Origin of the sequence: Pandoraea sp. ISTKB, assembly GCF_001721285.1 — a bacterium.
GTDB lineage: Bacteria > Pseudomonadota > Gammaproteobacteria > Burkholderiales > Burkholderiaceae > Pandoraea > Pandoraea capi.
Genome location: NZ_MAOS01000043.1, coordinates 1 through 56,293, shown reverse-complemented (window position 1 = coordinate 56,293; position 56,293 = coordinate 1). Strand labels below are relative to the sequence as shown.

The window sequence follows — 56,293 nt, the reverse complement described above, 5'->3', positions numbered from 1 at the left end:
CTCCTGACAGAACGCTTCTGCCGCAGGATGCGAATAGTAGTATCGCGCCGTGACCTCCGAGGTCAGGCGTTGTTGCTTGGGCAGCGGCAGTCGACGATCGATGTCCTTCATCGCCGTGCGCAAGGCCGCCCGGTGATCGACGATGGAGTGATCGCGCAGGGCGCGCAGATCGGGGCGATTGGATCGAACCAGATGCAGGCGACTGAGATCGGCGAACGCGTTCTGAATGGCCTCCTGTGCCGACTCGTCGGGCAAGTGACGCGTTGCCGCGAAGATGTCGTCGTAGCTTTGCGCAATGCTGTCCGGTGTTGCCGGACGGCTCGATCCGCATCCCCCGCCGCACATACGCAACGGCGCGTGTGCGCGCCATTCGCCGGTCGCCGGATCGAAGGTGATCGGCACCTGCGCGCGTGTCTGGCGTGGCGCATCGATGAGCCAGTGATCGGCGCTGATGCCGGGCGTCGCGCGGTAATAACCCGCCTCGCCCCGCAGGTAGTGATGGCCGTTGACGATGACCAGTCGCGCAGCCTTTTGCGTCGGCAATTCATCTTCGGAGAAGCGTTGTTCGTAGCCGTCCAGATGCTCGAACTCGCCCTGTATCGCAAAGCGGCTCGTGGGCTTCTCGCCCGTCGACAGGTTGTCGGGCGCGCTGACGATGCCGGTGCGATCGTCCTTCGGCAGTTGCCACCGGGGCGCCAGATCCGATGCCGGCGCATCGTACTCGACGGGACGCCTCGGCGGCGCCACGTGAGACGTAATCGAAGTGTCACTGCCGCGTGGCGAGGCAAACTGGGTGATGCCGATCAATTGGTCCGTGGACAGCGGTTTGCCGTCCTCGCGATCGACAGCGATGTCCGAGATCTCGGCAGGCAGACGTAGCCATTGGACTTCCGGGATGAGACCCGTTGTGATGTCGATGGCCGACATCCAGTCTCTGACTTTCCTGCGAACCTCGGGCGAGACTTCGCGGCCAGTCATGAGCGTGTAGGCGTCGGAGAAGGACTCGCCAGTGCTGGAAAAGGGCATGCGTGCGGCGGCCACCGCGCGTACCAGATCGAAGGGCGCGTAGTGGGATTTGATCGACGGCTGTGTGACGCGCTCGATATGCACGGCTTCCCATGTCGGCGTGTCGGGTGGGTTCGCTATGTCGTCGTCGCGCCCTGGCGTTCGCGCGGGTTCTGCGTGATGATCCGGGCGGCGCGGCACCGCCGCCGGCACGGGCATGACGAGGTTCGCGACGAGCATGAGGGCGAAGGCCGCAGGCCAGACGGTGTCGCGGCGCCGACGAGGGCAGGACGTTACCGATGGCGCCGATGGCGCCGATGTCGCGGATGGCGCCGACGAAGTCCACGAAGCGGACGAATGTGTCCGCGATGCCGGTGCCGCGCGGGCCGCGCGGAACGTCCCCGGAAACGATGCGGCGCTGCGCTTTCGCATGACGTGGGGCGGCGAGGCTTGCGGTGCGCCGTAACACGCAGGAATGTGGATGGCGCGACGATGCGCGATCGAAGGCATGGCGAAATCTCCGGGGGAAACGCTGCATTAACGATGAACGGCGGACAGGGCGTGCAGGCTTCACACGATCACGTGGGTGCCGGAATCTCCCGGGACAGCCTCCGCCAATGGACCGTTCGCTGCGCCGGGCATTTGGCCCGACGCGCTACTCCAGCTTGTCGAGCCGGATGCCCCGCTCGACAAGCGACCACTGCTGCCGCTACGGCTACTGCCCGTGCTGCCCAGACTGATCGAACTGCCCCTGCGCGTGCCCAGCGGACGGGTGATGGACACCCGGTACATGTTGCCTTGCCGATGCCCGATAGCCCGTGAGGTATTCGCGTTCTGCGTCGATGTGTGAACGTCGTGCGGATGTCGCAGATGCGAAGGCTTGCGCGTCCTGCTGCACATCCGGGATCTCGTTGGCGACGGCTTCGTCAGATGCAGCGACGGGGGCGCCGTCAGGTAGCGCAGCGGCGAATGGGGCGGGGGGTACGTCGGCACTCATGTCGGGGATGTCGAGGCCAACGTCGGCGATTGCGTCGGACCGTATCGCATCCACCGAATACCGCGATGCATCCAGCACATCGGTCTCGCTTTGCTCGACGACATCGGCTCGCACAGCCGTCGGTTCGGCAACCTCGCGACTCTGTACCGCGGCCGACGAGAGCGCCGGGTTTCCGGGTGCCACGTCGCTGAACTCGCCATCGGCATGCATGGGAATCGTGGCCCCGAGCGAGCGCGGATCGCTCATCTGGATCAGCGATGCGATGCGCTCCGCGATGGGCATCTCACCCTGTGCCGCGTCTGCGGCGAGGTCAGCCACATAGGCGGGCAGACGCAGTCGCTGCACGGACGGCACGAGGCCGGTGATCTGGTCGACGAAGTCGCCGATGCGCTGCATCGTCGCTAACGTGTCACCACCGATCGATTCCCCGCTGACGGCGAAGCGAAGGTCGTCGATGGACTGTCCCAGATGACGGAACGGCGCGCTCGCGGCCCCGACCGCTCTCAGCAGATCCGGGAACGGGTAATCGGTCTTGATGGCGGCGCTTCGGATCGGCAGGATCCTGACGTCATCCTCGACGCTGCCCGGTGTGCCGACGTCAGGCGGCTGGCGCTGACGAAGCCCGCCGGCCGGAACCTCCGGCATCGCCGAGGTGCGCGCTGCGAGATTGGCAACGACGGCGAGTGCGAGTACAGCGGGCCACGGGGACATGCCATCGCGCTGCGAGGTATTGCGAGGGCGACGTGGCGCAGTGCGGGCGTTGAGGGTGTTGGCGCGTTGCGTGATTCGCGAGCCGCGAAAGCGCCGGGGAAACTCGTGTGCACTGTGCGTGCTGCGAGCATTGCGGCGCGGGTCGGATGCGTGTGAGCGCGTGTAGGAGGGCGGGGCGACGATCGCGCGATGGTGGGACACATACGGCATGGGCAGACCTCCGGAAGACGGGCCGGGCATGCGCAGCGTCCACTGCGATACCCAACGCCCGGGGGGAGGAGATTGCCATTGCGAAGCGCGCCGATGCTTGCGATTTGGCCGGGCGCGCTATCGATTTTGACGGCCTGTCCGCTAGTGCGCACTCAGGCCGTCAGCTCGTCAACGCGTCAGCCTGCCAGTCGCTTGCGCGTGTCGTCGTATTCCTGCTTCAGTCGCGCGATGATCTCTGCGGCCGGACGCACGTCGTCCATCAGCCCCACACCCTGACCCGCGCCCCAGATGTCTTTCCACGCTTTCGCCTTGGAGAAGTTCATCGCGGACTTGTCGGCCGTGGGCAGGTCGTCGGGATCGAGTCCCGCATTGAGAATGCTTTGGCGGATATAGTTGCCGGACACGCCCGTGAACAGGTTCGTGTAGATGATGTCATTCGCGCTGGCGTCGACGATGGCCTGCTTGTAGTTATCGCTCGCGTTCGCTTCCGTCGACGCGATGAAGCGCGTGCCGATGTAAGCGAGATCCGCACCCATCGCCTGCGCAGCGAGAATCGAGCCGCCATTGGCGATCGAGCCGGAGAGCACGATGGGACCGTCGAAGATCTTGCGCACTTCACCGACCAGCGCGAACGGCGAGAGCATGCCCGCGTGCCCGCCGGCCCCGGCCGCCACCAGAATCAGACCGTCCACACCGGCTTCGAGCGCCTTGTTGGCGTGACGCAGATTGATCACGTCGTGCAGCACGATGCCGCCGTAGCTGTGCACCGCGTCGAGCACTTCCTTGGGCGGCGCCCGCAGGCTCGTGATGAAGATCGGCACGCGATGCTCGACGCATACGCGCACGTCATGTTCCAAGCGCTGGTTCGACTGGTGCACGATCTGGTTGACGGCCAGCGGTCCGACGACCGCGTCCGGATTCGCCGCTTTGTACGACGCCAGCTCCTCGGTAATGCGCGAGAGCCAGTCTTCGAGAATCTGCGGCTCGCGCGCGTTGAGCGCGGGGAACGAGCCGACGATGCCGGCCTTGCACTGCGCGAGCACCAGTTCCGGATAGCTCACGATGAACATCGGCGAGGCCACGACGGGCAGCGCCAGGTTTTGCAGAATCTTGGGAAGGGCCATGAAGTCTCCTGAATCCGGACGTTCGGCAAGCGGCGCCTGCGGCATCCATCGCACGTAGGGGGCCGTCGCATCGGTGCTGTCTGGGCAAGATGCCTGCCGCTGGAAAGATGAGATACATTCGCGAACGATCGTTCGATTATAGGGGGATTCGGACGTTGCCCGACGGGCGGTCACTCGAAGAAAGCTTCGGTTCTTGCCTCGCGATGTCGCCCCTATCAGGGAAAGTCCTCTTGGGATGTGACCAGACGCTGACTACGATGAAGACGCGTGCCAGGGGACATCGGCATCAGGGTGTCGCAGGACGAGCGCCGCGTTAGCGACCGCAGCGTTCGTCCGGCACGTCACGTCCTCAAACGCCGCTTGCCTCACGGCCAAGCGGCGTTATTTTTTTGCCCCGCGCATTCCGGCCATTCTCGCTATTCCGGCTATTCCCGCGATCCGATCTGCTTCAGTCATCCCGACGGCCGTGTGCCGATGGGCATCCGATCCCGTCAAACGGCGTGCAGCGTGTCCGTCTCGCTCGTATAGCGCAGCGCGCCGGCTTTCGCGAGTTCCGCCACCAGGGTGTCGAGCAGCGCCGGCCAGCCGGACGGCGGCGCGAGCATCGCAGCCGCATTGCGCCACGCGCGTGCGGTGTCGAGGGTCGCCTTGAGCGCCGCGCTCGTCATCTCCCCTTCGGCCATCAGACGGAAGACGATCAGCACCTTGAGGGCGTTGCGGGCATTGCGAGCGGGGTCGCCTTGCAGATAGTCGAGTCGGGAGCGGGCGGCGGCCAGTGCGCCGTCGATATCGTCGAACGGCTTGCCGTGACCGGGAATGACGACCGACACGTCGATCTGTTCGATGAGGTCGAGCACGGCGGCCTGCTCGGCGAATCCCGACTCGCCGTCGAGTTCCGGGAAGATGACGCCGAAGCCACGCTCCCACAACGCATCGCCGGAAATCAGAATGCCGTCGGCCGCGTTGTAGAGCATGAGCGCGTGCGGATCGTGTCCCGGTGCGCCGAGCACGAGCCATTCGTGGTCGCCGAGCGGCACGGTGTCGCCGGGCGACAGGGTGTCGTCGAACGTGAAGCGCGCGCATTGCTGACCGGTCGCTTCGAACGACAGGCGGCGCTCGTCCCAGTGACGCACCGGATCGGCCTCGGCCGCCGGCACCCACGTACGGCAACCGTAGCGCGCCTGGAGTGCGGCGTTGCCGCCGCAGTGGTCGGAATGCAGATGCGTATTGATGAGGCGCGCAAGCGGCCGGCCTTCGGGCAGCGCGTGGGCGACCAGCGCGAGCGTCTGTTCCGAATGGCTGACATAGCCGCTGTCGATGAGCGCGGGGTCGTCGCCGGAGAACAGCACGTTGTTCGATGAGAGCCAGCCGCGCTCGAACACGCGCAGCCCGGCGGGCAGGGCAAGCGAGGTCATTGGGCGTATCTCATGGCGTCGTTGGGTGACGGACAGGGGGACTGGATCGCCGCGCTCACGCCGGCTTGGCGCACACGAGGATCTTGGCCGTGGCGGCGATCACCGTCTCGCCGTGCTGGTTGACGGCTTCACCGTCGAGCGAAACGATATCGCCCGCGAGCTTCTCCTTCCACAGACTGTCGGTGACGGTCCAGCGCACGGTGATGTCGTCACCCGCATGCACGGCGCGTCGCAGCTTCATGTCGAATTCGAGCCCGAGCGGTTGCGCCGTCTTCGAGTAGTGCGTGGCGAGCAACGCGGCGAGATAGGACATTTGCTGCGTGCCCGACGAGATCAGCCCGCCGAAACGCGGATCGGCGGCGGCGTATTCGGCGTCGAGATGCAGCGGATTGAAGTCGTGCGCGAGCGTGGAGAACTCACGGATCGAATCCGGCGAGAAATGATGACTGGCGGAGAAGGTCTCGCCGACGGTAACGATTTTTCCCATATGCGATGACTGAAAGTTGGGGCGATGCGCTCAAGGTGCCATCAGGCGGCGCTCATGCGTCGTTCATGTGTGGTTCTTGCCCGCGATCACGCGACGGTACATCTCGGGCGGCGGTTCGTGTTCGGCGCGTCGTGCGGGCAAGCGCGACCAGACGAGCCGCTTCGCGTCGTCCGTCATCGTCGACCACGACGCGATCTCGTCGATGGTGCGCCAGCATCCCGAGCACCAGCCCGTCGCTGGATTCATGCGACAGATGTTGGTGCAGGGCGAGGGGACGGGCGCGTCGGGAGCGGTCATGTGCAGGTCGTGAGGATGAACGATGGCGTCAGACAGGCAGCCCGAGTTTGGCGGCTTTCTCGCGCAGCTTGCCGTGAAAGCGTTCCTGATCGACGATGACGCGCTCATGCGTGCCGGCGCTGACCTTGTCGAGCCCGTCCCACGCTTCGACTTCGAAGCGCAGCGTGCGGCCGGTGACGTCGACCAGCTTGCCCTGAATGCGCAGCGTGTCGCCGGCCGGTGTCGCGGCCAGATGCGAGAAGGAGACGAGCGTGCCGAGCGACTGCTCGCGCGGCCAGTCGAGATACGGACGAATGGCTTGCAGGCACGCGCATTCAAGAATGCCCGCAAGATAGCCGGTTGCGAGGACCGCAGGCATCTCGCGGCAGAGTTCGACGTCGTCGTAGAGTTCGGGCACCACGGCTTTCTTCGGCACGCGATACGTCCACTCGAATGTCAGTCCCGGCACAAGTTCGGGGCTCGGCATGGCAGGTCTCCTTGAGGTTGCTGTCCTGACTGCGCGATGACGTTGACCGGCGCCTGACGATGGCCGGTCAGGCGCGCAGGGCGACGTCGACGACCGGTGCGCCCGTCATGGCCACCAGTTGCTGCGGCGTGAGGTTGAACACGGCGTGCGGATGGCCGGCCGCAGCCCACAGGCTGGCGAGCTTCAGCAGGTCTTCGTCGATCAGCGTGACGGGCGACACCACATGCCCGATGGGGCTGACGCCGCCGATCGAGTAGCCGGTCTTCTCCTTGACGAAGCGAGCGTCGGCGCGTGCGAGCTCACCGACTTGCGCGGCGACCTTCTTCTCGTCCACACGATTGACACCGCTGGCGATGACCAGCACGGGGGTGTCGTCGGAGGCGCGGCGGAAGATGATCGATTTCGCGATCTGCGCGACTTCGCAGCCGAGACCGGCGGCGGCTTCGGCAGACGTCTTGCCCGTGGCCGGCAGCAGGACGATGGGCTGATCGTGGCCCATGCCCGCGAGCAGGCGCGCGACGTGTCGTGCGCCTTCGGGCAGGTCTTGTGCGTCGGCGGATTCGGAGAGGTGCGGGGTTTCGCTCATGATCGGGTCCATTGGCCTCGCGCGGTTCGTGCGAGGCGTAATCAGTGGATGCAGTGGATGCAGCAGATACAGCGCATGCAAAGCGACGGGGCGTGACGCAACGGTGTCACGCGCCGGCGGCGACGTCCTTCATCTTGGCGAGCATCGCCCGGCCCACGCGCGACGCGTTCGGGCGGCCGATGGCCTGAGAGATGTAATCGCCGGTATGCACCACGGCTTCGAGGTCGATCCCCGTCTCGATGCCAAGGCCTTGCAGCAGATACAGCACATCTTCCGTCGCGACATTGCCCGTCGCGCCCTTGGCGTACGGACAGCCGCCGAGACCGGCGACGGACGAGTGGAAGATCGAGATGCCCGAGAGCAGGGCAGCGTAGATGTTGGCCGTTGCCTGACCATACGTGTCGTGGAAGTGACCCGACAGGCGTTCGATGGGGAACACTTTGGCGCAGGCTTCCATGACTTCGCGGGTGCGCGAGGGCGTGCCCACGCCGATGGTGTCGGCAATGTCGATCTCGTCGCAGCCGAGCGCGGCGAGTCGTTGGACGACATCCACCACGCTGGCGACCGGCACTTCGCCCTGATACGGGCAGCCGAGCGCGCACGAGATGCTGCCGCGCAGACGCAGGCCTGCGTCCTTGGCGGCACGCGCGACCGGTTCGAAGCGCGTGATGCTCTCTTCGATGGAACAGTTGATATTGCGCTGCGAGAACGCTTCGCTCGCGGCGGAGAAGATCACCACTTCGTCGGCTTTCGCGGCCACTGCGCCCTCGAAGCCCCGCATGTTCGGCGTGAGCACGGAGTAGATCGTGCCCGGACGACGCGTGATCCCGGCCATCACTTCGGCGCCGTCGGCCATCTGCGGCACCCACTTCGGCGAGACGAACGACGTCGCCTCGATATTGGCGAAGCCCGCAGCGGACAGACGGTCCACCAGTGCGATCTTGATATCCGTGGGGACGGGCTGCTTCTCGTTTTGCAGGCCGTCGCGCGGGCCGACTTCAACGACTTTCACACGTTGCGGCAGATGGGATGCGGACATGGGGATCGGTCTCCTCTGATTCCTCTGTTTCGTCTGATGGGGCTCGGCAGCGGCGTCCTGGATGTTAAGTACGTGATGGACGGCGCGGGCGGTAAATCAGTAGCCGCGCGTCAGATCGACGATGCCGGTAATCGTTTCGCCCCGCGCCAGCGCGGCGATCTTGCCTGCGATCTGCGCGACGGTTTCGTCACGCAGCGTCAGCGCCGAGATGTGCGGCGTGACGGTGACGCCAGGCGTACGCCAGAACGGATGCTCGGCGGGCAGCGGTTCGGTGCGGAACACGTCGAGCGTTGCCCCGGCGATCTGACCGCTTGCCAGCGCCGCGAGCAGGTCGTCGTCGACCAGATGCGCGCCGCGTGCGACGTTGATCAGGTACGCGCCCTGCGCGAGTTTGGCGAACAGTCCGGTGTTGAGGACATCCACCGTCTGCGGCGTGAGCGGCAGCAGATTGACGAGAATCCGCGCGCCATGCACGCACGTGTCGAACCCGGCCTCGCCGTGATGCAGTTCCACACCGCTGTCGTCGTGACGCTCGCTCCGGCTCCAGGCGCGCACCGGGAACCCGAAGGTCTTCAGCGCGCGGGCGACGTGTGCGCCCAGCGTGCCGTAGCCGAGGACCGCGACGGGGAAGTCCGCGAGCCGGTTCGGCTTCTGGAATTTCCATTGCGTTTGCGCTTGTTGCGCGTCGAAGTCGTCGAGACGACGGAAGTAACGCAGCGCGGCGGCGCTCACATACTGCGCCATCTGGTCGGCCATGCCGGCATCTTCCAGGCGCACGAGCGGCACGCCGGCGGGCAGGCGATGGGCGTCTTCGCCACGGCTGCCCAGCACGCCATCGACGCCGGCGCCCATGTTGAAGATGGCCTTGAGCCGCTCGCGCGGTTGCAGGACTTCGGCGTTGGGCTTCCAGAGCACGAGATAGTCGGCGGGCGCGGTGTCGCCCGGCTGCCAGCCGCGGATATTGGCCTGCGGCAGATGCTCGGCAAGACCGGTTTCATAGGCGGCAGTCTTGCCGTCCGGCGAGTAGATGAGGATGTCCATGAATTGCAGGGGCCGCCGGCGCGGTCGCGTCGACTCGATTTACGTTAACGTCAAGTGTAACGCAGCTTCCGGGTCGTCGCGTATCGGGGAGGGGCCCGAGAGATTCAGGAGGCGGGGGCGGTCAGCGCGTCGTGGCGCTACGCAAGGTTTCGAGCTTGACGGCAAAGTTGTGATTGTCGTCGGCCACCCAGACCTCGCCGTCCTGAATCGTGCATTGCAGGCGCATGGTGCGCGACGCGAGCGCCGTCAGCGCTTCGGCCGATTCGTCGGCGAGCATGCGCACGCTGAGGTTCGACAGGCGGTTGATCTGCGATTCCGTCGCCTGCCACCAGACGGCCGCCGGCTTGCCGCCGTAAGCGATGACATCCACGTGCTCCGCGCGCCCCGAGGCTTTGACGAGACGGCGGGCGTCGGGCTGGCCGACGTCGATCCAGCGCACGATGTCGCCGCCGAAGTCGTGTTCCCAGAGATCGGGCTCATCGGCGGTAGAAATGCCTTTGCCGAACGAGAGACGCTCACCTGCATAGAGCATGAACGCGAGCACGCGAACCATCATGCGCTCGTCGGTTTCCGACGGATGACGGGCGATCGTGAGGTTATGGGAGGCGTAGTAATGGCGGTCGAGGTCGGTGATCTGCACCTCGGCCTTGTAAATGGTGGCTTTGAGTGCCATACCGGGAGACCGCAGGAATGAAGAAAGTCGCAAGCATACACCAGCGTACGGTGTGCCCTGCGACAGCGCGTTCGGCGCCGCATTCGCCGCCCAAGCTCGCTATACTGGCGACTTCGTCTTACCAGAAGCATCCCCCATGCCGGTTCCTGCACCGCAAACCATCGACGTCAACGGCTATCCCATGGCCTACGTCGAAACCCCCGCACCTGCCGATGCCGTCGGCGCCCCGTTAGTGCTGGTCCACGGGTCGCTCTGCGACTACCGTTACTTCAAACCGAACATGGCTCCGCTGGGACAGCGTCGGCGTGTCATCTCGGTGAGTCTGCGCCACTATTTCCCCGAAGCCTGGAATGGCCACGACGGTTCCTTCTCCGGCGAGCAGCATGCCGAAGATCTGGCGGCGTTCATCACGGCGCTCGGCGTGGGTCCGGTTCACGTCCTCGGCCACTCGCGCGGCGGTTATGTCGCGCTGCGCACCGCCTTGCTCGCCCCCGACACCGTGCGCTCGCTGATTCTGGCCGATCCCGGTGTCGAGATCAGTGGCGGACCGATACAGGTGCCGCTCGATAGCGAACGCGGCAATTTCCGTCAGAAGGCATTGGAAGCGATCGAGAGCGGCGATGTCGACGGTGGGCTCGCGCTGTTCATCGACACGGTCAGCGGCCCCGACACATGGCGCCGCATGGTGCCGTGGTTCAAGCAGATGGTGCGCGACAACGCCCGCACCCTCATCGGTCAGGTGGCCGAGCCTCGCACGCCGCTGCCGATCGACGCCCTGGGCGCACTGCACGCGCCGGTGCTGCTGATGGGCGGCGCGGAGAGTCCGCCCCCCTATCCGGACGTGCTGAACGCGCTCGCGCACGCCATGCCGGAAGCCCGCCGCATGCTGATTCAGGACGCTTCGCACGGCATGAACCTCGCCAATCCGATTGCGTTCCATCTCGCCGTGGACGCCTTCCTCGGCAACGACTGAGCGTTTGCGCGCCGCGCGCCAGGCACCGATGTGCCATGCGCGGCCCGTCGTCCGTCGCCAATGCCCGTCGAGCCGGTCGTGCCCCGGTGACGTCGGGCGCGGCAAGTCTGCTGCGGCGAATACGCGTGTCGCTGTCATTCGTCGCGCAACATACCGTGCCCCAGTCGCAGGCTCAACGTGCGCACCAGATCGGCCATCCATGCCTGATCGCGATCCGACAATTTCTGCATCGCACGATTGAGCGACGGATACGGATCGCAGGGCGCCGCAACGCCCGCGTCCGCTACCAGACCGCCCGACGCGTCGAACGCCAGCAGCTCGTGCGGCGGCAACCCCAAGGTGTCGGCCAGAATGCAGATGTTGCGCAGCGAAATGTTGCGTTTGCCGCGCTCGACACCACTCAGATAGGAACGCGCCAGACCGCTCTCCAGCGCAAGCTTGTCCTGCGCCCAGTTGTACTTCTTGCGCAAACCGGCGAGATGTCTGCCGAATCGGAATAAATTGGTGTCCATAAAAAAGTTTCCTTGTTAGGGACGAGAAGATTGGAACAAAAATCCGGCATCGGGGGCGGTGCCTCGGGTGTCCCTCGTTTGTGAGGCACGAACTACCGGGTGCGCCTCGCAGATTTTTTGTGGACTTTCGGAGAAGGCACAACGAGCGCTGTCGTCCCGACGATATGGGTGGCGCTATTTCGCGTACCGCGTAATCACGCGGCGCTTCGTCCGATGGAGGCGAAGCGTGTGGCCGCCTTTGCGTCAACCCGCGCCGCGCAGTGTGACACTGGTCTGACCGGATGAAGTAGAGCGGGGATTCTGAAAGGTTCCGCGTTGGGATGTCACTCGATGTTGACGGGCTGAGCCGGATGTTGTGTCGAGCCGTGCGAAATTGCCGTAGCCGTCGAAGCGCTGTCATTCCTGTCGCCATTGACGTGCGCGCTCGCATGCGCTGTCACGACGCGACGCATGAATGCAAGCGTCGCGCACGTCTGGGCTGATTATTTCTAATAGGTTAAACAGTGACTCTTACGAGACGAATGTGCGCGTCGTGCCCCCGATAACGCAGGGGGACTTTGCGCGATGTCCTAAGAATCAATTGCTGCAGAATCGCTCACTCGTCGTCGTTGCGACGCATACGCAACGTGTCGTCATGCGGGCGTCCCTCGGATGTGCTTGGACGTGAGGCGTCCGAAGGCACCTGTCGCACGTTCATGGGATCGCCGATGGGTGTCACCTTGCCGACGGCACCCGATGCGTCGACAGTCGCCGACGGACGGGCAGTTTCGGTATCGCTGAGTGGCGCGCTGGCAGCGTAGCTCGCTTGTGCCGATGTCTGCGACGGTGCGGATGTGACGAGCGGGCGGTGTGTCGGAAAGCGCGATTCGAAATCCGGACGGATCGGCGTGCGTGCCGGACCGCCGTCATATGGCGGGCGGGGCAGGCCGGTGTCGGTCGTCATGCGCCGCTCGTTCGCTTCGTCTGCGTCGTCGCCTGTGGCGCCTGCCTCGTCTCCGTCCCCGTCGCACAGCGTGTCGAAAGCGTTGCGATCTTCGGCGAAGGCAGGCGCATGGGCATCGCCGGAAGGTTGCGCATGAGCCTCCGCACTCACCGCCGCACCGGCGGGCGGCGTGGCATGACTCAGGCGGGAACTGAGGCTTCGAATGATTTCCGCGAGCCAGACCTGATCGCGGTTTTCGAGTTTGCACAGGGAACGGCTGATTTGCGGCAGCGGCGTGCGCTCGGACTGCATGGCGACATCTTCGGCGCCTGCCGATGCCTGAGCGAAGCGCAGCATCTCGGACGTGGGCACGCCGAGTGTGTCTGCCAGCACGCAGATGTTGACGAGCGCGACGTTGCGTCTGCCGCGCTCGATACCGCTGACGTAAGAGCGTGCCAGACCGCTCTCGAGCGCCAGCTTCTCCTGCGACCAGCCGCGCGCTTTCCGCAGGCGGGCCAGGTGGTCTCCGAACAGCGCGAGTGGATTCGTTTGCATGGCGGGACTCCGTTGACGAGTCACACAGCGTAATCAATCCCCCCGCGCCTTGCGACGTTATATCGCTCTACTCCCCATGCGTTACAGCCGGGCCTCTATAAAGAGTCGGCGACGCTGATAGCGCAAAATTTATCGGACACTTCCCAATTCATCCGCGATAGCAGGCATCGGTTCACGCGCTTTGCGAATCGGCCGATGCCAGTTTTCGCCCAGTGTCACACCACCGAGAATCAGCGCGCCGCCCGCGAGGTGATACACCGCGAGATGCTCGCCGAGGCCGAAGGCGGCGATCAATGCCGTAAAGATCGGCACCAGATTGATGACGACGGTGGCGCGGCGCGGTCCGATGCGTGCCACCCCGACCATCCAGATGAACGGTGCGATGACCGAGACCGGGATGGCCGCGAAGGCCAGCTCGGGCAGGTTATCCATGGAGATGCCGGCTTTCTGCGAGATCAGATAGAACGGCAGCAATGCGATGACCGCGAACGTGATTTGCGCGTAGAGCGACGGCAGCGGCGCGAGCGGCAGATGCCATTTGCGCAGCAGCACGCAGTAGAACGCGTAGGCGAGCATGGCAACGACCATCATGGCGTCACCCACGCCGATGCCCTGATCGGCCAGATGCAGCAGCGAGCCATGGCCGACCACCAGCAACACGCCGCCGATGGAGAGCAACCCGCCCGCCAGCGCGCCGGCGGTGAGCGCGTCGCCCAGCATCACGACGGCCAGCGCGAGCGTGGTGAGCGGCAGCAGCGCCAGAATGATGCCCATGTTGGTGGCACTCGTGTAATGCGCGGCCGAGTAGGCGATGCCCTGATAGAGCGCCATGCCGAGCACGCCGAGCGTGGCGTACTGCGCCACGTGCGGCACCAGATCCCGGCGCGCGCGCCACAGCTTGGGCAAGGCGAGTGGCGTGAGGATCAGCCACGCGGCAAACCAGCGCAGAAACGCAATCTCGGCGGGAAAGATGTGACCTACGGCGAGCTTGTTGACGATCACGTTGGCCGACCAGATAAGGACGGCTGTCAGCGGCAGAATGAAATTGGCCATGATTCGATGCAGTGTGCCGGTCGGGTGGCCGACCGGCGGTGAAGTGCGAACTGGAGCAGATTGTCCGCCCGAACCGTGACCGTCACATAGCGAATTTCAGACAAAAGATAAGGGTTTTCAGACGCGACGTCCGACCCGTCGAATCGCGTCTGATATCGGCGAGGGGGATGCGCGGCCGCTCGGTGCCCACCCGTCGCCAAGCGGTTGTTCACTCGCCGCGTCACCGCCGTTTGCCCGCTGCTCACCTGCTGCTCGCCCGCCGGTGGCCCCCCGCCCTTGGCCGCAGGTAAAATGGCGCTTCCGGGCCTTCCACGTAGCGTACGTAGCGTTTGCGCGACGTCGGCAATCCCCGGTCCCACGGTGCGATGGCATCGTGCGCGTTTCGTGATTCGTGATGGGTGATCGGAGCAGCATGGTGTCAGTGAGTCAACAAGACCGTCAGGCACGTGCCGACGGTACGCAACAACGCCACACGGCGTCGCCTTCGTCTTCCTTGTCATCCGCTGCGGGTATCGATCCGGCGTTCGCGGGGAAGGGCAAGCGGTTCGTGCGACGCATCTATCGTCTGCGGACCATCGGTCTCGGCATTGGCTTTTTCTGTGTCGCGGGTGTCTTCTACCGGCAATCGCCTCCCACCTCGCTCTGGCTCTGGGCGCTCGTTATTTTCCATGGCTTCCTCTGGCCGCATCTGGCATGTACGCTGGCGCTCTCGCGCCCGGTGCCGTATCGCGCCGAACGCGCGAATTTGATGATCGATGCGGCGTTCGGCGGCTTCTGGGTTGTCGCGATGCAATTCAATCTGCTGCCCAGCGTGGTCGTGCTCGCGATGATGTCGATGGACAACATCGGTGCGGGTGGCGTGCGGTTGTTCCTTCAGGGGTTGCTTGCGAATGTGGCGGGTGGACTGATCGGTATTGCCGTGCTCGGCTTCATGTGGTCGCCGGCGTCGGACACTTTCAATGTCGTGACCAGCTTGCCGATGGTGATTCTCTATCCCATTGCACTCGGCAAGGTGACTTACGATCTGGCGCAGAAACTCGCGCAACGCTCGCGTGAGATGGAGCATCTGTCGCGACACGACGGGCTGACCGGTCTGCTCAATCGCCGTGCATGGGAGCAGCGGTTGGCCGAGGTCCATGCGCATTGCGTGCTCACCGGGCAACCGGCGTGTCTGGTGCTGATGGATCTCGATCACTTCAAGCGCATCAACGACACGCTTGGGCATGCCGCTGGCGACACCGCGTTACGACGCTTCGCCGGACTGCTGCGTCAGCGTCTGCGAGACATCGACGCCGTGGGGCGCTACGGCGGGGAAGAGTTCGGTGCGGTGTTGGTCAACACCGGCGAAGTGGCGGGACGCGATTTGATGCATCGGCTGCTCGCCGACCTGCGCGCCCGCGTGGCGCAGGCCGAAGCGACGATGTCGTCGGAGGATGCTCAGCGGGTCGCGCTGGCCGAGTGCACGGTAAGCATCGGACTCGTGCCGTTCTGCACGGCATTCGATACGCCGCAGGCGTGGCTTCAGCAAGCTGACCGGGCGTTGTACCGGGCAAAGCGTCAGGGGCGCGACGGGATGGTGGTGCTCGATTCCAGCGCGTATCGAGATCGGGCGGATGGTACGGAAGCCACCGCTACGCCGTAACACGGACGAGTCATCGCTGCTGTGCGGCGTTGGAACGATGCTGAGCGGGACTGGAAGAGGGGCGGGGAGAGCTGACGATTTGAAGGGGCTGACGGCGCATGCGCGGCCGACAGCCCACTGCGCCGATCAGCGCGCGCAGAGGCGCGTGAATGCGCCGCGCAATGCGGCCGGCAGCGCGGCAGCAAAGCTGAACGGACGAGCCAGGGCTGCGAGCCCCTCGCCATTGAGCACCCGGGCACCTTCCAGATGCGTTGCCAGGACGCAGAAATCTTCGCGGCGCATACCTACGCGCTGACAGGCGTGATCGAGTTGCTTCAGGTCGTTCGGGTGCAGCGTGATGGTGAGGGTAACGCGCTCTAGGTCGGTGTTCATGACTTTCAATTTTCTCTTTTTCAAAACATCGGGCATGACGCTCTGATGAAGCGCATGCCAAGCGCCTGTGCGATAACGCAGGCGAGCCGGATCCGACTGCGCTGGATCGGCCGGTACGGCGAACGTCGCGGATACAACGAAGGAACGGCATCGCGTCATCGTGACGACGAGGTCGGTTCCGACGAGGCACGCGAAGTGTGATCGTGGCGTCGGTTGTCTTATGCAACACGTGGGCAATACGAGGCTGTGGGCGCGCAATCCGCCGCCTGAGTGATGCGCGGGCGGCGGTACGGCACTGACGCGTGAGAGCGATGCCTCGTAACTACGGGGAGGGATGACTCTCCATCCGGCCATGAGACTTGCGCCGGAATACAGCATGAGTACTGCGAACTGCAACTACGGATACAGCGATAAAGCGATCAATCGATAAATCGCGGCAACGATCGTCACCAGACGTCGGCGACAGGGACTGCGCAGCGTTGCCTGTTGCTGCTACTGCGGGTACTGCCAATATTGCGATGACTGCGAAGTGTTACAGAGACTGCTGGGTATGACGGGATACTGCGTTGATGCGAGACCTTCCAACTACAGGACTGCGGGTGATGCGTGTACAGCGATGCAGACTTCGAACTTGCGATACTGCGACTTGCTGAACTGCTACTGCGGATTGAACTGCAACTTCGGATAACGCCGATAAAGCGGAACTACGAGAAACACAAACTTCCGAACTGCTACTGCTACTGCTACTGCTACTGCTACTGCTACTGCTACATCCACTACCAACTACCGGATGTCGCTGGCTTACGCGGCATCCTTGAACTGAATGCGAGGGCATGCCGTCACGCGATGACTGCGGCGGTAGCGCAGCACGCGCTCCACATGCGTCGATGCTGCATTGCGCATCGCCCGACGATGCAGTTGCTTCACACGCGCTGCCGAAATCGAAATGGCGAATGCCGCGATGAACAACCAACTTACGAAAGCCACAACACTTCTCCCGGAAACAATGGCAGCGCCAGATAAACCGGTGCGCATCGAATTCGTGGGGAAATCAAAAAGCGTGAGTGCTGCCGGCTGCAACTGCATGTAACTTCAATGGAGTGAATTCTAATGAGATTCCCGAATAGGGTAAACCCTTAAAATCGTAAATAGTGTATTTTTTTAGACGAATGGCATTGATATTCCAAACATTCGTTTGAATTTAAAGCGCGTTGAATTCATGGCGAAATCGGCCCGAACCCGCGTGCTCACTTGCGTTCGGGCCGATAACGGTGTGAGGCGACGATCAGAAGCTATGCTTCAGGCCCATACCGAGTAACAGCTGCGTGCGCGCACCGGCGTCGAGACCGTACGACCCGACCGATGCGGTGGCTTCCACGGCACGCCCCTGATTCAGCGTCTTGCCCACGGCTTGCTGATAGCCGCCGATGACGTAAGTGGACGTGCGCTTGGACAGCGCATAAGTGACCCCCGCATTGAACTGGTTGTAATGCGCGCCGATCGTGCCGTCGGACCGCATGCGTGTGTAGCTGTAGCCAATGCCGGTGTTGATGGCGGGTGTAAGCGCATAGGTGGCGAACGCATTGACGGTGTCGAATTTCGCCGTGCCGGTGAACAGCGACAGGCTATCGCTTGCGTACTGCGCGTTCGAGAGCGACACACCGAGAATTGCAGGCCCCACGGCGTATTTCGCGCCGACGCGTGCAATGCGCACTTTGCTCGCCGTCCGAAAACCGGCATTGATCGGCGAATTGAACAGCGAACCGGCGCTGCTGGTCCATTCGCGATACGGCCAGTCGGGATTCCCGGTGAAGACGCCGCGATTGCTGCCGCCATCGGCGAAGAAGTAGCCCGCCGCCAGTGCGATCGGGCCATTGCTGTAGGCGCCCGCCAGACCGTAAGACCGGCCTGCGCCTTCCTTGCCCGCGACGTTGCCGGTCGCGTACATCCCTTCGAATTGCAGGCCGCCGAAGTTCGGCGTGGCGTAGCGGATCGAGTTGTTGATGCGCGCGCCGTTGTCGTAGTTGTCGACGTCGCCCGGTGTGGCGAAGAAGCCGCCGAAGACGCCGTCGGCGGTCAGGCCCTGCACGAGATTGACGACCGGGTCGTACTGACGACCGATCGTGACTTCACCCCATTCGGCGCCCTTCAGGCCGACGATGGCTTTACGACCGAAGGCCAGGCCGCCATTGCCCATGCTGCCGTTCACGGCGTTGAAGCCGCTCTCGATCTGGAACAGCGCGGAGAGGCCGTTGCCGAGCGATTCCGTGCCGCGCAGGCCCCAGCGGCTACCACCGATGATGTTGCTCGTGATGCCGGAGAACGACTCAGGGCCGCTGGCGCCCGCCGTGTGGTTGGCGTGTACGAAGCCGGAATCGATCGTGCCGTAAAGCGTGACGTTGCTCTGCGCGCCAACGCTCGCCGGCAAGGCGAGCAACGTGAGCGATGCGGCGAGCGCGAGGGCGCGCAGGCCGGTTTTCGAGTGTGGACGTTGGTTCATGGTGTCGGGCGCTTTTGCGCGCTTGGTTGAAATCGACACCGAGAATATTTCTGAACCCCTATTCGGATTCCTTATGAAAATTCCGAAACAACGTAAGTCCGCATGGCAGCGACCGCCACTCCCGGTCGCCAACGGATTTTCTAGGAACCCTCCTTAGGAAACACGCCCAAACCCCGCGAAAAGCGGTCACGCGAAGCGACCCGCTTCGCGCGTATCTCTCGATTCCGTCAGTTGTCGTCCCTGCGCAGACCCGCGCGGCGCAAGGCCACGCGCGACAATGCTGCCCAATCCAGTTGGCCCTCATCGTGCGCAAGGCTGTCGAGATGGTTGTCACGCAACACGCTCGCAAACGGCATCGGCACGTTCGCCGCTTCCCCGGCAAGCAATGCGAGGCGCACGTCCTTGGCTCCGAGTGCCAGTTTGAATCCCGCCGGTTCGAAGACTTGTTTCGAAATGGCCGCACCGTATCCGGTGTAAGCGGGCGTGTTGAACATCGTTGCCGTGATCATCTCGAGAAAATCGCTGCCTGCCACGCCGTGCCCTTCGGCGAGCGCGGCGGCTTCGCTCATCGCCTCGATGGCGCTCGCGATCATGAAGTTGCCGGCGAGCTTCACGACGTTCGCCTGTTCGGGCGCGTCACCGAAGCGCCAGGTGCGCTGACCCAGCGCGTCGAACAACGGCTGAACCGTGTCGATGACGTCGGCGGCGCCAGCGGCCAGAATGTTGAGCTTGCCGGCTTCGGCGACGTTCACGCGTCCGAGCACCGGTGCCGCGACATACCGCAGGCCGAGGCCTTCGCATTGCGTGCGCATTTCGCGGGCGAACGCGAGCGACACAGTCGCCATGTTCACGACGATGGCACCAGGCGTAAGCGCGCTCAGGGCGCCGCCGTCGACCAGCACGGTGCGCGAGGTGTCGTCGTCCGCGAGCATGGCGATGAGCACGTCGCTGCCGAGCGCGGCGTGTGCGGGGCTGGACGTCGGCACGGCGCCCTCGGCCGCGAGCGCATCGACGGGGCCGGGCGAGCGGTTCCACACGCGCAGCGGGAAGCCCGCCTTGAGAAGATTGCGCGCCATGGGGGCACCCATCGTGCCGAGTCCGAGAAATCCGATGTTCATACGTTCTCCTGAGGCAAAGGAAGGTAGTGCTGCGCGGGGGATGACCGCCGGCGTCGGAGGCCGACGCAAATCGCGCTAGCCCGAAGCATGACACCAGGCGGCAGATTCCGCAGTCGAGCCTTGTTATCGGATGCACGGGCATTGCGCGACGCAAACGAGGCTCGCCTTCTTCGGTATAGGCAACGCTGCTTGCAGGACTAACCTGCTGCGACTCTGCGGACTATCGACTCGCAAGCGCAGCGCACGGCCGGCGCGAAATTCGCCGTGGCGGCGGGTGCAAAGGTAAGATGCCCGCATATCGGTTGTCCTGGAGATGTACGCCTGCGCGTATGCATTGCCGATAGTCTCTGACTTTTCCATTCGCCATGACCGTCCGCTACAACTGGCCGAGTTTCAAGACCCTGCCGTATCCGGTCTACTTCCGCTACGACGAGTTCGATGCGCAGACCGCGTGGGTGCCGCATCGCCATGACTGGGGCACGTTCAGCTACGTAGCCAATGGCGTGATGCAGATCGAGATCGAGGGCGCGCGGTTTCTCTCCCCGCCGCAGTACGCCGTGTGGGTGCCGCCAAAGGCTACGCATGCGAGCTTCAACGCGGAAGCCGTGATCTACCGGTCGGTGTACATCGACGCCTCGCTGGCGAGCGCGCTCCCTGCCCATGCCGCGACGTTGCGTATCAGCGGCCTGCTGCGCGCGATTCTCTGCGACTTCGCCGAGCGCGGCGTGGCCTGCCCGGCGACCGAAGCCGACAAGCGTCTCGCGCATGTGCTCGTTGACCAGATCGCACTGGCCCCGGCCGAGCCGCGTTTTCTGCCACAGGCGAGATCGCCGTCGCTGGTGCGTGTGCTGGAAGCGTTACAAAGCGAGCCCGGCGATAACCGCACGGTCGAGGCATGGGCGACGACGGTCTCCATGACGGAGCGAACGTTCGCGCGTCACTGTCTGACGGAATTGGGAATGACGTTGGGGCAATGGCGTCAGCGCATGCGCTTCTTCCGCGCCATCGATGCCCTGGAGGCGGGACGCACCGTGAAGTCCATCGCGTTCGATCTGGGCTACGCGACGCCCTCGGCCTTCATCGAGATGTTCACGCGCCAGTCGGGACTGACGCCGGAGCAATTCCGGCGTCAGGTGATTTTCAGCGCACAGGCGCACGACTCGGTGTGAGTCGGACGGCGCCGTGCGCTGCAATGCAATTTACCGCTTGAACGCCAGCAACTGCGCGCCTTCCGGCACCTGATCGCCCACGGCGTACAGCACTTCTTCGATCTCGCCATCGGCCGGTGCGCTGATGGTGTGTTCCATTTTCATCGCTTCCATCACCAGCAGCGGCGTGCCTTTCTCGACCTTCGTCCCGGCGGGCGCGAGCACGGCGATGACCTTGCCCGGCATCGGCGCGGTCAGACGGCCTTCACCGCCTTCCTGCGCACCGGCCTGTGCGAGCGGATCGTGCCAGCGCAGCGTCCACGACTGACCGTCGGCGAAGACGTGAGCCGTCTCATGCTCGAAGTCCACATGGCCCTGCACGCGACGCTCACCGAGCGTCACGCGATACACGCTGGCGTCGTGCGTGTAGCGATACGGATACGTCTGTCCGTCCACCGTGAGCGTGCTGGCTTGCGCATTGCTCGTGAGGATGACGTCGAGACGCGTCTCGCCATGATCGAACGACAGCGTGCGGCGGTAGTCGCCGTTCAGCCGCCAGCCGGTCGCCGACTGCCACGGCGAATGACGGTCGACGCTATCCTGATACTTGCGCAGGCCGACGACGGTCTCGCGACCGAGCTGTGCGGCCACCGCCAGCGCGAGCGTCGTGGCGGGCACCGGGGCGGCGGCCGGGAACAGCGTGTCGCGATGGCGCTCGATGAGGCCCGTGTCGAGATCGGCACCGGCGAACGGTTCGCTGGCGACGAGGCGTCCGAGGAATGCGATGTTCGTCTGCACGCCGACCACGCGGTACTGGCCCAGTGCGCGACGCATGCGGGCGAGCGCTTCGTCGCGGTCTTGCCCCCACACGATCAGCTTCGCGATCATCGGGTCGTAGAACGGCGAGATGGTGTCGCCCTCGCGTACACCCGAATCGATACGCACGGATGCCGGAGAGGCTGCGGCACCGATCTCGAACTGCACCGCAGCGGGCGGGCGCAGCGTCGACAGCGTTCCGGTGGACGGCAAGAAGTTGTTGTCCGGATTCTCCGCGTAGATACGCGCTTCGAGCGCGTGTCCGTGGATGCGCAGTTCCTCCTGCTTGCGCGGCAGCACTTCACCGGCGGCCACGCGCAACTGCCACTCGACCAGATCGAGGCCGGTGATCATTTCGGTGACGGGGTGCTCCACCTGAAGACGCGTGTTCATCTCCATGAAGTAGAACGAGCCGTCCTGATTGGCGATGAACTCGACCGTCCCCGCGCCCACGTAGCCGACGGCACGTGCGGCATTGCAGGCCGCCTCGCCCATTGCGCGGCGACGCGCTTCGGTCATGCCCGGCGCCGGCGCTTCTTCCAGCACCTTCTGGTGACGACGCTGCACCGAGCAGTCGCGCTCGAACAGATAGACGCAATTGCCGTGCGTGTCGGCGAACACCTGAATCTCGATGTGACGCGGACGCGTCAGATACTTCTCCACCAGCACGCGCTCGTCGCCGAAGCTGCTGGCGGCTTCGCGCTGGCACGAGGCGAGCGCGGCGCGGAATTCCTCGCTGCGTTCCACCACGCGCATGCCCTTGCCGCCACCGCCTGCGCTGGCCTTGAGCAGCACGGGGTAGCCGATGTCGTCGGCGCGTGCGTGGAGGAATTCAGGGTCCTGATTGTCGCCGTGGTAGCCGGGCACCAGCGGCACGGCTGCGCCTTCCATGAGTGTCTTGGCGGCGCTTTTGCTGCCCATCGCGTGAATGGCGCCGACCGGCGGGCCGATGAAGACGATGCCTGCCTCGTGGCACGCGGCGGCAAACGCCTCGTTCTCGGACAGGAAGCCGTAGCCCGGGTGGATGGCCTGAGCGCCGGTCGCGCGGGCGGCGTCGATGATGGCGTCGATGCGCAGATAGCTGTCGCGTGCGGCGGCACCGCCGACGTGTACGGCCTCGTCGCACACGGCAACGTGCTTGGCGTGCGCGTCGGCGTCGGAATAGACGGCCACCGTGCGAATGCCCAGCCGTGCGGCCGTAGCCGCCACACGGCAGGCGATTTCGCCACGGTTGGCGATGAGGATCTTGTCGAACATGTTGCCTCCGGAAAATGATCGATTTGGGCGGCGCTTGCCCCCGACGATGCCGCTTGTGACGGCAGGCCGGGGCACTTGCACCATTCTCTTTGCTAATCAGCTCGACCGCCACAGCGAATCGTCTTGCGCGATGTCGTCGCTGTGGCGGTCTTTCGTCCGTCAATCCTTCTACGCGTCAATCCGTCTACACCAACCCGTCAGCGTCGGTCGTCCGACGTCCCGTTCAGTGGGTGGCGCAGGGCTTGAGCGGGTCGCAGGCGTCGGCGCTCTCGGCGCTCCCGACGCTTTCCGTGCCGAGCTTGTCTTCCGTCGACGTGCGCATGCCCAGGCGTGCGAGCAGCGCGCGGTCGTGTTCGGCCTGCGGGTTCTGCGTCACGAGCAGCTTCTCGCCGTAGAACATCGAGTTCGCGCCGGCGAGGAAGCACAGCGATTGCAGCGCGTCGTCCATCATCTCGCGACCGGCCGACAGACGCACCATGGCGCGCGGCATCGTGATACGTGCGACTGCGATCATGCGCACGAAATCGAACGGGTCCACGCTCTCGTTGTCTTCGAGCGGCGTGCCCTCGACCTTCATCAGGTTGTTGATGGGCACCGACTCCGGGTACGGGGACATGTTCGCCAGTTGCGCGATCAGACCGGCGCGCTCGCGACGGGTCTCACCGAGACCCACGATGCCGCCGCAGCAGACCTTGAGCCCGGCGTCGCGCACACGGGCGAGGGTGTCCAGACGATCCTGATACGTGCGCGTGGTGATGATCTGGCCGTAGAACTCGGGCGACGTATCGAGGTTGTGGTTGTAGTAGTCCAGACCGGCGTCGCGCAGTTGCTGGGCCTGACCATCGCGCAGCATGCCGAGCGTCACGCACGTCTCAAGGCCAAGCGCCTTGACGCTGCGCACCATCTCGCCCACGGCATCGACCTGATGCGGCTTCGGGCTGCGCCATGCAGCGCCCATGCAGAAGCGGGTCGCACCGGCGTCCTTGGCGCGCTGGGCGGCGGCCACGACTTCCTCGACGGGCATGAGCTTCTCGGCTTCCACGCCGGTGTCGTAGCGAGCGGACTGCGGGCAGTAGGCGCAGTCTTCCGGGCAGCCGCCGGTCTTGATCGAGAGCAGCGTCGAGAGTTGCACGGCGTTGGCGTCGAAATGCTCGCGATGCACTTGCTGCGCGCGGAAGATCAGATCGTTGAACGGCAGGGCGAACAGCGCTTCGATGTCGGTAACGGTCCAGGGCGTGTCGTTGCGGCGCAGGGCTTCGTCGTGTCCGTGAGCGGCGGTGTGGGCGTGAACTTGCATGGTGGGATTCCTTGAATTCTGTGGATTCGATATGTTCGATGAAGGGCTCGAGCGAGGTTCGCTCAGGGCGCCGTGTGTGGCCGTGTCGTGAGCGACTGCGCTGCGCGAGGCAGCGCCGCGTCGACGAGCGGCGCAATGTCGAGATAGCCGGAGGCGGTGGCCGCGTCGGGGTGCGGCAGATGCGGCACACGCCCGAGCAGCGGCGCGCCGAGTCGTGCGGCAATCGCGTCGACGTTCGCGTCGACATGACGCATGTCCGGATCGACGTGATTCGCCACCCAGCCTGCGAGCGTCAGACCGCGCGAGGTGATCGCCTCGGCGGTGAGCAACGCATGGCTGATACACCCCAGACGCAGGCCGACGACGAGGATCACCGGCAAGCCGAGCTGACGTGCGAGATCGGCAGTATCCGGCGCGCTCGCGTCGGGGCCGAGCGGCACGCGAAAGCCGCCGACGCCTTCGACGATCACCAGATCGGCGCGCGCGGCAATGCGTGCATAACCGGCGCGAATCACGCTGCAATCGAGCGCAATGCCCTCGGCAGCGGCAGCGATGTGCGGCGCGGTGGCGTCCTTGAGCACATACGGGCAATACCAGTCGTCGGGCAGCTTCAGATTGCTCGCCTGATGCAACTGCTCGACGTCTTCATTGACGAAGCGCCCGTTGTGCTCCGATGCGCCGGCCGCCACCGACTTCAGCCCGGCGCACACCAGCCCGCGACGGGCCGCGGCGTGCAACAGTGCGGACGAAACGAGCGTCTTGCCGATCTCGGTATCGGTGCCGGTGACGAAGAACGCGTGACGCGCGGGTGTCGCGCGCTCAGCGGGCATGCCGACATCGGTGACGTCGAGTGAGAGGTTCCGGTCAGTCATGGGCATGTGCCTCCCAGTCGCGATCGAGCTGGTTGATGGCGCGGGTCAGGCGCTCGACGTCTTCGGCCGTATGCGCGGCGCTCAGGGTGACGCGCAGACGCGACGTCCCCGGCGCTACCGTCGGCGGTCGAATCGCCGGCACCCACAGCCCGGCTTCGGCCAGCCCCGCTTGCGCATGCAGCGCCGCGGCGTTCTCGCCGAGGATGATGGGTTGCACGCCCGTGGGCGAGACCATGTGACGCCAGTGTGTGAGCGTGAGCGAGTCGCGCAGTTGTGCGATACGCGCCTGCAACGTCGCGCGACGCTGTCGGCCTTCGTCGCCCGCAATGATCTTCAGGCTCGCAAGCAACGCGTGCGCTTGCGACGGCGCCGCCGCGGTCGTGAAGATGTACGGACGCGCCCGGTTGATGAGCCACTCGACGACACGTCGGTTCGCCGCCACGAATGCACCACCCACTCCGGCCGCCTTGCCGAGCGTGCCGATGATGACGAGGTTCGGCGAGCGCATGTCGAAGTGTTCGAACACGCCGCGCCCGTTCTCACCGACGACGCCGAAGCCGTGCGCATCGTCCACGATCAGCCAGGCGTCATGACGTTCCGCGAGCGCCAGCAATTGCGGCAGCGGTGCGATGTCGCCGTCCATCGAGAACACGCCGTCGGTGACGATCAGTTTCGTCTCGGCGGTGCTCGCTTCGAGCAGTGCCGCGAGCGCGTCGACGTCGCCGTGCGGATAGACGTGGGTCCGCGCGCGCGACAGACGTGCACCGTCGATCAGCGACGCGTGATTGAGCGCTTCGGAGAAGATCTCGGCGTCTTTGGTCGCGAGCGCCGAGATCGTCGCCAGATTGGCCATGTAGCCGGTGCAGAAGTACAGCGCGCGAGCGTCCACCAGATGCGGCGACATGAATTCGGCGAGCGCGTCTTCGAGTTCTGCGTGGGCCTGCGAATGGCCGCTGATGAGGTGCGATGCACCGCTGCCCGCGCCGTAGCGCTGCGCGCCTTCGACCAGCGCGTCGACAACCTTCGGATGGGCAGCAAGGCCGAGATAGTCGTTGCTGGCGAAAGCGAGGACCGGGCGGCCGTCGGCTTCCACGTGCGGACGGCACGGGGTGGACACCACGCGATGGCGACGACGCAAATGCTGGCGGTCGATTTCCGCGAGGCCGGCGTCGAGACGATCGAGCAAGGGATGCTGCGTCATGCCGTCACCTCCGCACCGGAACCGATGTGTTGCATGGTGACGTCGAACGCCGCGAGCGTTTGCGTGGCGAGCCAGTCGACGGTGCCGTCGTCGAGCACGTAGGGCGGCATCAGATACACCGTCGAGCCGATGGGACGCAGCAGCACGCCGCGCGCGCGGGCTTCGGTATAGAAGCGCTTCGCGAAGGCACCAGCGGCGCCCTGTGCCTCCGGCAGCACCGCGTCGAACGCCCAGATCATGCCGCGATGACGGAAGTGCTTCGCGCGTGGATCGTCGGCTAGCGGCGCGAGGGCTTGCGTGAGACGCGCAGCGCGCACGGCGTTGGCGGCGAGCACGTCGTCGTCGGCAAAGATGTCGAGCGTGGCGAGTGCCGCACGGCACGCGAGCGGATTGCCCGTGTACGAGTGCGAGTGCAGGAAGCCGCGTGCGGTGTCGTCGTCGTAGAAGGCGTCGTAGATCGCGTCGCGCGAGAGCACCAGCGAGAGCGGCAGATAGCCGCCGCTGATGCCCTTGGACAGCGTGAGCAGATCGGGCCAGATGCCGGCCTGCTCGCTCGCGAAGAACGTGCCTGTGCGGCCGCAACCGACGGCGATCTCGTCGGCGATCATGTGCGCGTCGTGCTTGTCGCACAGCGCGCGCACGAGGCGCAGATATTCGGGGTCGTGCATCGCCATGCCCGCCGCACATTGCACGAGTGGCTCGACGATGACGGCGGCGATGCGTCCCTCGCGCTCGGTGAGCAGCGTGTCGAGTTCGGCGGCGGCGCGTCGGGCCACGTCGATGGCATTTTCGCCATCGCGTGCGAGACGCGCGTCCGGTGACGCCACGACATGCGCGTGACGCAGCAGCGGGTCGTAGGCATCGCGGAACAGCGCGACGTCAGTCACTGCGAGCGCGCCGAGCGTCTCACCGTGATAGCCGTTGCGCACGCACACGAACTCGCGCTTGTTCTCGTGGCCGCGATTGCGCCACGCATGAAAACTCATCTTGAGCGCGATCTCGACGGCGGACGCGCCATCGGACGCGAAGAACGCATGGCCGAGCACACCGCCGGTCAATGCCGACAGCCGTTCAGCCAACGACACCACGGGCTCGTGCGTGAAGCCCGCGAGCATGGCGTGTTCGAGGCGGCCGAGCTGATCGACGAGCGCCGCGTTGATGCGCGGGTTCGCATGGCCGAACAGGTTGACCCACCACGAGCTGATCGCATCGAGGTAGCGCTCGCCGTCGGTGTCGACGAGCCAGGGACCTTCGCCGTGAGACAGCGCGACGAGGGGGAGCTTTGCCTGTTGCTTCATCTGCGTACAGGGGTGCCAGACCTGCCGCAGACTGCGCGCGGCCAGGTCGCCGGGGTTGCCACGAATGCCTGCCTGGGTATCGGCGGCATTCGCGACAGGAGGGCGCAGGGAGGCGTCCATCTTTGACTCCTTGGAGGGCCGGAACTCACGACGTGCTTCATCACGTACGTCGTAACGTGCACTAGGCACGTCGTTCGTCCGGCTGGCCTGTGCAGTGCAGGGGACTGCGGATTGCTGCACGTGGCCGGAGGTGGGGGATGGGCGCATGGTAGGCAAAGCGATTTGGCAGGGCAATAGGCGGAATTAATGCGAGAACTAGCTATTTTGTGAGCCGTAAAAAGATGTTATCGACAAGTTCGTAAATCTCGCCGGTAACGTTGCGGCATCTCCGCTGTCACCCCTCCCAAAAAAATTTTGTAACCGATGAAGCGTGCCGATATCGGCGGGTGCGGCCTCTAAACTCAGGAGGCGTCGCGCCACGACGGCGAACGCTTCTCGAGGAACGAGCGCACGCCTTCGCGGCCCTCGTCGGACGCACGGATCTTCGCGATGCGATCCGCCGTGTCGGCGATGGCGGCTTCGTCGATGGGGCGTCCGGCGAAGTCCTGCACGAGGCGTTTGCATTCCTTCACGGCGTTCGGGCTGTTGTCGACGAGCGCCTTGGCCAGCGCGCTGACCGTGCTGTCGAGCGCATCGGCGGCGACGACCTCGTGCACCAGGCCGAGACGTTGCGCCGTGGCCGCCGGGAAGCGCTCTGCCGTCACGAAGTAGCGGCGCGACGCCTGCTCGCCCAGCGCACGAATCACGTACGGGCCGATGGTCGCGGGAATCAGGCCGAGCTTGGCTTCCGACAGGCAGAAATGCGCCGTGTCGACAGCGACGACGATATCGGCCACCGCGGCGAGTCCCACTCCGCCGGCGTAGGTGTCGCCCTGCACGCGCGCGATCACCGGCTTCGGGCAGCGGTAGATCGTGTTGAGCATGACGGCGAGCGTCATGGCGTCGGCTCGGTTCTCGGTGTCCGAGTACCCGGCCATCTTCTTCATCCAGTTCAGGTCGGCGCCGGCGCAGAACGCCACGCCCTCGGCGGCGAGCACGATGGCGCGCACGTCGTCGTTCGAGGCCAGCGCGCGGAACGTGCCCGTCAGTTCTTCAATGACGGTTTCGTTGAACGCGTTGCGCACGTCCGGGCGGTTGAGCGTGACGGTGGCGACGTGAGCGTCGACACTGAACTTGAGCGTTGCGAGATTCATGATGAATTCCTTGATGGACCGGGACCGAGGCAGCGGATGGCATCCGCTTACATGCGGAACAGGCCGAAGCGCGTTTCCGGAATCGGGGCGTTGAGCGCGGCGGACAGCCCGAGGCCGAGCACGGTACGGGTGTCGGCGGGATCGATCACGCCGTCGTCCCAGAGGCGCGCGCTCGCGTAGAACGGATGGCCCTGACGCTCGTACTGATCGCGGATCGGTTGCTTGAAGGCGTCTTCTTCCTCGGCGCTCCACTGGCCGCCCTTGCCTTCGATGCCGTCGCGTTTGACGGTCGCGAGCACCGACGCCGCCTGTTCGCCGCCCATCACCGAGATGCGTGCGTTCGGCCACATCCACAGGAAGCGCGGCGAGTAGGCGCGACCGCACATGCCGTAGTTACCCGCGCCGAACGAGCCGCCGATGATGACGGTGAACTTCGGCACGTTCGCGGTGGCGACTGCCGTCACCATCTTCGCGCCGTGCTTGGCGATGCCTTCGTTCTCGTACTTGCGTCCGACCATGAAGCCCGTGATGTTCTGCAAGAAGATCAACGGGATCTTGCGCTGGCAGCACAACTCGATGAAGTGCGCGCCCTTCTGGGCAGACTCGGAGAACAGAATGCCGTTGTTCGCGACGATGCCGACCGGATAGCCCCACAGGTGCGCAAAGCCGCACACGAGCGTGGTGCCGTAGCGTGCCTTGAATTCGTCGAACTCGGAGCCGTCGACCAGACGCGCGATCACCTCGCGCACATCGAACGGCTTCTTCGTGTCGGCCGGGATCACGCCGTACAGTTCGCGGGCGTCGTACTTCGGCTCGACCGGTGCTTTCACCGCCACGCTCGCCGGTTTGCGACGGTTCAGGTTTGCCGCGATGCTGCGTGCGATGGACAGCGCGTGGGCGTCGTTCTGTGCGAAGTGATCGGCCACGCCCGACAGACGCGTGTGGACATCGGCGCCGCCGAGGTCTTCGGCGCTCACTTCTTCGCCGGTCGCGGCCTTCACCAGCGGCGGGCCGCCGAGGAAAATCGTGCCTTGCTCCTTAACGATGATCGACTCGTCGCTCATCGCGGGCACATACGCGCCACCGGCCGTGCACGATCCCATCACCACGGCGATCTGCGGAATGCCTTGCGCGGACATCTGCGCCTGGTTGTAGAAGATGCGGCCGAAGTGATCGCGATCGGGGAAGACGTCGTCCTGATTGGGCAGGTTCGCACCGCCCGAATCCACCAGATAGATACACGGCAGATGGTTCTGCTCGGCGATCTCCTGCGCGCGCAGGTGCTTCTTGACCGTCATCGGGTAGTACGTGCCGCCCTTGACCGTGGCGTCGTTGCACACGATCACGCATTCCTGACCGGACACGCGCCCGATGCCCGTGATGATGCCTGCACCCGGTGCGTCGTCGTGATACATGCCGGTCGCGGCGAGTTGCGAGAGTTCGAGGAACGGCGAGCCCGGATCGAGCAGTTGCTGCACGCGATCGCGCGGCAGCAGTTTGCCCCGGCCCGTGTGTTTCTTGCGCGCGGCTTCTCCACCGCCACCGGCCAGTTGCGCGATGCGTGCGCGAAGTTCGTCGACCACGGTCTGCATCGCGGACGCGTTGCGTGCAAAGTCTTCGCCGCGCGGGTTGAGTTTGCTTTCGAGAATCGGCATGTGACGAAATCCGGTGGAGTTGTGAGTTGTTGTTGAGTGTTTTGGCCGGTGGGTGCGCCGGGTTCGTGCGATGCACGAACCGTCGCGCGCCCGTCCGAAATCAGTCGAACAGATCGCCGTCGAGGTAACGCCAGCGCCCGTCGCCGTCGCGCTCGAAGCGGCTGCGCTCATGCAGCCGGTGCGCGCGTCCGCCGATCTTGTAGCGGGCGACGAACTCGACTTCGGCGTGGGTATCGTCGCGTTGCAGATGCGCCTTGACCTGAAGGCCGAGCCACTGCGGGGCGTCGTCGAATTCGAGCGTGGCGGGACGCGTGCTTGCCGCCCACGTATCGAGCAGATACGGGGCGTTCTGACGCACGAACGCCGTATAGCGCGAGCGCATCAGCGCTTCGGCCGTCGGCGGAACATCGCCGCGCTCCAGAAAACGGGCACAGCAGTCTTCGAACGAGAGGCCGCCGCAGGGGCAGGCTTCGCGTTCGTTGTGCTGCGGCGGTTGGGGTCTTGCCATTGTGTGTCTTGCCTTGTTGTCAGATTCTGCCGTGCTTCAGACAGGCCTCGACCTGCAAGAAGCGGTCGAAGCCCCAGAACGGTTCGCCGTCCACGATCACGAACGGCGAGCCGAACACGCCGCGCGCCATCGCCAGATCGATCTCCGCCTTGAGGTGATCCTTGGCGGCGGGCGAGTGCATGCCGGTGTCGAGCGCTGCGCCATCGATGCCCAGCGCTTCGCCGAGCCGCACGAGTTCCGCCGGGTCGCCGATGTTCACGTCGTCGACGTAGAGCGCGCGAAAAATCGATTTCGCGAATTCGGCCGACAGGTCGCCGCCGCGATGATCCTGTACCCACAGCACGGCGCGCTCGGCGGCTTGCGTGGGAATCGGGAAATGCGTTGGCCGCTTGTAATCGATGCCGTGAAAGCGCGCCGTGCGCTCCACGTCGTGCCGCAGATACTCCGTCTTGATCGGATGCTGCACCGGTGCGCCCGTGCCGTTCACCTTGTAGACGATGTCGAGCAGGATCGGATGCCACGCGACGCCGCGTCCGTTACGCGAAGCGATGTCGTCGATGCAGGTGCTCGCAAAATATCCATAGGGGGATGCGAAGTCGAAATAAAAGTCGATGGCGGACGTCATGTTGGCTCCGTTCCGAGTGACGTTTCTGGCCCGCGAATCAAAAGATACGGCGGTGTGGCACTAGCTTGTTATCGGTGACTTCGGGACTGCGTGATGCCTGGGTGACAGCGTGGTTTCCTGCGTGAGTCGATTTGTCGTCAGGTGTTCGTCGTGTAATGTCCGCGCGTTACCACGTGAGCGCGTTGCCGTCGTAGTTGTAGAAGCCGCCGTTGTGCGTGGCACGCTCACCCGGCGCTCGTGCGAGCACACGACGCATGCCGGTCACGCTCGTCTGCACGTCGATGTCGGCGTTCTCACCGCCCATGTCGGTGCGCACCCAGCCCGGGTGCATGGCGACGCACGTGGCGCGTTGCGCTTCGAGCGACACCGCCTTGACCACCGAATTGACCGCAGCTTTGCTCGCGCGATACAGCCAGCTACCGTTCGATTCCATCAGCGCGACGCTGCCCATGCGGCTCGACAGGAAGCCGAACGTGCCGCCTGCCGCTTCCACGAAGGGCAGCACGAGCGGCGCGACCTGCATGGCGCCGAGCACATTGGTATGGAACACGTGATCGAATTCCGCCTGCGTGATCGGGGCGAGGCCGGTCGTGCGCTCGGAGTTCACCCCGGCGTTGTAGATCGCGACGTCCAGTTCCACGCCGTCGAGTTGCCACGACAGACCGGAGAGCGATTCCACGCGGGAGACGTCAAGTTTCAGCGCCTGGGCGCCCAGCTCGCGCAGGGCGGCCAGTGCGTCGTCGCTTCGGGCGGTTGCGAAGACCTGCCAGCCATCTTCGCGGTACTGCCGAACGAATTCCATACCGATGCCGCGTGAGGCGCCGATGATGAGGGCTGTTTTCATGATCTTCGATGTCAGACGAGTTCGATGGCCATGGCGGTCGCTTCGCCGCCGCCGATGCACAGGCTCGCGACGCCGCGTTTGCCGCCGGTTTTGCGCAGCGCGCCGATCAGCGTGACGAGAATGCGCGCACCGGACGCACCGATCGGGTGACCGAGCGCACAGGCGCCGCCGTGGATGTTCACCTTCTCGTGGGGCAGGTCGAACTCGTGCATCGCGGCCATCGTGACGACGGCGAACGCTTCGTTGATCTCGTACAGATCGACGTCAGACGTCGACCAGCCGGTCTTCTCGAACAGCTTGCGCATCGCACCGACCGGGGCCGTGGTGAACAGGCCCGGCTGCTGCGCGAAGGTGCTGTGTCCGGCAATGCGCGCAAGCGGCGCGAGGCCGAGGCGTTTGGCCGTCGATTCGCGCATGAGCACGAGGGCGGCGGCGCCGTCCGAGATCGACGACGAGTTGGCGGCCGTTACCGTGCCGTCCTTGCGGAATGCGCCCTTGAGCGTCGGGATCTTTTCGGGATTGGCCTTGAACGGTTGTTCGTCCTGATCGACGACCGTGTCGCCCTTGCGGCCCGGCACCGTCACGGGCGTGATTTCCCATGCGAACGAGCCGTCCTTCGTGGCGTTCTGCGCCCGTTCGAGCGAGGCGATGGCGAAGGCGTCCTGCGCTTCGCGGGTGAACGTGTAGCGGTCGGCGCACTCTTCGGCGAAGGTGCCCATCAGGCGGCCCTTGTCGTAGGCGTCTTCCAGACCGTCCATGAACATGTGATCGATGACCTGACCGTGACCCATGCGCATGCCGGCACGTGCTTTGGGCAGCAGATAGGGGGCGTTGCTCATGCTTTCCATGCCGCCGGCGACGATCACGTCGGCGCTGCCTGCGGCGAGCATGTCGTGGGCGAACATCGCGGCGCGCATGCCCGAGCCGCACATCTTGTTGACGGTGGTGGCGCCTGCGGCGAGCGGCAGACCGGCGCCGAGCGTGGCCTGACGCGCCGGTGCCTGCCCCTGACCGGCGGGCAGCACGCAGCCCATCACGACTTCATCGACCTGTTCCGGTTTCAGACCGGCGCGCTCGACGGCCGCGCGAATGGCGGCGGCGCCCAGTTGCGGGGCGGCGACATCGCCGAACACCCCTTGCAGGCCCCCCATCGGCGTGCGGACGGCGGAAACGATGACGATCGGGTCTTGTTGCATGGCAATCTCCTGTAATGGGTAGAAAGCGCGGCGCTAAGCGCGTGGATGCCGTAATTCGGCCATCGCCTGCACGCAGCGGTCATAGACACGCGGCAGTGCTTCGAGGCTGTTCACCGACATGCGCAGGTCGCGCACCAGACCGTCGCGCAGGCCGTACACCCAGCCATGCACCGTAACGGGCTGATTGCGTGCCCAGGCGTCGCGCAGCACCGTGGTATGACAGATATTCACGACTTGTTCGATGGCGTTCAACTCGCACAAACGATCATGACGCGCGTCGCGCGAGGGCAGCGCGTCGATCTGATCGACGTGGCGCTCGTAGACATCACGCACGTGGCGCAGCCAGTTGTCGACGAGCCCCATCTTCGCGCCGTCGAGCGCCGCGCCCACGCCGCCGCAGCCGTAGTGACCGACCACCATGATGTGGCGCACCTTCAGCACTTCGACGGCGAACTGCAAAACCGACAGACAGTTCAGGTCGCTATGCACGACCACGTTTGCGATATTGCGGTGGACGAACACTTCGCCCGGCGCCAGACCCGTGATCTGGTTGGCCGGCACGCGCGAGTCCGAGCAGCCGATCCAGAGGTATTCCGGGGCCTGTTGCTTGGCCAGCCGCTCGAAAAAGGCGGGATCTTCCGCGTTCACGCTGGCGACCCAGGCGCGGTTGTTATCGAGCAGATGGATGAGAGGTTGGTCTTTGTCTTCGGTCATGATCGTGTCATCCGGCGGGCGTGTCGTTGGCGGGTTCGTTCAAGGCGCCGAAGGCTCAGGCGGCCGCCGCGCGGGGCGGGGCGCTCGTGGCGCGGGCAGGACGACCTGCGCCGTAGCGATTGACGAAACGCAGCGCGACATCGTACGGATAGAAGTCGTGCATCTGTCCGGCGCGTACCCGATCCTGAAAGCCTTGCCACAGGTCGGGATCGAAGAAATCCGGATGATGCTGGCTCAGATAGCGCCGCACGCGCGCGTCTCCCGTCAGAAACGTTTCGAACGTCTGCGGAAACACGTCGTGCGGGCCTACACGGTACCAGACTTCCCCCGACATCGCCTCTTCTTCGTTACGCGGTTCGGGCACCCGGCGGATGTGGCAATCCGTCAGATATTCCAGCTCGTCGTAGTCGTAGAAGACCACCCGGCCGTGACGCGTCACACCGAAATTCTTGTACAGCATGTCGCCCGGAAATACGTTCGCGGCCATCAGTTCCTTGACCGCGTTGCCGTATTCGCGCATGGCGTGATCGACCTGTTCGTCCGACGCGGTTTGCAGCCACAGATTGAGCGGTGTCATGCGGCGCTCGATATAGCAGTGGCGGATCACCAGCGCGTCGCCGTCGACTTCCAGCAGCGAGGGCACTTCGGCCTGCAACTGGGCGAGCAGGGCGTCGTCGAAACGCGAGAGCGGAAAGGCCACGCTGGAGAACTCCAGCGTATCGGCCATGCGGCCCACGCGATCATGCTGCTTGACCATCAGATACTTCGCTTTCACCTGCTCGCGCGTGGTCTCCTTGGGCGGCGCGAAGCGCTCGCGGATCAGCTTGAAGACATACGGATACGACGGCAGCGTGAAGACCAGCATCACCAGTCCGGCAATGCCCGGTGCGCTCACGAACTTGTCGCTCGAATGCTTGAGGTGATGCAGAAAATCGCGGTAGAACAGATTCTTGCCGTGCTTCTGCAAACCCAGCGAGGTATAGATCTCCGCCTTCGGTTTGCTCGGCATGATCGTGCGCAAAAACTGCACGTAGGCCGACGGCACCTCCATGTCGACCATGAAATACGCATGCGTGAAGCTGAAGACTACGCGCAGTTCGTCGCGTCGCAGCAGGACGGTGTCCAGCGCGAGCTTGCCGTCGTCGTCGTGCATGATCGGGACGGCGAAGGGCGTGATGACGTCGCCGTTCACGATACGTCCCACGATGTACGCCGCCTTGTTGCGAAAGAACAGCGACGCCAGCACGTGGATCTGGAAATTCGGCGCGGCATCGAACGTGTCGGGCGTGCCGAACGTTGCCTCGATAGCGCGCATCATATAGCCCACGTCGCGTGCCAGATCGGCGAACGGGCGCTTCAACTGGAAATTCGTGACAATGCGCGAGAGCGTGGCGGCCATGCCGTCCTGCGCCGGATAGTAGACGCGATAAGTCGGTCTGGCGGCGGGGGCGTCGTTCTCGATGTACTCCGTCGCCACGGCGGGGCGCACGAAGATGAAACGGTTGTTGAAGTACGAGCGGTGCAGGATCTTGCAGCACACCGAGTTGAAGAACGTCTCGGCGAGTTCGGGCTGACGATGCTCGGTCAGCAAGCCGATGTAGTGCAGCTTGACCTGCTGCCAGACGTCGTCGTCGAGCGACTGCGCGTCGAACTCGTCTTCCAGCGTGACGATGCATTCGCGCACGCGTTCGTCGTAATAGGCGATGCGATCGCGCTGGAGCTTCTGGATGCCCGTGAAGTCACCGGCTTCGAAACATGCCTGCGCCGCGACACATACCTCGCGGAAAATGCGGTAATGCTTGTCGAAGCCGTCCAGCATCGTGCGGGCGACGTCGAAAGCAAACTGCGACGACAGGAGTTTCGGGAAGTGATTCATACCGGTCGGGACAGGCGCAGGGCGAGCTTGCAACGATTGTAGCGCCGCTGCCCGCGCCTGATGGTCCGTCTAGCGTAATGTCGGTTCTGCGTGAAGGGTCTCGGGAATTACATCGTTTCCGCGAACAGCTCGCGGCCGATCAGCATGCGACGGATTTCCGACGTGCCTGCACCGATCTCATAGAGCTTCGCATCGCGCCAGAGGCGTCCGACCGGGTATTCGTTGATGTAACCGTTGCCGCCCAGAATCTGGATCGCTTCGCCGGCCATCCACGTCGCCTTTTCCGCCGTATAGAGAATCACGCCGGCGCAGTCCTTGCGCACTTGACGCACGTGATCGCTGCCCAGCGAATCCAGTTGACGGCCCACGGCATAGAGATACGAGCGGCTGGCTTGCAGGATCGTGTACATGTCGGCGACCTTGCCCTGAATCAGCTGGAACTCACCGATCGACTGACCGAACTGCTTGCGGTCGTGGATGTACGGCACGACCACGTCCATGGCGGCCTGCATGATGCCCAGCGGACCACCGGCGAGCACCGCGCGCTCGTAGTCGAGGCCGCTCATCAATACCTTCACGCCGCCGCCGACCTGACCGAGGATGTTCTCTTCCGGCACTTCCACGTTCTCGAACACCAGTTCGCCCGTGTGCGAGCCGCGCATGCCGAGCTTGTCGAGCTTCTGTGCGACGGAAAAACCCTTCATGCCCTTCTCGACGATGAAGGCCGTCATGCCGCGCGCACCGGCTTCGATGTCCGTCTTGCCGTAGACGACGAGCGTGTCGCAGTCCGGGCCGTTCGTGATCCACATCTTCGTGCCGTTGAGCACATAGCGGTCACCGCGTTTCTCGGCGCGCAGCTTCATGCTGACGACGTCCGAGCCGGCGTTCGGCTCGCTCATCGCGAGGGCGCCGACGTGTTCGCCCGATACCAGCTTCGGCAGGTACTTCGCCTTTTGCGCGGCGGTGCCGTTGCGGTGGATCTGGTTCACGCAGAGATTCGAGTGGGCACCGTAGGACAGACCGACGGATGCCGATGCACGCGAGATTTCCTCCATCGCGATCATGTGGGCGAGATACCCCATGTTCGCGCCGCCGTACTCCTCCGAGACGGTCATGCCGAGCACGCCGAGGTCGCCCATCTTGCGCCAGAGGTCCATCGGGAACTGGTCGGTGTGATCCACTTCCGCTGCGCGCGGGGCGATTTCCTTCGAGGCGAAATTCGACACCGATTCGCGCAGCATGTCCAGGTCTTCGCCGAGCATGAAATTGAGGCCGGGCAACGTCGTCATGACACAGTCTCCAGTGGGTGGCGCGTGGCGGTTCGCCCGCGCGTATGTTCGATGGTGCTTGGTAAGCGATGAATCTGCGAAAAATCAGCGTTCGTGATGCCGAAAGTCGTGCCGCAGGTGACGCGATAACCGGTGCGATATATCGCTCAGCGCGCGACGCCGGCCGCCGTGGCGGAATTGGGGGCCAGCACGAAGAGCGTTTGTTGCATGAGGGCGCAGAGCGTCCATTTGCCGTTGTCGACGGCGAACAGTTCCGCCGTGGCGACGATGAGCGTGCGTCCGGCTTTGACGACCTGACCGCGTCCGACCAGTGTATCGCCCTTGCCGGGCGCGAGAATGTTCAGTTTGTACTCGGCGGTGACCAGTTCCTGATCGACCGGGATACGGGTATAGCCGGCATAGCCGCCGGTCGAATCGGCGATGGCGCCGATCACACCGCCGTGGAAGTAGCCGAGCTGCTGATTGACCTTGTCGGAGAACGGCAACGAGATTTCGCAGAAGCCGTCGGCCAGATGCGTGAGTTGTGCGCCCCAGTGGGTCATTACGCCTTGTTTGTCGAAACTGGCGCGGATTTTCGCGGCGACGGCGTCGTCGAGCGGAGCGGCATGAGAGACAGGGGCGTTGGCCATGGTCGGGGTCGTGACAGGGACGCAAAGGGCTGGGATAGCCGGGTCCAGAGATACTACTTTACGTTTACGTAAACGTAAAGTCAGGGCTTTCCTGAATCGAAGCGAGGGAAGGGTGACGGTCTTTGCCGAGCGAATGCGTTCGTGGGAGCGAACAAAATGGTGAGGTGCAGGGGAGTTGCAGGGGAGGTGTTGGGGCGTTAGAGGGGCGGGGATCGGTGCTGCCCTGACGGAGAGACTTTCAGGTGGAACGGAGTCAGGGTAGTGCCGGTCCCCGCGGCCCTGGGAGGAGGTCAGGGCTGGGGGAGGGTGAGGCGGGCTGTGGTGTACAGGGCGCACGCCGGACAGAGCGCACGCCGGATAGCCGAACAGCAGGTTAGCAAACCGAACCGCAAAAACTCAGTGAGACGTCGCGGCCGTTTTCACGCGACGCGCGGAAGGCGGCACGACTTCCCCGGCCGCTTCGAGCAAAGCGTGGCACTGGGCTTCGTGTTGGGAGACTTCGTCGAGCGTGGCGTGGAGGTCTTCGAGTTGCTGTTCGAGGACCTGACGATGCGCGGAGAGTGTCTCGAGGAAGACTTTCAGTTGCGGCACCGTGTCCTTCGGCGACTCGTACAGATCGAGAATCGACTTGATCTCGGAGAGCGTGAGCCCGAGGCGTTTGCCGCGCAGCGTCAATTTCAGACGCGTGCGGTCCTGGCCGGTGTAGACGCGATGGCGTCCGCCGGGGCCTTCGCGGGCGGGGGTGAGCAGCCCTTGATCCTCGTAGAAGCGGATCGCGCGGGGGGTGATGTCGAACTCGCGGGCGAGGTCGGTGATCGTGTAAGTGAGCATCGGATCGGGTTACGCGAGTCGGGACTCGGGGTTGGGCACAATGTCGGGCGCTGGAGTCGGCACGAGGCCGAGGTCAAGCGTGCGGTGAATGTGCGGTTAAGCGACTACTTACCATTACAGATAGAATTGCCGTTTACGTTAGCGTCAACTTGCATCGTATGCAATCGGTGATGGCGTCAACCTGACAACAAGAGAACAAGCCCATCTGGAGCGTGGCCCCCGTGAATGCCCTTGAACAACAACTGAACTATCCCCTTGGCGACTTTCTGCCCGATGGCGGTACCGTGCACGAAGTCGTGCCGGGCGTCTTCTGGGTGCGCATGCCGTTGCCGTTCGTGCTCGATCACATCAACCTGTGGTTGTTGCGCGACGAGATCGATGGCGTCAAAGGATGGACGGTGGTCGACTGCGGCATCACGCATCCCCAGATCAAGGCGTACTGGGAGCAGGTGTTTGACAGCACGCTCGGTGGCGAACCGGTGCTGCGTGTCGTCGTCACGCATTGCCATCCCGATCACCTGGGTCTGGCGCACTGGATCTGCAAGGGCGGTGACAAACAGCGTTGGGAAGCGCGCCTCGCCATGTCGCTCGGCGACTACGCGTGGGGGCGTCTCATGTCCGAGGGCGACAATAACAATGCGGCCAACGCGGGCGGCGAATTCGCCGTCGCGCACTTCCTCGCACATGGCCTTGCCGACGAAGCGATGATCGAGCAGATTCGCAATCGCAAGTCCTACTTCAGCGACCTCGTCCCGGAAGTCCCGTCGCGTTACTTCCGTCTGAAAGACGGCGATACGCTGCGCATCGGCGGCAGCGACTGGCGTCTGATTGCCGGCTACGGTCACTCGCCCGAACATATGGCGTTGTACTCCGAGCAGCACAACGTGCTCATCTCGGGCGACATGGTGCTGCCGCGTATCTCCACCAACGTCAGCGTTTTTGACATCGAGCCGGAAGCCAACTCGCTGCAACTGTTCCTGGATTCGCTGGGCGTGTATCTCGATCTGCCCGCCGACTGCCTGGTGCTGCCGTCGCACGGCCGTCCGTTCACCGGATTGCACACCCGGATTCGTCAGCTTCGCGATCACCATGCGGCGCGTTTGCAGGAAGTGCGCGAGGCGTGCGCGAAGACACCGCAAAGCGCAGGCGACATCGTCCCCATCATGTTCCATCGCAAGCTCGACGCGCACCAGACCACCTTCGCGATGGGCGAAGCGCTTGCGCACTTGCACATGCTCTGGCGCGCGGGCGAACTCAAGCGCGAGCGCGATGCCAAGGGCGTGTGGCGATTCTCACCGGTCTGAGTGCGTGACGTTGGCTTCGCAGTGCAATGCGGTGCGACTGCCGAACGCTAGCCAAAGTGGGCAAAGTGGGTATCGACGGCATCGTTATTGACGTCGACTTCGACAGCCAACCGAATCGGAAACGCATGGCTAGTCGATAGCCTTGTCTTCATCAGTGCCGACACCAGGTCCGAGCAGCGGTATTCACGAGAGCGCCAACGCAAAACGCCCCGAAGCCTGTGCTCCGGGGCGTTTTTCATGGTGTAGCAATGCGTATGGCGTATGGCGTGCGGCGTGTGCCGTACACGTGGCTTATGACATCACGCGTGTTGCGCTGATGCCTGAATGCTGCGGCCATCTCGACCGAGCAGACCGTAGGTGACGAGACTGATCGCCACTGTCAGCAGAATGTAATACGCCGGTGCGAGCGGGTTTTGCGTGACCTTGATCAGATACGTGATCCAGAACGGTGCGAGGCCGCCGAACAGCATCACCGAAACGTTGTACAGAATCGAGACGCCTGTGGAGCGCACACCGACCGGGAACACTTCCGTGACAGCCGTCGGGAACGCGCCCCACACGAAGCCCATGCAGATCGCCGGGAGAATCTGCGCGAGCAGCAGATTGCCCATCGACGGCGCACCGTGCAACCGCGTGAACATCCAGAACGACGTCAGCCCGTAGAGCAGCACAAAGAGCAGAATCAGCGGCTTGCGGCCTACGCGATCCGAGATCCAGCCCGTGAGCGGGCACATCGCGGCAATCAGCATCGCGGCGATGAACGTCGACAGGCTCGCGGCGCCTTGCGTCAGACCGAGTTGCTTCACGGCGTAGATCGGCGTGTAGATCAGCGTGACGTAGAACGACGTCGTGGCCGCGACCGTCAGACCGAAGCCTGCGATGAGCGAGCGATAGTGCTTCGAGAAGACGTCCGCGAGCGGCGTGCGGCGCGTGGGTTCGCGCGCGGCGGCGTAGGCGAGGAATTCCGGCGATTCCGTCATACGGCGCCGGATGTAGAAACCCACCGGGCCGATCAGAATCCCGAACAGGAACGGCAGACGCCAGCCCCACGATTCGAGCGCTTCTTTCGATAGCCCCGAGTTCAGCACGTACGCGCACAGCCCCGCGAGTGCGACGGCGAGTGCCTGCGAGCACATCTGGAAACTACCGTAGAAGCCGCGCAGATTCGGCGGCGAGAACTCGATGAGCATGGCCGTCGAACCGCCGAATTCGCCACCGGCGGAGAAGCCCTGGATCACGCGCGCGAGCAGGATCAGCAACGGCGCCGCGAAGCCGATGGTCGCGTACGTCGGGGCAATGCCGATGAGGCCAGTGCCAAGCGCCATGAGCAGCACCATCACGGAGAGCGCCGATTTGCGCCCGGCGCGATCGGCGTACAGCCCGAAAGCGAGTCCACCGATGGGGCGGAAGAAGAACGCCACACCGAGCGATGCCACGCTCGCCAGCAGCGAGGTCGTGTCGTTATCCGCAGGGAAGAAGAGTTTCGCGATGACCACCGCGAAGAGACCGTAGACCGTGAAATCGAACCACTCGAATGCGTTGCCCAACGTGGAGCCGATGACCGCTTTGCGTCGCAGTGCCGGATCGATGACCGGCGTGCCGGTAGGGGTTGTCTGCATGTGCCTCTCCTGCTTGGTTGAGAGTGCCGCAGGCGGATCGGTAGCCGACAGACAGGTCGTCGACACGCGTCCGCTCTCTGGCGGCGAGTCCGGATTGACGTCGTGTTTACCTCTGTTCAAGTTACACGGACACTCTAACGCAGGTTTGGAATGCACCACAACGGGTCAAAAATACGACCGAATCTTGCGCAGGACGGCTTGTTTCACGCATGGAATGCGACAACGGGTGAAATGTTGCTTCAGCGGTTCCCCCGGCTGCCTTTCCAGTGATAGTCGCGCTGACCGACCCAGTCCCAGCCCCCGGTGTGCGGATTGAATTCGTAGCCCTCGCGGTATTCGCTGGTGTAGCAGCCGCCTTTCTCCAGATAGCAGCGCTCGCGCAGGAAGTGCGCGGCGTCACGCGACGAGCGAGGTTGTGCCGGTGCGATGACGACGGGCGGACGCGGCCCGACGATCACTGGCGCCGGCGTGACGATGACAGGGGCAGGGCCGACGATTGTCGGCGCGGGCGTGACGATGACGGGGGCGGGCCGGGTGATGGCCGGTGCTGGCGTGACGATGACGGGAGCGGGTGAGATGACGGCCGGTGCCGGTGTGACGATTATCGGCGCGGGAGCCACGATGGCCGGTGCAGGCGCCACGATCACGGGCGCGGGGCGCACGTATGACGCTGGCGGGCCGACGACCTGCCAATTGCCGGGGTCGAGTGCGGCGCATCCGGCCAGTGTGGCGACAGCGGTCAGGCCGATCAGGCGGACGAAGCGGAAGGCGGCGACCGCGCGGAAGCGGCGTCGAAAATGAGGTCGGCTGAGGAATCGACGCGAGACGACGCCGCGTGAGGAGCAAGCGCGCGATTCGGCTTGCCAGGACATGGCGTTCATGGGAGCAGCGCAGGTTAGGAATGCGGGGCACTGTATCGCGCCAAACACGCCATGCTTCGGCTTTCCTGCGTTTTTTGGGGGATGTCCGAGCCAGACATCCGTGAGCGGCGTGGGCGGCCACTCAATCGGTCATTTCACCCGCCTTCTTTGCCGCCTCGCGCGCTTGCCGCTGCGCCATCGTCGGCTTGCGGGGCGCGCGGGCGAACAGCATGTCGTATAGCCAGCGCGGCAGGCATCGCATGGCGAATGCCACGATGCCCATCGGCCACGGCAACACCGCAAAACGCTTGCGGCGGGCAATCGCGGCAGCCGCCTTGCGGGCGAACTTGTCCGAGTCCATCAGGAACGGCATCGGGAACGGATTGCCGTCCGTCATCGGTGTGCGAATGTAGCCCGGCGCGATCGTCACGACAGCGACTTTGTCCGCACGCATCTCGACCCGCAGGCTTTCCAGGTACGTCATTGCCGCCGCCTTCGACGCGCTGTACGCGCCATGCCCCGGCAGTCCGCGGACCCCCGCAACACTGCCGATGCCGACGAGCGTGCCGCGCTTGCGCTCGCGCATGGGGCCGACGAACGGACTGAACGTGGCGACCATCGCCATCCAGTTCGTGTCCATGACGGAGGCGAAGTGCGGCAGGTCGGCCGCATCTTCCGTATTCACACCGTGACTGATCCCCGCATTGGCGATCACGATGTCCGGCACGCCGTGGCGCGACATGAAGTCGCCGGCGGCCGCACGCAGCGCAAGGGCGTCGCGCACGTCGAGCGCATAGCAATGCACGGCATGCGGGTGCGGCAGCGTGGCGGCCAGATCGGTCAGCTTGTCGCCGCGACGGCCGACGAGGCCCAGAATTGCGCCTTGCGCAGCATAGTGACGCGCGAGCGCCTGCCCCAGCCCGCTGGACGCGCCGGTGATGAAGACCTTCGGAGATGTCGTGTGTGTTGCCATATAACGCAAAAGCCCGGCCGGGGCCGGGCTTTGTGAGCGGCGAAGCTTACAGCTTCTTCGCGCGGATCTGATTGATGATCGAGTCGGCCGTCTTGAGCGCCGCATCGAACGTTTGCTGCTCGGTCGTGGCCGGCTTGCCGGCCTTTTGCATCGCGTCGCCCGACGTCGCCGGCGAGACGAGGTACTTGCCCTGAATCGCAATCGTCGGCACGCCGTCGATCTTGTAGTCCTGCCACGTCTTGCTGGCCGTCTTCACGTTGGCAGCCGTCGAGAAGCCGTTGTAGGCGTCCATGTACTTCTGCTTGTCGATGCCGAACTGCGCGAGGAAATCGGCTTGCTGCTGCGCCGTGAGCAGATAGTTGTGCTTGACGTGGATCTCGTTGAAGACCTTCGGCGTGAGTTCGCCTTCACGGCCAAGCGCCGTCAGTGCGAAGAACATGCGGGTGTGCGGCTCGAAGCGGTCCTGGAAGGCGACCGGCACGCGCTTGAACACGACGTCCTTGCCCTGCGCCTTGACCCACTTCTCCAGCGTCGGCTCCAGCGCATTGCAGTGCGGGCAGCCATACCAGAAGAATTCGGTCACTTCGATCTTGCCCGGACCGGCCGACGTCGGCTGCTGCGGAATCGTCAGATAGTCGGTCCCCGAGACCGGTGCTTCAGGCGAGGCCGAGGCGACACCCGAGAGGAAACCGAAAGAAATCAGTACGGCACCAAGAAGTTTTTTCATGATCGTTGTTTAGGAGTGAGGCAGACGCGTCGCGTATTGGCGGCGCACCCGCGAAACCATATCCCGGATTCAGGCAAATTAGCCAGTGCATATGACCGGCGATGCGCTGCCGGGTTCAACGTCCCGCTTCGGCAGCGAACGCAGCCCCAATGATGCGGGGTTTTGCCATTCCTTGCCGGGCGGGGTCCTGACAGTTTCGAGGGGAGAAACAAAAGGCGTTGCCCTTACGGTGCAACGCCTTTCGCGTTCATTGCTTCGTGAAACGGATGACTGCCGTGTCGTACCCGCCGTCCTGCAGGCGTTGACGCACGTGGTTCATCTCGTCGAGCTTGCCGTACGGGCCGAGACGCACGCGGAAGAGCGTCAGACCGTTGGCATCGCGCTGCGTGACCTTCGCTTCGAAGCCCGACAGGGCCAGCTTGGCGCGCAGTTGCTCGGCGTCACTCTGCGATTTGAACGCGCCGACTTGCAGGTAGTAACCCGTGCTGGCGTTATCCGTGGCGCTCGCGGGCGGCGTGGTCGGCGGCGCGACCGGTACCGTCGATTTGCCGTTCAGGATGTCGGCCGGCGACGGCTTCGTCTGGGCCGGCGGCGTGGCCGGGGCCGTCGGGGCCGAAGCGACCGGCGGCTGCGCCGGAACGCCCGGCACGAGCGGCGACGACTCGACCGCCGACGCCGTATCCGGCACGGCAGCGCCCGACGCGGCGCCCGGCAGCGGCGTACGCGGCTGGAGCGACTTGTTCGGGTCCGGTGCCTGTGCGGCCGGCGAGTTGTCGGCCGGACGCGGCGGCGTCTTTTCGACGAACGGGGTCGGCGTCTTCGTGATGTAGAGCGCAACGACGACGGCAACGGCCAGCCCAACGATCAGGCCGAGCACGATGCCCAGAAAAGTACCGCCCCGCTGGCGGGGTGGTCGACGTGTGTTTGCCATCGAGTCGATTCCGTCCTTACAGAGTTCCGATGCGGCTTGCCGTTCGGAGTGGTTGGATAACTTACATCTTGGCCGGGGCCGACACGCCCAGCACGGCAAGCCCGTTGCGCAGCACCTGACGCGTCGCCGCCAGCAGCGCGAGACGCGCATGCTTCACGGTTTCGTCGTCCACCAGCACGCGATCCGAGTTGTAGAAGGAGTGGAACGCGCCTGCCAGATCCCGCAGATAGAAGGCCACGGCGTGCGGCGCAAGTTCCTCGGCAGCACGCGTGAGCATGTCCGGGTACTCGGCGAGCAGTTGCAGCAGCGCGAGCGCGCGTTCGCTGTCGAGCGGCGCGAGATCGGCGTTGACCAGTGCGGCTTCGTCACCGCCCCATTGCGTGAGGATCGAGCAGATACGTGCGTGCGCGTATTGCACGTAATACACCGGGTTCTCGTCGTTCTGCTTGAGCGCGAGATCCACGTCGAACACGAATTCGGTATCGGCCTTGCGCGAAATTAGGAAGAAACGCACGGCGTCGCGGCCACGGCGCAGGGCGTCCTCACGCTCGGTGGGGTCCGTCACCGGCGTTTCTGCCGTGATGCCGCCCGACCATTCGATCAGGTCGCGCACCGTCACGTAGCTGCCCGCGCGCTTGGAGATTTTCACCTCTTCGCCGTTGCGCATGACGGTGACCATCTTGTGCAGCACGTAGTCGGGGTAGCCCTTCGGAATGCCAATGCCCAGCGCCTGCAGGCCGGCGCGCACGCGGGCGATGGTGCCGTGGTGGTCCGAGCCCTGCACGTTGATGACCTGATGGAAGCCGCGATCCCACTTGCGCGTGTGATACGCAACGTCCGGCACGAAGTACGTGTACGTGCCGTCGGACTTGCGCATCACGCGGTCCTTGTCGTCGCCGTAGTCGGTCGTGCGCAGCCACAGCGCGCCTTCCTGCTCGTACGTCACGCCGGCGTCGATGAGCGCCTGCACCGTGCGCTCGACGCTGCCGTCGGCGTACAGCGACGATTCGAGATAGTACTGATCGAAGATCACGCCGAACGTTTGCAGGTCGATGTCCTGCTCGCGGCGCAGATACGCCACGGCGAATGCACGGATCGAGTCGATGTCTTCGATGTCGCCGCTGCCGGTGACGGGCGCGCCGTCGGACGCCTGCACGGTCTTGCCGGCGAGGAAGTCCTGTGCGATATCGCCGATGTAGTCGCCGTTATAGGCCGACTCCGGCCATTCGGCGTCGCCCGGCTTGAAGCCGCGTGCGCGGGCCTGCACCGACATGGCGAGCGTCTGGATCTGCACGCCGGCGTCGTTGTAATAGAACTCGCGGTGGACCGGACGGCCCTGCGTGCTGAGCAGCGCGGAGATCGTGTCGCCGAGGGCCGCCTGACGGCCGTGACCCACGTGCAGCGGGCCGGTCGGGTTGGCCGAAACGAATTCGATGAGCACCGGCGCCGCTTCGTTGCTGGCGGCGCGGCGGCCGAAGGCGGCGCCTTCGGTCAGGATCGCGCGGGCGACCGACTGCTTGGTGGCATTGGCCAGACGCAGGTTGATGAAGCCCGGGCCGGCGATTTCGACCGCGTCGACGAGACCCTTGGCACGGGCGTCGGAGAGAATCGCGTCGGCAATCTTCTGGGCCAGCTCGCGCGGATTGGCGCGCAACGGCTTGGCGAGTTGCATCGCCACGTTACAGGCCAGATCGCCGTGTGCGGCGACTTTCGGGCGTTCGAGCAGGATGACGGGCGCGGCAGGCGCGGTGCCGTCCGCAGGCATCAAACCGGCGACGACGTCGCCGATCAGCGCGACGAGAGCATTCTTTTGGGCGGGTAGCATTGGCGGGTGTTTCGGGTGCGTCCGGACGCGTCCGGACAGGCAGTTGAATCGTCAGCACCGGATTTTAACAGGTGTATGATGAAGTCACGGTACCCCTCCTTGCGTAACAAGTCAGGGACGGTGGTGGTGATAACTCGAAAAGGGAGCCAACCATGCTGGTAACGTTCACGGCGCATGCGTCGCCTACGATCAACATGCTGGAGAATCTGGCGCAATTGCTGCTGGGTATCGTCGGGAAGAAGGTCGGCGAGCGCGGCGCGATCGGGTCGGATGAGACGGGAGCCGCCATCGCGAAGCTCGAAGCGGCTATCGCGGAAGACAAGGCCGCTGCAGACAAGGAAAACGAAGGCAAGAAGTCCGACGAGCGCGATGACGACAATCGTCTGCGTCTGTCCCAACGAGCCTACCCGCTGCTGAACATGCTCAGGGAAGCGAACGCGGAAGGCGGCGCTGTCATGTGGGAAGTCAGCAGAAACTGAATTCAGCGCACCGGGGCCATCCCGGTGCATGCGACGAGCGCACAAAAAAAGCAGGCCGCAAATTGCGGGCCTGCTTTTTTTTCGTCGACCGTATCGAGAATTACTGCGCCTTGCCCGGTGCGTTATCCGGCGCGTTCGTGGCGCCGTTGCCGGTGTTGCCGTTGTTCGGGGTCTTCTTGGTGCTGTGACGCGGCTTCTGCGCCTTCGAATTCGGATGCGGGTCCGACGGCGTCATCGTCTGTGCGCCCGGCGTCGGTGCCTGACGCGAATTCGGCGAGGCCTGGCTCGGCATCGGGGTCGACGGATCCGTCGTCGTGCCGCCGCCAGGGCCGGCTGCGCCGCCACCTGCCGAACCTTGGGCGAAACTCAGCGCCGAGGCACCGGCGAGGGTCAGGGCAGCGACGGAAATGATTAGCTTCTTCATCAGATGGACTCCTTTGCTTTGCGCTGCACACCGAAGGAATGTCTTTCGTGCAGGCATCACTTGCGTTAGTGAGATTCCAGTCTAAGAAGCTGCGCCACGCTGTGCTGTAAGGCTTTGTAATGGAGTGTAATTCGGAGAATTCCCGGGAACTTTCCCTATTTCTCTCGCGAATACGTAGTCAACGTCCCATCATGCAACGCTTAATGGTTAGTCATCCGAACGACTTGACCAGAACACCTGATTGACGCCGGGAAGCGTTTCCAGATGATCGGTGAGCGCATCGAGTTCGCCGGCCTTGACGGCGGTCGGCAGCAGCAGCGCCTCGATTTCGACTTCCGCCTCGCCGAACGGGTGGATGTCGAGCGCACGCACCGGATAGTTCGACGCTTCGAGCCACGCCTCCACCTTGTCGAGCACGTCGCGCTGCGTGGTGCGGGCGCAGATGACGGACAGCGCATATGTGGCTTCCGAGGTCGCCTCGTTGATCGGCGCCCGGTTGATGCGGTTGACGACGGGCCGCAGCAGCGTGTTGGCCGCCAGCACGAAGAACGCCACGACGACGGCCTCGACGATCAGGCTGGCGCCCGCTGCCGCACCGACGGCGGCCGATCCCCACAGCGTGGCGGCGGTGTTCAGACCGCGCACCGACGCCCCGTCCTTCATGATCGCGCCCGCGCCGAGGAAGCCGACGCCCGAGACGACATACGCAATCACGCGCGTATCGCCCGGCATGAGCCGCATCGACAGATCGACGAACGCGGCGGCGCCAACGGCCACCAGCACGTTGGTCCGCAGCCCCGCTGTGCGTTGCCTGACCTGACGCTCCACGCCGATGATCGTGCCGAGAATGAACGCCACGGCGAGCGACACGAGGGTGTTGAGCAGCGGGAGGAGGTGGAAATTCTGGATGCTGTTCAGGGCTTGCATGGAACGTCTCGACAGGAGCCTGCGGTCATGTTGCGCCGCCGCATTATGGCACCGGGATTTGACGGGGGGAAGGCATGCTGCCGGGAGGGCGGGGCGACGTGTTGTTTTTCGTCGCCCCGGTAGCGATGGCGCGGATTACGACAGTTGCGGGGCCAGTAGACGGCGCGCCGTGGCTTCGTCCACGCCGGTTCGCTCCATGAAGTCCTCGACCTGATCGGGGCCGATCTTGCCGAGCGTGAAGTACGTGCTGTCCGGATGCGACAGGTAGAAGCCCGAGACGCTGGCGGCCGGCAGCATGGCCATCGATTCCGTCACGCTCATGCCGACGTCGTGCGCTTGCAGGTAGTGGAACATCGGGCCCTTGACCGAGTGCTCCGGGCAGGCAGGATAGCCGGGGGCCGGGCGAATGCCGACGTACTTCTCCTTGATGAGCGCGTCGTTGTCGAGCTGCTCGTCGGCCGCGTAGCCCCAGAAGTCACGGCGCACACGTGCGTGCATGCACTCGGCGAAGGCTTCGGCCAGACGGTCGGCCAGCGCCTTGAGCATGATGGCGCTGTAGTCGTCGTGCGTGGCGAGGAAGCCGGCTTCCTTCGTGTCCACGCCGAGGCCTGCCGTCACGGCGAACACGCCGATGTAGTCGGCCACACCGCTGTCCTTGGGGGCGATGAAGTCGGCCAGCGAGCGGTTCGGGCGACGCACGCCGTCCACCACCGGGCGCTCGCTCTGCTGACGCAGGTTGTGCCACGTGAACGCGACTTCCGAGCGCGACTCGTCGGTATAGATCTCGATGTCGTCGTCGTTCACCACATTCGCCGGCAGCATCGCGATCACGGCATTGGCCGTCAGCCAGCGGCCCTTGATCAGGCGATCGAGCATGGCCTTGCCGTCCTCGAACACGCGCCGGGCCGAGTCACCGACGATCTCGTCGGTGAGGATCGCCGGGTACGGTCCGGCGAGGTCCCACGTCTGGAAGAACGGACCCCAGTCGATGTAGTCCGCGAGTTCGGCCAGATCGTAGTTCTTGAACAGGCGCCGTCCGATGAACTTCGGCTTCGGCGGCACGTAGCTCGACCAGTCGACCTTGAACTTGTTCTCGCGCGCGGTGGCGAGCGAGACCATCGGCGTGGCCTTGCGGTTCGCATGCTGTGCGCGCACGCGGTCGTAGTCCGTCTTCACCTCTTCGAGGTAGCGCTCGGCGGCGTCGTCGGAGAGCAGGTTCGAGGCGACCGAGACGGAGCGCGAGGCGTCCGGCACGTAGATGACCGGGCCTTCGTAGTGCGGCGCGATCTTCACGGCGGTGTGCACGCGCGAGGTCGTGGCGCCGCCGATGAGCAGCGGAATGTTGCGCAGACGGAAGTAGTCGTCGCGCTGCATTTCCGACGCCACGTAGGCCATCTCTTCCAGACTCGGCGTGATGAGTCCCGACAGGCCGATGATGTCTGCGCCTTCTTCCTTCGCCTTGGCGAGGATCTCGGCGCACGGCACCATCACGCCCATGTTGACGACTTCGAAGTTATTGCACTGAAGCACCACGGTGACGATGTTCTTGCCGATGTCGTGCACGTCGCCCTTGACCGTGGCGATCACGATCTTGCCCTTGGAGCGCACATCCTCGCCGGCAGCGGCCATGCGCGCCTTCTCTTCCTCGATGAACGGCACGAGGTGCGCCACGGCCTGCTTCATCACGCGCGCGCTCTTCACGACCTGCGGCAGGAACATCTTGCCTGCGCCGAACAGGTCGCCCACGACGTTCATGCCGTCCATGAGCGGGCCTTCGATGACCTGAATCGGGCGACCGCCCGCATCGGCGATCTTCTGGCGCACTTCCTCGGTGTCTTCGACGATGAAGGTCGTGATGCCGTGCACCAGCGCATGTGCGAGACGCGCCTCGACCGGCTGATTGCGCCACTCCAGATTCTCTTCGCGCTTGGCGGCCCCGCCCTTGAAGCGGTCGGCGATCTCCAGCAGACGCTCGGTGCTGTCGTCGCGACGGTTGAGCACCACGTCTTCCACACGCTCACGCAGTTCGGGATCGAGGTTCTCGTACACGCCGAGCTGACCGGCGTTGACGATGCCCATGTCCATGCCCGCCTGAATCGCGTGGTACAGGAACACCGTGTGAATCGCTTCGCGCACGAGATCGTTGCCGCGGAACGAGAACGAGACGTTCGACACGCCGCCGCTGATCTTCGCGCCGGGCAGGTTCTGCTTGATCCAGCGCGTGGCGTTGATGAAGTCGACGGCGTAGTTGTTGTGCTCTTCGATGCCGGTGGCGACTGCGAAGATGTTCGGATCGAAGATGATGTCTTCGGGCGGGAAGCCCACTTCGTCGACCAGCACGCGATAGCTGCGCTCGCAGATCTCGGTCTTGCGCTGGTACGTGTCGGCCTGCCCCTGTTCGTCGAACGCCATGACCACGGCCGCCGCGCCGTAGCGGCGAATGCGCTTGGCGTGGTGCACGAAGGCTTCCTTGCCTTCCTTGAGCGAGATCGAGTTGACGATCGCCTTGCCCTGCACGCACTTCAGACCTGCTTCGATCACTTCCCACTTCGACGAGTCGATCATGATCGGCACGCGTGCGATGTCCGGCTCCGAGGCGATCAGGTTCATGAAGCGAACCATCGCGGCCTTGGAGTCGAGCATGGCCTCGTCCATGTTGATGTCGATGACCTGAGCGCCGTTCTCGACCTGCTGGCGTGCAACCGCGAGCGCTTCGTCGAACTGGCCGTTCAGGATCATGCGTGCGAACGCTTTCGAGCCGGTGACGTTGGTACGCTCGCCGACGTTCACGAAAAGCGTGCCCGCGCCGATGTTGAAGGGCTCGAGGCCGGACAGGCGCATCGGCTGGACCGGCGGTTCGACAGACGTTTGACTCATGGGGCAATCCGTTCAGTGGTTAGTGCATCGTGCGGACGAGGGGTGAAGCGTCGCGCCTATATGTCGCTGCGTAGCTTCGTCGCTTACGCGTCCTCGTCATTGCGATACTGCGACGGCCAGCGACGCGGCTTCACGTCCGAGAGCGCCTTGGCGATCTCGGCGATGTGCTCGGGCGTGGTGCCGCAGCAGCCGCCGGCCAGATTCACGAGACCGGCCTGTGCGAACTCCTTGAGCAGGCCGGACGTCACGTCGGGCGTTTCGTCGAAGCCCGTGTCGCTCATCGGGTTGGGCAGGCCGGCGTTCGGGTAGACCGACACGTAGGTGTTGCACAGCTTGGCCAGCTCGGCGATGTACGGGCGCATGAGCGTCGCACCGAGCGCGCAGTTCAGGCCGAACGTGAGCGGACGCGCGTGACGCAGCGAGTTCCAGAACGCTTCCACGGTCTGGCCCGACAGAATGCGCCCGGAGGCGTCCGTCACCGTGCCGGAAATCATGATCGGCAGGATCTCGCCGGTGTCCTCGAACAGTTCGTCGATGGCGAAGAGCGCGGCCTTGGCGTTGAGCGTGTCGAAGATCGTTTCGACCAGGAACAGGTCCACGCCGCCTTCCATGAGCGATTTCGCCTGCGCGTAGTACGCGTCGCGCAACTGGTCGAAGTCGACGTTGCGTGCGCCGGGGTCGTTCACGTCCGGGCTGATGCTCGCGGTCTTGGGCGTCGGTCCGACGGCGCCGGCGGCAAAACGGGGCTTGTCCGGGGTGCTGAACGCGGCGCACGCTTCGCGGGCCAGACGCGCCGACTCGCGGTTCATCTCGTCGGCCAGATCTTCCATGTGGTAATCGGCCTGCGCGATCGTCGTCGCCCCGAAGGTGTTCGTCTCGATGATGTCGGCGCTGGCAGCCAGATACTGACGGTGGATCTCGCTGATGACGTCCGGGCGGGTGAGCGAGAGCAGCTCGTTATTGCCCTTGACGTCGTGCGCGAAGTCGGCGAAACGCGCGCCGCGGTACTGTGCTTCGTCCAGCTTGTACCGCTGAATCATCGTTCCCATGGCGCCGTCCAGAATCAGGATGCGCTGTTCGAGCAGCGCAGGCAGGGTCTGACCGCGCGTGTATGGCAGTGCATTCGGCAGTGCATTCGAAGCGGCAGGCCGTGCGCTTGCGGCGGATGGGGTTGCGGTGCTCATGACGGACGTCGCCTTGGAGTGGCCGGAAAACCTATAATTGTAATGGTTTTCGCGAATGCCGCCCGCGCGCCGACGCCCGAGAATGGGGCGCTCGCGCCGCCCGCAGGGCGGTGTCATCCAACTTTCCCGAAGTTTTGTCGACGAAATGGAATTTCTGCTCCCGAGCGCCGCTCACAAGTTCCTGCAAGCCAATGCCAACGCGCTGTTCGTGGATTGCCGCAGCGAAATGGAACACCTGTTCGTCGGCCATCCGGTCGGCGCCATCCACGTGGCGTGGAACGATGGCCCGGACTGGGAGATCAACCCGCACTTCGTGCAGAGCGTGCGCAAGCTGGCCGGGGCAGGGGGCGAGCGTCCCGTCATGCTCGTCTGCCGTAGTGGCAACCGCAGCATGGCGGCTGGCGAGGCGCTGGAGGCGGCGGGCTTTGTGAATGTCTACGGGGTGCTGCACGGCTTCGAGGGCGATCTGGACGCCACCCATCACCGCAATGCCGTCAATGGCTGGCGTTTCGACGGGTTGCCATGGCAGCAATGCTGAGCCGGTGTCCTGCCAACGCCCGGCAAGCTTGATCCGGCCTGATAAGCCTGGAAGGTCTGAAACGCCTGACATGAGGTCAGGCGTACGGCCGGATTCCCATCCCATGAAAAAACCCTCGCCGAGGCGAGGGTTTTTCGTGTGGCTGCACCGCGTAGGTGACGGCTTTCAATGGAGCACAACCGGGTTCGTCATGAAGTTATCGAACTGACCGAGGAATTCGTCGACTTCGTCCTCGGAAGGTTCGGTGGCAATCAACTTCTGCACTTCTTCACGGAATTGCCGGGCAAGCGAGCCGTCGAGGAAAATCTCACGGCCTGCGGTCTTGTCCACGATTTCATAGCCACCGGCGGACAGCGAATGATTGCCGTTATCGGCGGCAAACTCCACGACACAGTAATTCGGGCTGTTGTAAATCATGAGCATGGCAACTCTCCTGGTGTTCCTGCATGGTCCTTGGTAACCCACATAGGGGCGACGCGGCGCGATTTCAAGAGGCAGTGCCCCATGATTCGCTTATCGGCACACCGGCTGACGAATTCAATGGTTTTGGCCCTCCTTTTATCAAAGGTCCCGCAACAAGTCCCGCAAGTTCCTCATTTCCACCATTTTGCAGGTTTCAGACGTTAGATGCGGCCCCTGCCAAAAATGTTGCAAGGGCTTTGGTTACGAACTGTTTCTGCTCGACGATCGACAGGTGCGCGGCGTCGGGCACGATCTCCAGTTGGGCGCAGGCGATTCCGTCGGCGATGCGTTGCGCCACGGCGGGCGGCGTCGAGGGATCGTTCTCGCCCACGAGCACCAGCGTCGGCGCTTCGATTTCCGACAAACGATTTCGCACATCGAACGCTGCCAGGGCTTCGCACGCGGCCGCAAAGCCTTCCGGATCGGCATGCGCCACCAGCGCGCGAATGCGTTCGGCCGTCTCGGGATGATGTTTGCGAAAACGCTCGCCCAGCCAGCGTTCCAGCGTGCCGGCCGCGAGTTCCTTCATGCCGTGGGCACGGGCTTTCGCGGCGCGCTCGAGGAAGAGTTTCGCATCGGCGTCGTCGTAACCGGACGTGGTGTCGATCAGCGTGAGGCTGGCAATGCGCTCCGGGGCGTCCAGCGCGACCTGCTGGGCGACGGCGCCGCCCATCGAAATGCCGACGAAGTGGGTACTCGGGATTTCCAGCGAACTGAGCAGGGCGGTCGCGTCGACGGCCAGTTGTCCGATGGAATAGGGGCCGCGCGTCACGTCGCTGCGGCCATGGCCCCGACTGTCATAACGCAAGACCCGGAAGTGGGTCGCCAGCTCGGGCACCAGATCGTCCCAGACGGTGAGGTCGGCCCCCAACGGATGCGCGAGCGTCAGCCACGGTCCGTGACCCTCCACCGCATAATGAATCGATGCTCCGTTGGCGCTGACTTTCATGGGAGGCCCCCTGGTATCGTCACTACGTTGCGAGGTGATGTCGTTGGGCGTCGATGTGTCAAAAATGCGGTCAGGATGATTCTGATTATGTCAGGAAGATCAGGATCCTGCTGAGCGTTTCGTAGTAGTTGGGCAACACTTCGCCGCGCACCCGCATCACAGCGGTATCGCTCGAAATTCTAAGGAATCGAAGGGGATTTCTCAGGGGTGGAAAACCCTGCGTGCCGTAGGGGCTGGGGCGGTTCGGGCGCGGAGCGTCACCGTCGGCGCCCCCCTACTCCCCTTGTGCCCCTTACGCCCCTCGCGCCGCTACCCGCTCACTGCGCCGACTTCTCGGTAAAGATCAGCTCGACTTCGGTGCCCGACGGTTCCGTCTGCCTGACGCGCACCGGCAACCAGTCGAGCGACGGCGCCAGCCAGATATCGACACGCCGTTCGTCGCCCGCTTTGCGCGGCAGGCGCGTGAAGTGACGCGTCTCCACATAGCCCTTCGGCGTTCTCATCGTCTCGCTGCCGACGTACTGCACCGGCCACACTTCGCTGCTGTCCGTGTCGACCACCGTGAACTCGTGCGTCACGCCGACTTGCGTGTAGCGCTCGGGATTGCCTCTCGCGTAGCCGGCCAGTTGCATCATCACACTGAAGCGGTCCTGCGCGCCGGGGGCGAGGGGCACGGTTTGCCCGGAGCGCGAGAAATGCAGTGTCGGCGTGGCGTCGCGATGGAAGTCGGTGATGTATTCGGCGCGACGTCCGCGTTTTTCTACATAACGGGACGGTGCAATGCCGTTGACGTCGTAACCGCCTTCACTGATGAACTCGAACGTGCCGAAAAAGATGATCGGCACCGAGATGCGCAACTGGTAGTGCCCGTTGTCGTTCACCCAATGCAGTTGGCCGGTCTGGTTGCGCACGCCGTTCATGAGCGCGTCGTACGTCAGGGTGACGGACGGCGGCGGGTCGAACTTGTCGCCGTTGGCGGCTGCCGCAGTGAGCGGGATACTCGGCGGTGCGGCGGCGGCGGACGCCTTCGCGCCGGTCGTATCACCTGCGCCTGCCACCGTTTCCGACGCTGCCAGAGGCCCGGGCGTGTCGGTCGCCACCGGCGCGGCGAGCGTGTCGGGCGGGGCTTCGACCGGCGGGACCGGCTGGGGCGGGCGTGGCTTGACCACCGGCTTGGGCGGCGGTGGGGCGGGCGGCGCTGGCGGCG

General features: G+C 64.4%; 53 protein-coding genes and 1 pseudogene (1 of these 54 cut by a window edge). 7 read left to right on the top strand and 47 right to left on the bottom strand.

All coding sequences use genetic code 11. From position 1 onward, the window contains the following. Window positions 1–1,245, bottom strand: partial view of a hypothetical protein gene (locus A9762_RS17200; protein WP_069343231.1) — the 5' portion only. It extends 231 nt beyond the left edge of the window; 1,245 of the gene's 1,476 nt are visible here — the first part of the coding sequence; the start codon lies at window positions 1,243–1,245; its stop codon lies beyond the left edge, outside the window. On the opposite strand from A9762_RS17200, the gene A9762_RS17195 reads away from it, so the two are divergent. After that, entirely contained in the window at window positions 1,244–1,471 is a 228-nt protein-coding gene (locus A9762_RS17195) for a hypothetical protein (RefSeq protein WP_069343230.1), read from the top strand. The two genes, A9762_RS17200 and A9762_RS17195, sit on opposite strands and share 2 nt — an antisense overlap. 249 nt (window positions 1,472–1,720) lie before the next feature. On the opposite strand, the gene A9762_RS17190 is transcribed toward A9762_RS17195, so the two are convergent. The 10 genes from A9762_RS17190 to A9762_RS17145 all read right to left on the bottom strand — a co-directional run bounded on the left by A9762_RS17190 (window position 1,721) and on the right by A9762_RS17145 (window position 10,051). Further along, complete coding sequence (locus A9762_RS17190; RefSeq protein ID WP_069343229.1) at window positions 1,721–2,923, bottom strand: hypothetical protein; 1,203 nt, start codon at window positions 2,921–2,923, stop codon at window positions 1,721–1,723. Between the two features lie 176 nt (window positions 2,924–3,099). Then, a complete protein-coding gene (locus tag A9762_RS17185; RefSeq protein ID WP_069343228.1) occupies window positions 3,100–4,047 on the bottom strand; it encodes a nitronate monooxygenase family protein in 948 nt (315 codons plus the stop codon). Between the two features lie 491 nt (window positions 4,048–4,538). Continuing rightward, a complete protein-coding gene (locus A9762_RS17180) occupies window positions 4,539–5,462 on the bottom strand; it encodes an MBL fold metallo-hydrolase (protein ID WP_069343227.1) in 924 nt (307 codons plus the stop codon). A 55-nt stretch (window positions 5,463–5,517) separates the two neighbouring features. Then, complete coding sequence (locus A9762_RS17175) at window positions 5,518–5,949, bottom strand: MaoC family dehydratase (protein ID WP_069343226.1); 432 nt, start codon at window positions 5,947–5,949, stop codon at window positions 5,518–5,520. Between the two features lie 63 nt (window positions 5,950–6,012). Continuing rightward, a complete protein-coding gene (locus tag A9762_RS17170) occupies window positions 6,013–6,246 on the bottom strand; it encodes a DUF1289 domain-containing protein (protein WP_069343225.1) in 234 nt (77 codons plus the stop codon). A 28-nt stretch (window positions 6,247–6,274) separates the two neighbouring features. Next, entirely contained in the window at window positions 6,275–6,712 is a 438-nt protein-coding gene (locus A9762_RS17165) for a thioesterase family protein (RefSeq protein WP_069343224.1), read from the bottom strand. 67 nt (window positions 6,713–6,779) lie between these two features. Beyond that, window positions 6,780–7,298: a YbaK/EbsC family protein gene (locus A9762_RS17160; RefSeq protein WP_069343253.1), complete on the bottom strand. Its 519-nt coding sequence runs from the start codon at window positions 7,296–7,298 to the stop codon at window positions 6,780–6,782. 106 nt (window positions 7,299–7,404) lie between these two features. Further along, the gene (locus tag A9762_RS17155) at window positions 7,405–8,337 is read right to left on the bottom strand and encodes a hydroxymethylglutaryl-CoA lyase (protein ID WP_069343223.1); all 933 of its coding nucleotides are present in this window, start codon (window positions 8,335–8,337) and stop codon (window positions 7,405–7,407) included. Between the two features lie 96 nt (window positions 8,338–8,433). Then, complete coding sequence (locus A9762_RS17150) at window positions 8,434–9,378, bottom strand: glyoxylate/hydroxypyruvate reductase A (protein WP_069343222.1); 945 nt, start codon at window positions 9,376–9,378, stop codon at window positions 8,434–8,436. A 121-nt stretch (window positions 9,379–9,499) separates the two neighbouring features. Further along, the gene (locus A9762_RS17145; RefSeq protein WP_069343221.1) at window positions 9,500–10,051 is read right to left on the bottom strand and encodes a YaeQ family protein; all 552 of its coding nucleotides are present in this window, start codon (window positions 10,049–10,051) and stop codon (window positions 9,500–9,502) included. Window positions 10,052–10,187: 136 nt separating this feature from the next. Here A9762_RS17145 and A9762_RS17140 point away from each other — a divergent pair, with 136 nt between their 5' ends. Next, entirely contained in the window at window positions 10,188–11,024 is an 837-nt protein-coding gene (locus tag A9762_RS17140) for an alpha/beta fold hydrolase (RefSeq protein ID WP_069343220.1), read from the top strand. Between the two features lie 134 nt (window positions 11,025–11,158). Here the strand turns inward: A9762_RS17140 and A9762_RS17135 are convergent, their stop codons facing one another. From A9762_RS17135 to A9762_RS17125, 3 genes are all read right to left on the bottom strand, one after another. Further along, on the bottom strand, window positions 11,159–11,536 hold the full coding sequence (locus A9762_RS17135; protein ID WP_069343219.1) for a helix-turn-helix domain-containing protein: 378 nt from the start codon (window positions 11,534–11,536) through the stop codon (window positions 11,159–11,161). Window positions 11,537–12,131: 595 nt separating this feature from the next. Further along, the gene (locus A9762_RS29455; protein WP_083254020.1) at window positions 12,132–13,013 is read right to left on the bottom strand and encodes a helix-turn-helix domain-containing protein; all 882 of its coding nucleotides are present in this window, start codon (window positions 13,011–13,013) and stop codon (window positions 12,132–12,134) included. A gap of 129 nt (window positions 13,014–13,142) precedes the next feature. Beyond that, window positions 13,143–14,066, bottom strand: a complete 924-nt coding sequence (locus A9762_RS17125; RefSeq protein WP_069343218.1) for a DMT family transporter — start codon at window positions 14,064–14,066, stop codon at window positions 13,143–13,145. A gap of 421 nt (window positions 14,067–14,487) precedes the next feature. Here A9762_RS17125 and A9762_RS17120 point away from each other — a divergent pair, with 421 nt between their 5' ends. Continuing rightward, window positions 14,488–15,708, top strand: a complete 1,221-nt coding sequence (locus A9762_RS17120; RefSeq protein ID WP_240493599.1) for a diguanylate cyclase — start codon at window positions 14,488–14,490, stop codon at window positions 15,706–15,708. 126 nt (window positions 15,709–15,834) lie between these two features. Here A9762_RS17120 and A9762_RS17115 read toward each other — a convergent pair whose 3' ends face one another. From A9762_RS17115 to A9762_RS17105, 4 genes are all read right to left on the bottom strand, one after another. Further along, on the bottom strand, window positions 15,835–16,116 hold the full coding sequence (locus tag A9762_RS17115) for a hypothetical protein (RefSeq protein WP_139133269.1): 282 nt from the start codon (window positions 16,114–16,116) through the stop codon (window positions 15,835–15,837). 765 nt (window positions 16,117–16,881) lie between these two features. Beyond that, window positions 16,882–17,067 (bottom strand): hypothetical protein, encoded by a 186-nt coding sequence (locus tag A9762_RS28580; RefSeq protein WP_139133268.1) that lies wholly within the window; start codon window positions 17,065–17,067, stop codon window positions 16,882–16,884. A gap of 298 nt (window positions 17,068–17,365) precedes the next feature. Continuing rightward, window positions 17,366–18,580 carry a porin gene (locus A9762_RS17110; protein ID WP_069343251.1) on the bottom strand — a complete coding sequence of 405 codons (1,215 nt, stop codon included), beginning with the start codon at window positions 18,578–18,580 and terminating at the stop codon, window positions 17,366–17,368. A gap of 227 nt (window positions 18,581–18,807) precedes the next feature. Beyond that, entirely contained in the window at window positions 18,808–19,698 is an 891-nt protein-coding gene (locus tag A9762_RS17105; RefSeq protein ID WP_069343216.1) for an NAD(P)-dependent oxidoreductase, read from the bottom strand. Window positions 19,699–20,063: 365 nt separating this feature from the next. Between A9762_RS17105 and A9762_RS17100 the strand changes: the two genes are divergently transcribed. After that, window positions 20,064–20,867, top strand: coding sequence for a helix-turn-helix domain-containing protein (locus tag A9762_RS17100; RefSeq protein WP_069343215.1), 804 nt, complete (start codon window positions 20,064–20,066; stop codon window positions 20,865–20,867). Window positions 20,868–20,897: 30 nt separating this feature from the next. Here A9762_RS17100 and A9762_RS17095 read toward each other — a convergent pair whose 3' ends face one another. The 16 genes and pseudogenes from A9762_RS17095 to A9762_RS17020 form a co-directional block, all read right to left on the bottom strand. Next, window positions 20,898–22,919, bottom strand: coding sequence for an acetyl/propionyl/methylcrotonyl-CoA carboxylase subunit alpha (locus A9762_RS17095; RefSeq protein WP_069343214.1), 2,022 nt, complete (start codon window positions 22,917–22,919; stop codon window positions 20,898–20,900). Between the two features lie 223 nt (window positions 22,920–23,142). Beyond that, a pseudogene (gene bioB / locus A9762_RS17090) lies at window positions 23,143–24,141 on the bottom strand (biotin synthase BioB); the annotation flags it as partial. Between the two features lie 137 nt (window positions 24,142–24,278). Then, window positions 24,279–25,088, bottom strand: a complete 810-nt coding sequence (gene bioD, locus A9762_RS17085; RefSeq protein ID WP_083254018.1) for a dethiobiotin synthase — start codon at window positions 25,086–25,088, stop codon at window positions 24,279–24,281. After that, a complete protein-coding gene (gene bioF, locus A9762_RS17080; RefSeq protein WP_069343213.1) occupies window positions 25,081–26,289 on the bottom strand; it encodes an 8-amino-7-oxononanoate synthase in 1,209 nt (402 codons plus the stop codon). Before bioF ends, bioD begins: the two co-directional genes overlap by 8 nt. Continuing rightward, a complete protein-coding gene (bioA, locus tag A9762_RS17075) occupies window positions 26,286–27,707 on the bottom strand; it encodes an adenosylmethionine--8-amino-7-oxononanoate transaminase (protein WP_240493598.1) in 1,422 nt (473 codons plus the stop codon). Before bioA ends, bioF begins: the two co-directional genes overlap by 4 nt. A gap of 341 nt (window positions 27,708–28,048) precedes the next feature. Continuing rightward, a complete protein-coding gene (locus tag A9762_RS17070; RefSeq protein WP_069343212.1) occupies window positions 28,049–28,840 on the bottom strand; it encodes an enoyl-CoA hydratase/isomerase family protein in 792 nt (263 codons plus the stop codon). Between the two features lie 47 nt (window positions 28,841–28,887). Continuing rightward, entirely contained in the window at window positions 28,888–30,495 is a 1,608-nt protein-coding gene (locus A9762_RS17065) for a carboxyl transferase domain-containing protein (RefSeq protein ID WP_069343211.1), read from the bottom strand. Window positions 30,496–30,595: 100 nt separating this feature from the next. Then, the gene (locus A9762_RS17060) at window positions 30,596–31,003 is read right to left on the bottom strand and encodes a YchJ family protein (RefSeq protein WP_069343210.1); all 408 of its coding nucleotides are present in this window, start codon (window positions 31,001–31,003) and stop codon (window positions 30,596–30,598) included. Window positions 31,004–31,022: 19 nt separating this feature from the next. Next, window positions 31,023–31,628 carry a 2-hydroxychromene-2-carboxylate isomerase gene (locus A9762_RS17055; RefSeq protein ID WP_069343209.1) on the bottom strand — a complete coding sequence of 202 codons (606 nt, stop codon included), beginning with the start codon at window positions 31,626–31,628 and terminating at the stop codon, window positions 31,023–31,025. Window positions 31,629–31,794: 166 nt separating this feature from the next. Further along, window positions 31,795–32,472, bottom strand: a complete 678-nt coding sequence (locus tag A9762_RS17050; RefSeq protein WP_069343208.1) for an SDR family oxidoreductase — start codon at window positions 32,470–32,472, stop codon at window positions 31,795–31,797. Between the two features lie 11 nt (window positions 32,473–32,483). Continuing rightward, the gene (locus tag A9762_RS17045) at window positions 32,484–33,668 is read right to left on the bottom strand and encodes an acetyl-CoA C-acetyltransferase (protein WP_069343207.1); all 1,185 of its coding nucleotides are present in this window, start codon (window positions 33,666–33,668) and stop codon (window positions 32,484–32,486) included. 33 nt (window positions 33,669–33,701) lie between these two features. Then, window positions 33,702–34,382, bottom strand: coding sequence for a carbonate dehydratase (can, locus tag A9762_RS17040; RefSeq protein WP_069343206.1), 681 nt, complete (start codon window positions 34,380–34,382; stop codon window positions 33,702–33,704). A gap of 55 nt (window positions 34,383–34,437) precedes the next feature. Then, window positions 34,438–36,258, bottom strand: a complete 1,821-nt coding sequence (gene aceK / locus A9762_RS17035; protein ID WP_069343205.1) for a bifunctional isocitrate dehydrogenase kinase/phosphatase — start codon at window positions 36,256–36,258, stop codon at window positions 34,438–34,440. A gap of 107 nt (window positions 36,259–36,365) precedes the next feature. Then, entirely contained in the window at window positions 36,366–37,547 is a 1,182-nt protein-coding gene (locus A9762_RS17030) for an isovaleryl-CoA dehydrogenase (RefSeq protein ID WP_069343204.1), read from the bottom strand. Window positions 37,548–37,693: 146 nt separating this feature from the next. Further along, complete coding sequence (locus tag A9762_RS17025) at window positions 37,694–38,176, bottom strand: PaaI family thioesterase (protein ID WP_069343203.1); 483 nt, start codon at window positions 38,174–38,176, stop codon at window positions 37,694–37,696. Window positions 38,177–38,572: 396 nt separating this feature from the next. After that, complete coding sequence (locus tag A9762_RS17020) at window positions 38,573–39,007, bottom strand: MerR family DNA-binding transcriptional regulator (protein WP_069343202.1); 435 nt, start codon at window positions 39,005–39,007, stop codon at window positions 38,573–38,575. A 221-nt stretch (window positions 39,008–39,228) separates the two neighbouring features. On the opposite strand from A9762_RS17020, the gene A9762_RS17015 reads away from it, so the two are divergent. Continuing rightward, window positions 39,229–40,311 (top strand): MBL fold metallo-hydrolase, encoded by a 1,083-nt coding sequence (locus tag A9762_RS17015; RefSeq protein ID WP_069343201.1) that lies wholly within the window; start codon window positions 39,229–39,231, stop codon window positions 40,309–40,311. Window positions 40,312–40,610: 299 nt separating this feature from the next. Here the strand turns inward: A9762_RS17015 and A9762_RS17010 are convergent, their stop codons facing one another. The 6 genes from A9762_RS17010 to argS all read right to left on the bottom strand — a co-directional run bounded on the left by A9762_RS17010 (window position 40,611) and on the right by argS (window position 47,246). Further along, complete coding sequence (locus A9762_RS17010) at window positions 40,611–41,930, bottom strand: MFS transporter (RefSeq protein WP_069343200.1); 1,320 nt, start codon at window positions 41,928–41,930, stop codon at window positions 40,611–40,613. Window positions 41,931–42,169: 239 nt separating this feature from the next. Further along, window positions 42,170–42,811, bottom strand: a complete 642-nt coding sequence (locus A9762_RS17005) for a hypothetical protein (RefSeq protein ID WP_069343199.1) — start codon at window positions 42,809–42,811, stop codon at window positions 42,170–42,172. Between the two features lie 121 nt (window positions 42,812–42,932). After that, window positions 42,933–43,763 carry an SDR family oxidoreductase gene (locus A9762_RS17000; RefSeq protein ID WP_069343198.1) on the bottom strand — a complete coding sequence of 277 codons (831 nt, stop codon included), beginning with the start codon at window positions 43,761–43,763 and terminating at the stop codon, window positions 42,933–42,935. Between the two features lie 46 nt (window positions 43,764–43,809). After that, on the bottom strand, window positions 43,810–44,490 hold the full coding sequence (locus A9762_RS16995; protein WP_069343197.1) for a thiol:disulfide interchange protein DsbA/DsbL: 681 nt from the start codon (window positions 44,488–44,490) through the stop codon (window positions 43,810–43,812). 247 nt (window positions 44,491–44,737) lie between these two features. Then, window positions 44,738–45,421 carry an SPOR domain-containing protein gene (locus tag A9762_RS16990; RefSeq protein ID WP_069343196.1) on the bottom strand — a complete coding sequence of 228 codons (684 nt, stop codon included), beginning with the start codon at window positions 45,419–45,421 and terminating at the stop codon, window positions 44,738–44,740. A 61-nt stretch (window positions 45,422–45,482) separates the two neighbouring features. After that, window positions 45,483–47,246, bottom strand: a complete 1,764-nt coding sequence (gene argS / locus A9762_RS16985; protein ID WP_069343195.1) for an arginine--tRNA ligase — start codon at window positions 47,244–47,246, stop codon at window positions 45,483–45,485. A 152-nt stretch (window positions 47,247–47,398) separates the two neighbouring features. Here argS and A9762_RS16980 point away from each other — a divergent pair, with 152 nt between their 5' ends. Then, the gene (locus A9762_RS16980; protein ID WP_069343194.1) at window positions 47,399–47,725 is read left to right on the top strand and encodes a DUF1840 domain-containing protein; all 327 of its coding nucleotides are present in this window, start codon (window positions 47,399–47,401) and stop codon (window positions 47,723–47,725) included. A gap of 100 nt (window positions 47,726–47,825) precedes the next feature. Here A9762_RS16980 and A9762_RS16975 read toward each other — a convergent pair whose 3' ends face one another. From A9762_RS16975 to A9762_RS16960, 4 genes are all read right to left on the bottom strand, one after another. Further along, window positions 47,826–48,149, bottom strand: coding sequence for a hypothetical protein (locus tag A9762_RS16975; protein ID WP_069343193.1), 324 nt, complete (start codon window positions 48,147–48,149; stop codon window positions 47,826–47,828). Window positions 48,150–48,356: 207 nt separating this feature from the next. Then, a complete protein-coding gene (locus A9762_RS16970) occupies window positions 48,357–49,067 on the bottom strand; it encodes an MgtC/SapB family protein (protein ID WP_139133275.1) in 711 nt (236 codons plus the stop codon). A 144-nt stretch (window positions 49,068–49,211) separates the two neighbouring features. Then, window positions 49,212–51,917 (bottom strand): methionine synthase, encoded by a 2,706-nt coding sequence (metH, locus tag A9762_RS16965; protein ID WP_139133274.1) that lies wholly within the window; start codon window positions 51,915–51,917, stop codon window positions 49,212–49,214. Window positions 51,918–52,036: 119 nt separating this feature from the next. Continuing rightward, window positions 52,037–53,137 carry a homocysteine S-methyltransferase family protein gene (locus A9762_RS16960; RefSeq protein ID WP_069343191.1) on the bottom strand — a complete coding sequence of 367 codons (1,101 nt, stop codon included), beginning with the start codon at window positions 53,135–53,137 and terminating at the stop codon, window positions 52,037–52,039. 145 nt (window positions 53,138–53,282) lie between these two features. Here A9762_RS16960 and A9762_RS16955 point away from each other — a divergent pair, with 145 nt between their 5' ends. Continuing rightward, window positions 53,283–53,675, top strand: coding sequence for a rhodanese-like domain-containing protein (locus tag A9762_RS16955; protein ID WP_069343190.1), 393 nt, complete (start codon window positions 53,283–53,285; stop codon window positions 53,673–53,675). Between the two features lie 165 nt (window positions 53,676–53,840). On the opposite strand, the gene A9762_RS16950 is transcribed toward A9762_RS16955, so the two are convergent. The 3 genes from A9762_RS16950 to A9762_RS16940 form a co-directional block, all read right to left on the bottom strand. After that, window positions 53,841–54,098, bottom strand: a complete 258-nt coding sequence (locus A9762_RS16950; protein WP_069343189.1) for a DUF3567 domain-containing protein — start codon at window positions 54,096–54,098, stop codon at window positions 53,841–53,843. A 193-nt stretch (window positions 54,099–54,291) separates the two neighbouring features. After that, window positions 54,292–55,086: an alpha/beta fold hydrolase gene (locus A9762_RS16945; protein ID WP_069343188.1), complete on the bottom strand. Its 795-nt coding sequence runs from the start codon at window positions 55,084–55,086 to the stop codon at window positions 54,292–54,294. A gap of 317 nt (window positions 55,087–55,403) precedes the next feature. Further along, window positions 55,404–56,293: DUF3108 domain-containing protein (locus A9762_RS16940; RefSeq protein WP_069343187.1), on the bottom strand; the 890-nt coding region annotated here is incomplete at its 5' end.

Bases quoted from the DNA above. Each gene is read 5' to 3' on its own strand.
- A9762_RS17125 (WP_069343218.1), bottom strand. From the start codon at position 14,066: ATGGCCAATTTCATTCTGCCGCTGACAGCCGTCCTTATCTGGTCGGCC.
- A9762_RS17145 (WP_069343221.1), bottom strand. From the start codon at position 10,051: ATGGCACTCAAAGCCACCATTTACAAGGCCGAGGTGCAGATCACCGAC.
- A9762_RS16975 (WP_069343193.1), bottom strand. From the start codon at position 48,149: ATGAAGAAGCTAATCATTTCCGTCGCTGCCCTGACCCTCGCCGGTGCC.
- A9762_RS17095 (WP_069343214.1), bottom strand. From the start codon at position 22,919: ATGTTCGACAAGATCCTCATCGCCAACCGTGGCGAAATCGCCTGCCGT.
- A9762_RS16980 (WP_069343194.1), top strand. From the start codon at position 47,399: ATGCTGGTAACGTTCACGGCGCATGCGTCGCCTACGATCAACATGCTG.
- bioD (WP_083254018.1), bottom strand. From the start codon at position 25,088: ATGACTGACCGGAACCTCTCACTCGACGTCACCGATGTCGGCATGCCC.
- A9762_RS17155 (WP_069343223.1), bottom strand. From the start codon at position 8,337: ATGTCCGCATCCCATCTGCCGCAACGTGTGAAAGTCGTTGAAGTCGGC.
- A9762_RS17020 (WP_069343202.1), bottom strand. From the start codon at position 39,007: ATGCTCACTTACACGATCACCGACCTCGCCCGCGAGTTCGACATCACC.
- A9762_RS17115 (WP_139133269.1), bottom strand. From the start codon at position 16,116: ATGCCCGATGTTTTGAAAAAGAGAAAATTGAAAGTCATGAACACCGAC.
- bioA (WP_240493598.1), bottom strand. From the start codon at position 27,707: ATGGACGCCTCCCTGCGCCCTCCTGTCGCGAATGCCGCCGATACCCAG.
- A9762_RS17060 (WP_069343210.1), bottom strand. From the start codon at position 31,003: ATGGCAAGACCCCAACCGCCGCAGCACAACGAACGCGAAGCCTGCCCC.
- A9762_RS17010 (WP_069343200.1), bottom strand. From the start codon at position 41,930: ATGCAGACAACCCCTACCGGCACGCCGGTCATCGATCCGGCACTGCGA.
- A9762_RS29455 (WP_083254020.1), bottom strand. From the start codon at position 13,013: ATGCAAACGAATCCACTCGCGCTGTTCGGAGACCACCTGGCCCGCCTG.
- A9762_RS17190 (WP_069343229.1), bottom strand. From the start codon at position 2,923: ATGCCGTATGTGTCCCACCATCGCGCGATCGTCGCCCCGCCCTCCTAC.
- A9762_RS17100 (WP_069343215.1), top strand. From the start codon at position 20,064: ATGACCGTCCGCTACAACTGGCCGAGTTTCAAGACCCTGCCGTATCCG.
- A9762_RS17110 (WP_069343251.1), bottom strand. From the start codon at position 18,580: ATGAACCAACGTCCACACTCGAAAACCGGCCTGCGCGCCCTCGCGCTC.
- A9762_RS17065 (WP_069343211.1), bottom strand. From the start codon at position 30,495: ATGCCGATTCTCGAAAGCAAACTCAACCCGCGCGGCGAAGACTTTGCA.
- A9762_RS17000 (WP_069343198.1), bottom strand. From the start codon at position 43,763: ATGGCAACACACACGACATCTCCGAAGGTCTTCATCACCGGCGCGTCC.
- A9762_RS17025 (WP_069343203.1), bottom strand. From the start codon at position 38,176: ATGGCCAACGCCCCTGTCTCTCATGCCGCTCCGCTCGACGACGCCGTC.
- A9762_RS17195 (WP_069343230.1), top strand. From the start codon at position 1,244: ATGAGGGCGAAGGCCGCAGGCCAGACGGTGTCGCGGCGCCGACGAGGG.
- A9762_RS17185 (WP_069343228.1), bottom strand. From the start codon at position 4,047: ATGGCCCTTCCCAAGATTCTGCAAAACCTGGCGCTGCCCGTCGTGGCC.
- A9762_RS17160 (WP_069343253.1), bottom strand. From the start codon at position 7,298: ATGAGCGAAACCCCGCACCTCTCCGAATCCGCCGACGCACAAGACCTG.
- A9762_RS17140 (WP_069343220.1), top strand. From the start codon at position 10,188: ATGCCGGTTCCTGCACCGCAAACCATCGACGTCAACGGCTATCCCATG.
- A9762_RS16950 (WP_069343189.1), bottom strand. From the start codon at position 54,098: ATGCTCATGATTTACAACAGCCCGAATTACTGTGTCGTGGAGTTTGCC.
- A9762_RS17135 (WP_069343219.1), bottom strand. From the start codon at position 11,536: ATGGACACCAATTTATTCCGATTCGGCAGACATCTCGCCGGTTTGCGC.
- bioF (WP_069343213.1), bottom strand. From the start codon at position 26,289: ATGACGCAGCATCCCTTGCTCGATCGTCTCGACGCCGGCCTCGCGGAA.
- A9762_RS17150 (WP_069343222.1), bottom strand. From the start codon at position 9,378: ATGGACATCCTCATCTACTCGCCGGACGGCAAGACTGCCGCCTATGAA.
- A9762_RS17105 (WP_069343216.1), bottom strand. From the start codon at position 19,698: ATGAACATCGGATTTCTCGGACTCGGCACGATGGGTGCCCCCATGGCG.
- A9762_RS17175 (WP_069343226.1), bottom strand. From the start codon at position 5,949: ATGGGAAAAATCGTTACCGTCGGCGAGACCTTCTCCGCCAGTCATCAT.
- aceK (WP_069343205.1), bottom strand. From the start codon at position 36,258: ATGAATCACTTCCCGAAACTCCTGTCGTCGCAGTTTGCTTTCGACGTC.
- A9762_RS17045 (WP_069343207.1), bottom strand. From the start codon at position 33,668: ATGCAACAAGACCCGATCGTCATCGTTTCCGCCGTCCGCACGCCGATG.
- A9762_RS17050 (WP_069343208.1), bottom strand. From the start codon at position 32,472: ATGAAAACAGCCCTCATCATCGGCGCCTCACGCGGCATCGGTATGGAA.
- A9762_RS16960 (WP_069343191.1), bottom strand. From the start codon at position 53,137: ATGAGCACCGCAACCCCATCCGCCGCAAGCGCACGGCCTGCCGCTTCG.
- A9762_RS17005 (WP_069343199.1), bottom strand. From the start codon at position 42,811: ATGAACGCCATGTCCTGGCAAGCCGAATCGCGCGCTTGCTCCTCACGC.
- A9762_RS17170 (WP_069343225.1), bottom strand. From the start codon at position 6,246: ATGACCGCTCCCGACGCGCCCGTCCCCTCGCCCTGCACCAACATCTGT.
- A9762_RS17055 (WP_069343209.1), bottom strand. From the start codon at position 31,628: ATGACGTCCGCCATCGACTTTTATTTCGACTTCGCATCCCCCTATGGA.
- A9762_RS17030 (WP_069343204.1), bottom strand. From the start codon at position 37,547: ATGACGACGTTGCCCGGCCTCAATTTCATGCTCGGCGAAGACCTGGAC.
- can (WP_069343206.1), bottom strand. From the start codon at position 34,382: ATGACCGAAGACAAAGACCAACCTCTCATCCATCTGCTCGATAACAAC.
- metH (WP_139133274.1), bottom strand. From the start codon at position 51,917: ATGCGCCTGTCCGGCCTCGAGCCCTTCAACATCGGCGCGGGCACGCTT.
- A9762_RS16995 (WP_069343197.1), bottom strand. From the start codon at position 44,490: ATGAAAAAACTTCTTGGTGCCGTACTGATTTCTTTCGGTTTCCTCTCG.
- A9762_RS16990 (WP_069343196.1), bottom strand. From the start codon at position 45,421: ATGGCAAACACACGTCGACCACCCCGCCAGCGGGGCGGTACTTTTCTG.
- argS (WP_069343195.1), bottom strand. From the start codon at position 47,246: ATGCTACCCGCCCAAAAGAATGCTCTCGTCGCGCTGATCGGCGACGTC.
- A9762_RS17180 (WP_069343227.1), bottom strand. From the start codon at position 5,462: ATGACCTCGCTTGCCCTGCCCGCCGGGCTGCGCGTGTTCGAGCGCGGC.
- A9762_RS16955 (WP_069343190.1), top strand. From the start codon at position 53,283: ATGGAATTTCTGCTCCCGAGCGCCGCTCACAAGTTCCTGCAAGCCAAT.
- A9762_RS16945 (WP_069343188.1), bottom strand. From the start codon at position 55,086: ATGAAAGTCAGCGCCAACGGAGCATCGATTCATTATGCGGTGGAGGGT.
- A9762_RS17165 (WP_069343224.1), bottom strand. From the start codon at position 6,712: ATGCCGAGCCCCGAACTTGTGCCGGGACTGACATTCGAGTGGACGTAT.
- A9762_RS17070 (WP_069343212.1), bottom strand. From the start codon at position 28,840: ATGAATCTCGCAACGCTCAAGTTCAGTGTCGACGCTCACGTCGCCACC.